This window comes from Evansella clarkii, from assembly GCF_002019695.1.
GTDB classification, from domain to species: Bacteria; Bacillota; Bacilli; order Bacillales; family Salisediminibacteriaceae; genus Evansella; species Evansella clarkii.
Map to the genome: position 1 here is coordinate 2130386 of NZ_KV917376.1, position 57671 is coordinate 2188056.

General features: G+C 43.4%; 48 protein-coding genes, 17 tRNA genes and 3 rRNA genes (1 of these 68 cut by a window edge). 54 read left to right on the forward strand and 14 right to left on the reverse strand.

All coding sequences use genetic code 11. The annotated features are described in order from the left end of the window. Window positions 1-617: 617 nt before the first annotated feature. The gene (locus BK582_RS09555) at window positions 618-2141 is read left to right on the forward strand and encodes an AbgT family transporter (protein ID WP_078594643.1); all 1524 of its coding nucleotides are present in this window, start codon (window positions 618-620) and stop codon (window positions 2139-2141) included. A gap of 143 nt (window positions 2142-2284) precedes the next feature. Next, the gene (locus tag BK582_RS09560) at window positions 2285-2998 is read left to right on the forward strand and encodes a 3D domain-containing protein (protein WP_078594645.1); all 714 of its coding nucleotides are present in this window, start codon (window positions 2285-2287) and stop codon (window positions 2996-2998) included. A gap of 107 nt (window positions 2999-3105) precedes the next feature. Here the strand turns inward: BK582_RS09560 and BK582_RS09565 are convergent, their stop codons facing one another. Next, window positions 3106-3582: a divergent PAP2 family protein gene (locus tag BK582_RS09565; RefSeq protein WP_078594647.1), complete on the reverse strand. Its 477-nt coding sequence runs from the start codon at window positions 3580-3582 to the stop codon at window positions 3106-3108. 562 nt (window positions 3583-4144) lie between these two features. Between BK582_RS09565 and BK582_RS09570 the strand changes: the two genes are divergently transcribed. From BK582_RS09570 to BK582_RS09585, 4 genes are all read left to right on the forward strand, one after another. Continuing rightward, window positions 4145-4690 (forward strand): TRAP transporter small permease, encoded by a 546-nt coding sequence (locus BK582_RS09570; RefSeq protein ID WP_078597942.1) that lies wholly within the window; start codon window positions 4145-4147, stop codon window positions 4688-4690. A 25-nt stretch (window positions 4691-4715) separates the two neighbouring features. Beyond that, window positions 4716-5990 (forward strand): TRAP transporter large permease, encoded by a 1275-nt coding sequence (locus BK582_RS09575; RefSeq protein WP_078594649.1) that lies wholly within the window; start codon window positions 4716-4718, stop codon window positions 5988-5990. A 52-nt stretch (window positions 5991-6042) separates the two neighbouring features. Beyond that, a complete protein-coding gene (locus BK582_RS09580) occupies window positions 6043-7182 on the forward strand; it encodes a DctP family TRAP transporter solute-binding subunit (RefSeq protein ID WP_078594651.1) in 1140 nt (379 codons plus the stop codon). A gap of 221 nt (window positions 7183-7403) precedes the next feature. Next, entirely contained in the window at window positions 7404-8756 is a 1353-nt protein-coding gene (locus tag BK582_RS09585; protein WP_078594653.1) for a Na+/H+ antiporter family protein, read from the forward strand. 111 nt (window positions 8757-8867) lie between these two features. Here BK582_RS09585 and BK582_RS09590 read toward each other — a convergent pair whose 3' ends face one another. Further along, on the reverse strand, window positions 8868-9473 hold the full coding sequence (locus BK582_RS09590; protein ID WP_078594655.1) for a biotin transporter BioY: 606 nt from the start codon (window positions 9471-9473) through the stop codon (window positions 8868-8870). Between the two features lie 202 nt (window positions 9474-9675). On the opposite strand from BK582_RS09590, the gene BK582_RS09595 reads away from it, so the two are divergent. The 24 genes from BK582_RS09595 (at window position 9676) to BK582_RS09705 (ending at window position 20966) form a co-directional block, all read left to right on the forward strand. Then, a complete protein-coding gene (locus tag BK582_RS09595; protein WP_078594658.1) occupies window positions 9676-10473 on the forward strand; it encodes a nitrilase-related carbon-nitrogen hydrolase in 798 nt (265 codons plus the stop codon). A gap of 267 nt (window positions 10474-10740) precedes the next feature. Then, window positions 10741-11541 carry a glutamine ABC transporter substrate-binding protein gene (locus tag BK582_RS09600; RefSeq protein WP_078597943.1) on the forward strand — a complete coding sequence of 267 codons (801 nt, stop codon included), beginning with the start codon at window positions 10741-10743 and terminating at the stop codon, window positions 11539-11541. 104 nt (window positions 11542-11645) lie between these two features. Then, the gene (locus BK582_RS09605; RefSeq protein ID WP_078594660.1) at window positions 11646-12314 is read left to right on the forward strand and encodes an amino acid ABC transporter permease; all 669 of its coding nucleotides are present in this window, start codon (window positions 11646-11648) and stop codon (window positions 12312-12314) included. Further along, window positions 12314-13036, forward strand: coding sequence for an amino acid ABC transporter ATP-binding protein (locus BK582_RS09610; protein WP_078594662.1), 723 nt, complete (start codon window positions 12314-12316; stop codon window positions 13034-13036). The genes BK582_RS09605 and BK582_RS09610 overlap by 1 nt, the downstream gene beginning before the upstream one ends. Window positions 13037-13119: 83 nt before the next feature. Further along, window positions 13120-13302, forward strand: coding sequence for a hypothetical protein (locus BK582_RS27640; RefSeq protein ID WP_218190720.1), 183 nt, complete (start codon window positions 13120-13122; stop codon window positions 13300-13302). Window positions 13303-13937: 635 nt separating this feature from the next. Further along, window positions 13938-15505: ribosomal RNA gene (locus BK582_RS09615) — 16S ribosomal RNA — on the forward strand. A gap of 390 nt (window positions 15506-15895) precedes the next feature. Beyond that, window positions 15896-18830: ribosomal RNA gene (locus tag BK582_RS09620) — 23S ribosomal RNA — on the forward strand. Window positions 18831-19029: 199 nt separating this feature from the next. Beyond that, window positions 19030-19146, forward strand: a 5S ribosomal RNA gene (rrf, locus tag BK582_RS09625). The 16S, 23S and 5S rRNA genes sit together here with 16 tRNA genes alongside, the layout of an rRNA operon. Window positions 19147-19155: 9 nt before the next feature. Continuing rightward, window positions 19156-19231 (forward strand) — tRNA-Ala (locus tag BK582_RS09630). A 30-nt stretch (window positions 19232-19261) separates the two neighbouring features. Beyond that, window positions 19262-19338 (forward strand) — tRNA-Met (locus BK582_RS09635). Window positions 19339-19350: 12 nt separating this feature from the next. Next, window positions 19351-19443: transfer RNA gene (locus tag BK582_RS09640), tRNA-Ser, on the forward strand. Window positions 19444-19446: 3 nt separating this feature from the next. Beyond that, a tRNA-Asp gene (locus tag BK582_RS09645) sits at window positions 19447-19522 on the forward strand. A gap of 25 nt (window positions 19523-19547) precedes the next feature. Further along, window positions 19548-19632: transfer RNA gene (locus tag BK582_RS09650), tRNA-Tyr, on the forward strand. A gap of 6 nt (window positions 19633-19638) precedes the next feature. Next, window positions 19639-19712: transfer RNA gene (locus tag BK582_RS09655), tRNA-Trp, on the forward strand. Window positions 19713-19734: 22 nt separating this feature from the next. Next, a tRNA-His gene (locus BK582_RS09660) sits at window positions 19735-19810 on the forward strand. A gap of 10 nt (window positions 19811-19820) precedes the next feature. Further along, window positions 19821-19895, forward strand: a tRNA-Gln gene (locus BK582_RS09665). 7 nt (window positions 19896-19902) lie between these two features. Next, window positions 19903-19977 (forward strand) — tRNA-Gly (locus BK582_RS09670). Between the two features lie 3 nt (window positions 19978-19980). Next, window positions 19981-20057: transfer RNA gene (locus BK582_RS09675), tRNA-Arg, on the forward strand. 169 nt (window positions 20058-20226) lie between these two features. After that, window positions 20227-20300: transfer RNA gene (locus tag BK582_RS09680), tRNA-Gly, on the forward strand. Window positions 20301-20339: 39 nt separating this feature from the next. Beyond that, window positions 20340-20416 (forward strand) — tRNA-Ile (locus tag BK582_RS09685). Window positions 20417-20423: 7 nt separating this feature from the next. Continuing rightward, window positions 20424-20499: transfer RNA gene (locus BK582_RS09690), tRNA-Asn, on the forward strand. Window positions 20500-20503: 4 nt separating this feature from the next. Next, window positions 20504-20594 (forward strand) — tRNA-Ser (locus tag BK582_RS09695). A gap of 19 nt (window positions 20595-20613) precedes the next feature. Further along, window positions 20614-20688, forward strand: a tRNA-Glu gene (locus BK582_RS09700). 202 nt (window positions 20689-20890) lie between these two features. Next, window positions 20891-20966 (forward strand) — tRNA-Lys (locus tag BK582_RS09705). 111 nt (window positions 20967-21077) lie between these two features. Here BK582_RS09705 and BK582_RS09710 read toward each other — a convergent pair. After that, window positions 21078-21917, reverse strand: a complete 840-nt coding sequence (locus BK582_RS09710; protein WP_078594664.1) for a DUF6612 family protein — start codon at window positions 21915-21917, stop codon at window positions 21078-21080. 141 nt (window positions 21918-22058) lie between these two features. Then, complete coding sequence (locus BK582_RS09715; protein ID WP_169910933.1) at window positions 22059-23429, reverse strand: C40 family peptidase; 1371 nt, start codon at window positions 23427-23429, stop codon at window positions 22059-22061. A gap of 335 nt (window positions 23430-23764) precedes the next feature. On the opposite strand from BK582_RS09715, the gene BK582_RS09720 reads away from it, so the two are divergent. The 8 genes from BK582_RS09720 to BK582_RS09755 all read left to right on the forward strand — a co-directional run bounded on the left by BK582_RS09720 (window position 23765) and on the right by BK582_RS09755 (window position 29897). After that, the gene (locus tag BK582_RS09720; RefSeq protein ID WP_078594669.1) at window positions 23765-23980 is read left to right on the forward strand and encodes a PLD nuclease N-terminal domain-containing protein; all 216 of its coding nucleotides are present in this window, start codon (window positions 23765-23767) and stop codon (window positions 23978-23980) included. 1 nt (window position 23981) lies between these two features. Then, entirely contained in the window at window positions 23982-24884 is a 903-nt protein-coding gene (locus BK582_RS09725) for an ABC transporter ATP-binding protein (protein WP_078594671.1), read from the forward strand. Then, window positions 24884-25672, forward strand: a complete 789-nt coding sequence (locus tag BK582_RS09730; RefSeq protein WP_078594673.1) for an ABC transporter permease — start codon at window positions 24884-24886, stop codon at window positions 25670-25672. Before BK582_RS09725 ends, BK582_RS09730 begins: the two co-directional genes overlap by 1 nt. Before the next feature lie 26 nt (window positions 25673-25698). Next, complete coding sequence (locus tag BK582_RS09735) at window positions 25699-25968, forward strand: DUF3006 domain-containing protein (protein WP_078594675.1); 270 nt, start codon at window positions 25699-25701, stop codon at window positions 25966-25968. Window positions 25969-26418: 450 nt separating this feature from the next. After that, a complete protein-coding gene (locus BK582_RS09740) occupies window positions 26419-27291 on the forward strand; it encodes an electron transfer flavoprotein subunit beta/FixA family protein (RefSeq protein WP_078594677.1) in 873 nt (290 codons plus the stop codon). Beyond that, window positions 27288-28328 carry an electron transfer flavoprotein subunit alpha/FixB family protein gene (locus tag BK582_RS09745; RefSeq protein ID WP_078594679.1) on the forward strand — a complete coding sequence of 347 codons (1041 nt, stop codon included), beginning with the start codon at window positions 27288-27290 and terminating at the stop codon, window positions 28326-28328. The genes BK582_RS09740 and BK582_RS09745 overlap by 4 nt, the downstream gene beginning before the upstream one ends. Then, on the forward strand, window positions 28321-29616 hold the full coding sequence (locus BK582_RS09750) for a geranylgeranyl reductase family protein (RefSeq protein ID WP_078594681.1): 1296 nt from the start codon (window positions 28321-28323) through the stop codon (window positions 29614-29616). Before BK582_RS09745 ends, BK582_RS09750 begins: the two co-directional genes overlap by 8 nt. Beyond that, on the forward strand, window positions 29598-29897 hold the full coding sequence (locus tag BK582_RS09755) for a ferredoxin family protein (protein WP_088036818.1): 300 nt from the start codon (window positions 29598-29600) through the stop codon (window positions 29895-29897). The genes BK582_RS09750 and BK582_RS09755 overlap by 19 nt, the downstream gene beginning before the upstream one ends. A 364-nt stretch (window positions 29898-30261) precedes the next feature. Here BK582_RS09755 and BK582_RS09760 read toward each other — a convergent pair whose 3' ends face one another. Further along, window positions 30262-30864 (reverse strand): cysteine hydrolase family protein, encoded by a 603-nt coding sequence (locus BK582_RS09760; protein WP_078594685.1) that lies wholly within the window; start codon window positions 30862-30864, stop codon window positions 30262-30264. Between the two features lie 854 nt (window positions 30865-31718). On the opposite strand from BK582_RS09760, the gene yugI reads away from it, so the two are divergent. Next, a complete protein-coding gene (gene yugI, locus BK582_RS09765) occupies window positions 31719-32147 on the forward strand; it encodes a S1 domain-containing post-transcriptional regulator GSP13 (RefSeq protein ID WP_078594687.1) in 429 nt (142 codons plus the stop codon). 130 nt (window positions 32148-32277) lie between these two features. Here the strand turns inward: yugI and BK582_RS09770 are convergent, their stop codons facing one another. Beyond that, complete coding sequence (locus tag BK582_RS09770; protein WP_078594689.1) at window positions 32278-32505, reverse strand: DUF378 domain-containing protein; 228 nt, start codon at window positions 32503-32505, stop codon at window positions 32278-32280. 223 nt (window positions 32506-32728) lie between these two features. Here BK582_RS09770 and BK582_RS09775 point away from each other — a divergent pair, with 223 nt between their 5' ends. Both BK582_RS09775 and BK582_RS09780 read left to right on the forward strand, forming a co-directional pair. Further along, the gene (locus BK582_RS09775) at window positions 32729-33898 is read left to right on the forward strand and encodes an iron-containing alcohol dehydrogenase (protein WP_078594691.1); all 1170 of its coding nucleotides are present in this window, start codon (window positions 32729-32731) and stop codon (window positions 33896-33898) included. Window positions 33899-34267: 369 nt separating this feature from the next. Then, window positions 34268-35626, forward strand: coding sequence for a glucose-6-phosphate isomerase (locus tag BK582_RS09780; protein ID WP_078594693.1), 1359 nt, complete (start codon window positions 34268-34270; stop codon window positions 35624-35626). Between the two features lie 194 nt (window positions 35627-35820). On the opposite strand, the gene BK582_RS09785 is transcribed toward BK582_RS09780, so the two are convergent. Continuing rightward, window positions 35821-36855, reverse strand: a complete 1035-nt coding sequence (locus BK582_RS09785; protein WP_078594696.1) for a ThiF family adenylyltransferase — start codon at window positions 36853-36855, stop codon at window positions 35821-35823. Between the two features lie 159 nt (window positions 36856-37014). Between BK582_RS09785 and BK582_RS09790 the strand changes: the two genes are divergently transcribed. Next, window positions 37015-38841 carry an aldehyde ferredoxin oxidoreductase family protein gene (locus BK582_RS09790; protein WP_078594698.1) on the forward strand — a complete coding sequence of 609 codons (1827 nt, stop codon included), beginning with the start codon at window positions 37015-37017 and terminating at the stop codon, window positions 38839-38841. Between the two features lie 68 nt (window positions 38842-38909). Here the strand turns inward: BK582_RS09790 and BK582_RS09795 are convergent, their stop codons facing one another. After that, window positions 38910-39176 carry a MoaD-like domain-containing protein gene (locus tag BK582_RS09795; RefSeq protein WP_078594700.1) on the reverse strand — a complete coding sequence of 89 codons (267 nt, stop codon included), beginning with the start codon at window positions 39174-39176 and terminating at the stop codon, window positions 38910-38912. Between the two features lies 1 nt (window position 39177). Continuing rightward, window positions 39178-39453 (reverse strand): ubiquitin-like small modifier protein 1, encoded by a 276-nt coding sequence (locus tag BK582_RS09800; RefSeq protein ID WP_078594702.1) that lies wholly within the window; start codon window positions 39451-39453, stop codon window positions 39178-39180. A 168-nt stretch (window positions 39454-39621) separates the two neighbouring features. Here BK582_RS09800 and BK582_RS09805 point away from each other — a divergent pair, with 168 nt between their 5' ends. Further along, window positions 39622-40029 (forward strand): YugN-like family protein, encoded by a 408-nt coding sequence (locus BK582_RS09805; RefSeq protein ID WP_078594704.1) that lies wholly within the window; start codon window positions 39622-39624, stop codon window positions 40027-40029. Window positions 40030-40047: 18 nt separating this feature from the next. Here BK582_RS09805 and BK582_RS09810 read toward each other — a convergent pair whose 3' ends face one another. Continuing rightward, window positions 40048-41049, reverse strand: a complete 1002-nt coding sequence (locus tag BK582_RS09810; RefSeq protein ID WP_078594706.1) for a potassium channel family protein — start codon at window positions 41047-41049, stop codon at window positions 40048-40050. 94 nt (window positions 41050-41143) lie between these two features. Here BK582_RS09810 and BK582_RS26930 point away from each other — a divergent pair, with 94 nt between their 5' ends. Continuing rightward, window positions 41144-41302 carry a hypothetical protein gene (locus BK582_RS26930; protein WP_167553063.1) on the forward strand — a complete coding sequence of 53 codons (159 nt, stop codon included), beginning with the start codon at window positions 41144-41146 and terminating at the stop codon, window positions 41300-41302. A 247-nt stretch (window positions 41303-41549) separates the two neighbouring features. Beyond that, window positions 41550-41625 (forward strand) — tRNA-Ala (locus BK582_RS09815). An 882-nt stretch (window positions 41626-42507) separates the two neighbouring features. On the opposite strand, the gene BK582_RS09825 is transcribed toward BK582_RS09815, so the two are convergent. After that, window positions 42508-43158 (reverse strand): transcriptional regulator, encoded by a 651-nt coding sequence (locus tag BK582_RS09825; RefSeq protein ID WP_078594710.1) that lies wholly within the window; start codon window positions 43156-43158, stop codon window positions 42508-42510. 539 nt (window positions 43159-43697) lie between these two features. Between BK582_RS09825 and yiaA the strand changes: the two genes are divergently transcribed. Further along, a complete protein-coding gene (gene yiaA / locus BK582_RS09830; protein ID WP_078594712.1) occupies window positions 43698-44174 on the forward strand; it encodes an inner membrane protein YiaA in 477 nt (158 codons plus the stop codon). An 89-nt stretch (window positions 44175-44263) separates the two neighbouring features. On the opposite strand, the gene BK582_RS09835 is transcribed toward yiaA, so the two are convergent. Further along, on the reverse strand, window positions 44264-44926 hold the full coding sequence (locus tag BK582_RS09835) for a LytTR family DNA-binding domain-containing protein (RefSeq protein ID WP_169910936.1): 663 nt from the start codon (window positions 44924-44926) through the stop codon (window positions 44264-44266). A gap of 306 nt (window positions 44927-45232) precedes the next feature. Between BK582_RS09835 and acsA the strand changes: the two genes are divergently transcribed. From acsA to BK582_RS09850, 3 genes are all read left to right on the forward strand, one after another. Next, a complete protein-coding gene (acsA, locus tag BK582_RS09840) occupies window positions 45233-46948 on the forward strand; it encodes an acetate--CoA ligase (RefSeq protein ID WP_078594717.1) in 1716 nt (571 codons plus the stop codon). A gap of 501 nt (window positions 46949-47449) precedes the next feature. Then, window positions 47450-48745, forward strand: a complete 1296-nt coding sequence (locus BK582_RS09845) for an L-lactate MFS transporter (protein WP_078594720.1) — start codon at window positions 47450-47452, stop codon at window positions 48743-48745. A 316-nt stretch (window positions 48746-49061) separates the two neighbouring features. Next, on the forward strand, window positions 49062-50726 hold the full coding sequence (locus tag BK582_RS09850) for a glycoside hydrolase family 13 protein (RefSeq protein ID WP_078594722.1): 1665 nt from the start codon (window positions 49062-49064) through the stop codon (window positions 50724-50726). A 40-nt stretch (window positions 50727-50766) separates the two neighbouring features. Here the strand turns inward: BK582_RS09850 and BK582_RS09855 are convergent, their stop codons facing one another. After that, the gene (locus BK582_RS09855; protein ID WP_078594724.1) at window positions 50767-51315 is read right to left on the reverse strand and encodes a shikimate kinase; all 549 of its coding nucleotides are present in this window, start codon (window positions 51313-51315) and stop codon (window positions 50767-50769) included. A 159-nt stretch (window positions 51316-51474) separates the two neighbouring features. Here BK582_RS09855 and aroD point away from each other — a divergent pair, with 159 nt between their 5' ends. The 3 genes from aroD (at window position 51475) to BK582_RS09870 (ending at window position 54164) form a co-directional block, all read left to right on the forward strand. Further along, window positions 51475-52245, forward strand: coding sequence for a type I 3-dehydroquinate dehydratase (gene aroD / locus BK582_RS09860; RefSeq protein WP_078594726.1), 771 nt, complete (start codon window positions 51475-51477; stop codon window positions 52243-52245). 145 nt (window positions 52246-52390) lie between these two features. After that, on the forward strand, window positions 52391-53479 hold the full coding sequence (locus tag BK582_RS09865; protein ID WP_244895374.1) for a 4Fe-4S dicluster domain-containing protein: 1089 nt from the start codon (window positions 52391-52393) through the stop codon (window positions 53477-53479). Then, window positions 53460-54164 carry a formate dehydrogenase subunit gamma gene (locus BK582_RS09870; RefSeq protein WP_078594732.1) on the forward strand — a complete coding sequence of 235 codons (705 nt, stop codon included), beginning with the start codon at window positions 53460-53462 and terminating at the stop codon, window positions 54162-54164. The genes BK582_RS09865 and BK582_RS09870 overlap by 20 nt, the downstream gene beginning before the upstream one ends. Before the next feature lie 487 nt (window positions 54165-54651). Here BK582_RS09870 and BK582_RS09875 read toward each other — a convergent pair whose 3' ends face one another. Then, complete coding sequence (locus tag BK582_RS09875) at window positions 54652-56301, reverse strand: CoA-disulfide reductase (protein WP_078594735.1); 1650 nt, start codon at window positions 56299-56301, stop codon at window positions 54652-54654. A gap of 245 nt (window positions 56302-56546) precedes the next feature. Between BK582_RS09875 and BK582_RS09880 the strand changes: the two genes are divergently transcribed. Next, a complete protein-coding gene (locus tag BK582_RS09880) occupies window positions 56547-57272 on the forward strand; it encodes a hypothetical protein (protein ID WP_078594738.1) in 726 nt (241 codons plus the stop codon). Continuing rightward, window positions 57260-57671, forward strand: partial view of a cytochrome c biogenesis CcdA family protein gene (locus tag BK582_RS09885; protein WP_078594740.1) — the 5' portion only. 332 nt of this gene lie beyond the right edge of the window; 412 of the gene's 744 nt are visible here — the first part of the coding sequence; the start codon lies at window positions 57260-57262; its stop codon lies beyond the right edge, outside the window. The genes BK582_RS09880 and BK582_RS09885 overlap by 13 nt, the downstream gene beginning before the upstream one ends.

A 57671-nucleotide genomic window follows, 5' to 3' on the forward strand; every position in this document is an offset into this window, starting at 1 on the left:
CTTCCGGCACGAGCTGATCAATAGAAACCATTTCAAGTTCAACTTGTTTTTCCCTTATTGGACGTAACATTCTTTTCACCTCGGATAAGGAAATTTTGAATCAAAACTTTATGTATATCTTGCAATCGAAGAAGAGAAAGACGGCGACTCCTGCGGGAAAAGCAATAGCTGAAGATCCCCTCCGGAGCGCTTTTCAGCTCCGGAGGTAGCTGAAGCATTGCCCGCGGAAAGCGTCCGTCTGCAGCGAATGAGATTGTACAAATTTTAAGAACCCTATCTTTATTATACTATTTTTATCTAAATAATTGGATAATTAATCAAAAAAACAGGCTGTTGAGAAGACTTTCTCAACAGCCTGAGCTTTCCTGAGGGAAAGCTATTTTTTTTGGACATAAGTATTTTCTTCCATTCCAGTGAAAATATAAGAAGGGGCAGGACAGTCCGCGCCTGCTCAGTCCTTAATATTACTAAAGATTCCGCTATTAATAGAAAAGTTTATTAGTATTTTCTGTATTCCTTAAAGATTTATTCTATTCCGGATATTAAGAAACGGCTTTTATCCAGATTATTAATTGCTTATAATCAACAAGTCACTAGTGAAAAGGGAGGAATTTAAAGTGAAGGAAAACAAGGGATTTGTTCTCCGCTCGCTTGATACAGTTGAGAGAGTAGGGAATAAACTGCCTCACCCTGTTACATTATTCGCAATATTTGCTTTGCTCGTTGTTCTTGCATCAGGAGTTTTCGGTGCTCTGGGCACAGCTGTTCAGCATCCGAGTCCGGAGAATGATGAGATTATAGAAGTACAAAGTCTTATGAGTGTGGAAGGAATTCAGTATATATTTGAAAATACCGTCAGTAACTTTGTAAACTTTGCGCCATTAGGCACGGTGCTTGTTACAATGCTTGGTATTGGAATTGCTGAGCGTTCCGGTTTGATCACTGCTGCTCTGAGGGCACTTGTCATGTCTGTGCCAAAACAGCTGATTACCGCTGCTCTTGTCTTTGGCGGTATCATGTCAAGCATGGCTGCTGATGCAGGGTATGTAGTATTAACTCCGCTTGGTGCAGTGCTTTTTGCCGGGTTAGGCAGACATCCTCTCGCCGGGCTGGCTGCAGCATTCGCCGGTGTATCTGCGGGCTTCAGTGCTAACCTGCTTCCAACCTCCCTTGATCCGCTGTTAGGGGAGCTGACTATTCAGGCGGCGGCTACTTGGGATCCTGTTTATGCAGAGGGCATGAACATAGCAATGAACTATTATTTTCTTATTGTATCTGTTTTAGTACTGACAATTGTCGGAACTTTCGTTACAGAGAAAATTGTTGAACCGCGTCTTGGTAAATATAAGGGAGGCGTGGATGAAAAGGCAGAAAGTCTTACTGATGGGGAAAAGAAAGGGCTGATCGGTGCTGGTATTGCATTCCTTGTAACTGTTATTGGAATTGCTCTGCTGATCGTACCTGAGTGGGGCCCACTAAGAGGGCCAGAAGGTGAAATCCTTCAGTCTCCATTCTTCAGCTCATTAGTTCCTGTAATCTTAATCATGTTCTTTATTCCCGGGTATGTATACGGGAAAATTACAAAAGAAATTAAAAATGATAAAGATGTTGCAAACCAGCTTTCTGATACTATGGCTGCAATGGGAGCTTATATAGTTCTTGCTTTCGTAGCCGGACAATTCATTGCTTACTTTAATGAAACAAACCTTGGTCTTGTAATGGCTGTCAGAGGGGCAGAACTCCTTGAAGCATCAGGTCTTGGCGGACTGCCGCTGATTCTTTTATTCATTTTGATCGCTGGAATTATAAACTTGTTCATTGGAAGCGCGTCTGCGAAATGGGCTTTAATGGCTCCCGTTTTCGTACCAATGATGATGGGAACTGGAATCTCTCCAGAGATGACGCAGTTAGCATACAGAATCGCGGATTCAACGACAAACGTTATATCCCCGCTGATGCCATATTTCGCTATCGTAATTGCTTTCGCACAAAAGTACGACAGAAAAGTAGGAATTGGTACACTTATTTCTACAATGATTCCTTATTCTATTGCTTTTACTATTATGTGGGTGCTTATGCTCGTAATCTGGATGCTTACAGGTATTGATTTAGGTCCTAATGCTCCGATCTTCTATAATTAAGTTACTTATTTTAATGACTGATATTTAATAAAAGGAAAACCTGGCATGTTTTTTGCCAGGTTTTTTCTTTATTTCAGGAGTCTTGTATTTGTATATTTCCTCTTGCTTTAGGAAAGGCTGTCAAAGTGAGAGGAGTGGAAAAAATGCAAAGGATACAAAAGCTGCTGAAAACCTGTTTTATGGCAGCGTTGTTGCTGGGAGCATTATATACTACCTTCAGCTCTGTTACTAATGTAAATCAGGAACAATTAAGGACATGGTACAGTGACCAGGAGTTTCAGTGGAAAAAAGAGCAGTCAGAACTTAATGGAAGTAATTTACGAGTAAGACCACGGAATTACCGGGTTTCCAGCTCAGCAGATATACCAATTACTCAGACGTTATCTTATGATATTGCAGCAGATAATGAAGTGACTTTGGAAAACTCGAGAGACTGGTCCGTATTCCCGTCTCTTGAAGTCGTGGCGACAGGATATACAGCAGGTTATGAATCAACGGGAAAAACAGAGGGACATCCTCAATACGGAATTACTTATTCAGGTGTAAGAGTGAAGCGGGATTTGTTTTCGACAGTGGCAGCAGATCCGGAAGTACTGCCAATCGGAACTATCTTGTTTATACCTGGTTATGGGTATGGAGTGGTGGCCGATACTGGATCCGCTATTAAAGGGAACAAAATCGATTTGTATTATGAAACAGTGCAGGATGTTTATAATCAGTGGGGGAAAAAGTCCCTGGAAGTTTATATTGTAGAAGAAGGTAATGGAATGCTGACCGAAGATGATTTGATTATGTTAAATGAAGACGAGGCTATGCAGGTGTTCCGAAGGCAAATTACAGATATGGACGCATCCTGATCTGTTTCTTGCTTGTTTCCCATCCAATAAGGCGACCCATACGAAAATAACAATATTATAAAAAGCAGCTGCCATCAAAATATTAATGGCAGCTGCTTTTTAGGTAATCAATAAATCACCGCATGAAGTATTAATGTTAACACGATACCAAGGAGTCCTCCGAAAAAAACTTCAATTGGCTGGTGTCCCAGCAGTTCTTTCAGTTCTTTGCGTTTTTCCTGTTCCTCTTTTTCCGGCCAGGTTTTCATATTATCTGTAAGTTTATTGAAATCTGTGACAAGTCTGTTCAGTACAGTAGCCTGTTCTCCGGCGTGCCAGCGTACACCAGTTGCATCAAACATTACGATAATACCGAATATTGCGCAGATAGCAAACAAAGGGGAATCCAGCCCATACTGCAGAGCAATAGCGGTGGAAAGGGCAGTCACTGCGCCGGAATGGGAACTGGGCATACCACCTGTGCTTGTAATTAAAGTCCAGTCAAATTGCCTTGTGGCAATATACTGCAGTGGTACTTTAATAAACTGGGCCAGTAAGATTGCTGTAAGAGCAGCCCAAAGAGGAAAGTTTGTAAATAGTTCCATAAATGATTGTCCTTTCTACAGTTGTCTTACATTTGTTTTACCCAATATCCATTCATTAATAATCTTATCATTTTCAATAGCACCGTTCATTATATCATAATTTTTTTCTGTATAGCGCCTGCTTAAAATAATAAATGGAAACGAAATTTCAGATGCTGGCGAAAAGTCTCATATAAAAATATATGGCTAGTGGTTTGTGAGAGGAAAGGACTGGGTATATAAAATTAACACCTGTTTATTTTTGAGGATATGCGAGATGAAGCTAGGATTTTTACATAGTTATGACATTATGGCTCTTTACAAAGCCATATTCAGAATAATGCGGAAATATCTGTCTGTTTCCATTTTGTATTAGCTACCCTGTTGCTATATCATATTTAATAGCGAATCGATGTTTAAAAATCGATTGCTGTGCTTATAAGTGTGGAGTTACTTAGTTTTGAAATAAAGAAGGTACATACGTACTAGTCACAATTCCATATCCTAGTAAACCAGGCGGAAAACATTGATTTTCAGTGTGGAAAATAGAGGAGGGATACGGACGTTGGGAGGTCCGCAAAAAATGTCGTCATTAAAAAAAGGGACTGGTAAAGTATTCAGATTTCTGGATACCGGCCTTCATACTCTGGAAAAGTTTATTTTGAGCTGGTCAATAATTATTATCTCTTTCATGACAGTGGGAAATGTCATTAACAGGATGATTACCGGCCAGAGCTGGCATTTTGCTGCTGAGATCAGCCGTTTAAGTGTTATCGTCGCTACATTTATGGGGATAAGCTATGCAGCAAGAAAGGGGAGGCATATTAGTATGTCCGCATTATTTGACCTTTCTCCTAAACCTGTAAAGAAAGCTCTGGCAATTATCAATCCACTTATCACTGCAATTGTTTTATTCGTTGTTTCTTATTACGCCTTCCTTTATACATACGGAATTTACCAATCAGGGCGTACTACAGCGGCTCTTGAGTTTCCGTTCTGGCTAATGGTAGTTGCACTGCCAATTGGGCTTGCGATCGGCGGAATTCAATTTATACGCAATATGGTAGTGAATATCCGCAATAAAGAAGTTTACCTTGCGGAAGAGAAAAAAGACTATGACGAACAATAAAAAATAGGACAGGAAGGAATCCATTATGGTTTGGACAATGCTGGCAATCATGGTTTTGTTATTGCTTATGGGGCTTCCTATGATGATTCCCTTAATTGTTGGTCCGCTTGTAATCCTGTTCTTTTTTATGGATGCTATCGAACCAACAATTATGGTTCAGCAGATGGTTGAAGGAATATCATCATATGTATTGATTGCTGTACCGTTATTTATCTTTGCAGCAGACATTATGTCCACTGGGAGAACCTCCCGCAGGCTTCTTGACTTTGTAGGAGCCTTTGTAGGTCACTTAAGAGGTGGTTACGCGATTACCACAGCTGCTGCCTGTACTTTATTCGGATCAATTTCCGGATCCACACAGGCTACTGTAGTTGCGATTGGTAAACCGATGCGAGAAAGGCTTCTTAAGGTAGGTTATAAAGATTCGAGCGCCATAGCGCTGATCATTAATGCCAGTGACGTAGCCCTGTTAATTCCTCCGAGTATCGGGATGATTATTTACGCATTAGTTACGGGTACTTCCGTGGGGGATCTGTTTATCGCCGGTATCGGGCCGGGGGTAATGATTTTCTTATTCTTTGCAGCGTATGCCTATATACATGCAAAAATTTATAATATTCCACTGGCGGATAAAATGCTGTGGAAAGACAGGGGAAAAGTTACCCTGAAAGCTTTACTGCCTTTAGGATTTCCTGTAATTATCGTCGGTGGTATTTATACAGGACAATTTACTCCGACGGAGGCTGCAGGTATCTCCGTTTTATATGCTCTTATTCTTGAAGTTTTTATTTACCGCTCCATTAAGCTTTCTGCGATTCCGCAAATAGCCCTTTCTTCAGGGATTGTCACTTCGGCTGTCTTTGTCCTGGTGGCAGGAGGCCAGGCGTTTTCCTGGGTAATCTCTTTTGCGAGAATTCCGAGAATGCTTACTGACGCAGTTATGGGGCCGGATCCTACAGCTTTATATGTATTATTAATCGTAGCGCTGTTTTTCTTCATAGGCTGTATGTTTGTGGATCCAATAGTAGTTATCTTGATTTTAACCCCAATATTCTATCCTGTAGCGATGCAGGCTGGGGTAGACCCTGTTCATCTTGGGGTAGTTATTACATTCCAGGCAGCATTAGGGTCTGCAACACCTCCATTCGGGGTGGATATCTTTACCGCAAGCGCGGTGTTTAACAGGTCATACTTAGATGTTATCCGGGGGACGCCGCCATATATTATCATGCTTTTAATTATTGGGGTACTCGTTATTGTATTTGAAGATATTTCCCTCTTCTTAATCAACCTTTTCTAAAGCTGAGAAGTTGTGGAATTCTTTAAAATAAAATTTTTATGGGGGTATTATTATGTTTAAGAAGAAAGGTATGCTGGCCGGTTTATTATCGTTTGGCCTCGTTCTTGCTGCTTGTGGCGGCGATGGGAATGACGAGGGCAATAACGGAAACACTGGCGGAAACGGCAACGCAAATAACACTGAAACAAATAATGACGGAAACGCTGATGCAAATGGTGGTTCTGAATATACCGGCGGTCCGCATGAATGGCGTTTTGTAACAGAGGAAACGGAAGGCCAGGTTCAGTATGTTTACGCAGAAGAATTTGCTGACCTGATTCATGAAAAATCAGGCGGGCAGATTACAATTGATGTATATGGCTTCGGCGAGCTTGGCAGTGAAGTTGACCAGGTCGAACAGCTGCAGACACAAATTGTAGAATTCGCAATTATTTCACCAGGGTTTACTGGTACGCTTGTACCTGAAGGCAACCTGTTTGCACTGCAGTTCCTGTTCCCTGATGATAACGAAGTTACACAGCAGATTTTAGATGAAAGTGAAGCTATTAATGTTCACCTTCGTGAGCAATATGAACAGCACAGTATTACACCATTAGCATTCTGGACGGAAGGTGCGATGGCCTGGACTGGAAGCAGCCCGCTGCAAAATCCTGATGATTTCAGTGGTTTCCAGATGAGAACACAGGAGTCTCCATTAATTCTCCGTTCTTATGAAGCTTATGGAGCTAACCCAACGGCGATGAGCTGGGGAGAACTTTACACAGGACTTCAGCAAGGTGCTGTTGACGGGCAGGAAAACCCATTATTCTTTATTGAAGATGCAAACTTCAATGAAGTTCAGGATCATCTGACTGTTTCCCGCCATAACCACTATGTAACAATGACAACTGTAAACACTGAGTTTTATGAAGGGTTGGATGAAGAAACAAGAGCCCTTATTGATGAAACTACAGAAGAAATGCGTGACCGGGCATTTGAAATTCAGGAAGAACAAAACGGAGTTGCTCTAGACTTAATTGAAGAGGATACTGATAATCCAACGGAAGTATACGAGCTAAGTGAGGAAGAGCGAGATCAGTTCCGTGAGCTTGCAATTCCTGTACGTGACTATTTCCGTGAGAACGGTGGAGATAATGCAGAAATGATCCTCGATATGCTTGAAGAAGAAATCGCGGAAATTGAAGGAAACTAAATAAGAAGCACCTAAAGAAACCTGGGAGCCAATCCCAGGTTTTTCTTGTCTGCATCAGGCCCCTGAAAAGTTCAGGGGCCAGACCCTTGAACATTCTCAAAGTCTATTGACTTTGGAGACAGTGCATGGTAAAGTTTTAAATGTTTTAACACATTATTAATTTATCGTGATAAAGTAATAAAGAGTTTGTTAGTTTATAAGTATGTAAAGGGGATTTAAGAATGAACGCAGTAGTAATAGCAGTACTTGTTATGCTTATTTTAAGTTTATTTCGTGTCCATGTCGTTCTTGCTCTGGTAACCGGGGCAATTGCCGGAGGCCTTACAGCAGGTTTTTCTCTGAACGAGACAATCGAATTTTTCGGAGCCGGACTAGGAGCTAATGCGGAAGTGGCCTTAAGCTATGCTATGCTCGGTGCATTTGCTGTGGCAATAAGTTTTACAGGGCTTCCTAATATGCTAGTAAAGGGAGCACTTAAGATCGTGGGCCGGGAAGGTGATTCCCAGGCCAGGAAACTTTCCAAAGTTTTGCTTTTGTTAATTATTTTGCTTGTTTCGATTTCTTCGCAAAATGTAATTCCTATTCATATTGCTTTTATTCCAATTTTAATTCCGCCATTAATTAAGGTCTTTAACGCCTTGATGATAGACAGGCGTGCTGTGGCGACCATAATGACTTTCGGCCTTAAAGCTCCGTATATATTCCTGCCCTTTGGTTTTGGGCTCATGTTCCATACAATAGTAGCAGATAATATGGCTGAAAGCGGGATGGAGATTGAACTTGCAATGATTCCTCAGGCGCTGGCGCTTCCTGTTTTAGGAATGGTTCTCGGTCTTGGTCTGGCGGTTTTTGTTACTTACAGGAAATCCAGAAACTATCAGGATCTTCCCATTGGTGAAACGAATGATAACAATAAAGAAACTGATTTTTCATATTCCCTTTCTTCTGTACTCATCGGTGCAGCTTCGATACTCGCTGTGTTGATCCTTCAATATAATACAGAGTCCATGATTTTCAGCGCCTTCGCAGGGCTAGTAATCATCTATATCTACTATACAGTCATGCATTTTACCGGAAAGCAAAAAATATCGGCGACAGAAACAATGATGACAGACGGTATGAAAATGATGGCGTTCATCGGTTTTGTGATGATCGCTGCTGGCGGTTTTGCAGAAGTTGTCAGAGAAACAGGGCATGTTGAAACACTCGTGGCCACAGTTTCTGGATGGGTTGGAGAAAGTAAAGCTACAGCAGCACTAATCATGCTGATTGTAGGACTGTTAATAACAATGGGGATCGGTTCTTCATTTTCAACGATTCCGATTATCACTGTTATATTTGTTCCGCTGGCGGCAGCAATTGGTTTCAGCCCATTAGCAACAATAGCTTTAATCGGAACAGCCGGAGCACTGGGGGATGCTGGTTCACCTGCCTCTGACAGTACGCTGGGACCATCCGCAGGATTAAATGCCGATGGCCAGCACCATCATATCTGGGACACATGTGTACCGACATTTCTGCATCTGAATATTCCTCTGCTGATCTTCGGATGGATTGCAGCGATAATACTTTAAAAACATACCGGGTAAAAATCGGCGGAATCAAAAGAAAGGCTGGCCAGTTAGCGATTAAGCTATACTGGGCCAGCCTTTTTCTGCTGTTTATTGTAGTTGGATTATTATATATTAAGAAGCTGTTGTGTGTGAGCTTTGACCGGCAGCATAAGGGTTAACTGCTCGTATAATTTGTGGACAGAGGACAGCTGCAAACCCTGCAAGAACAGCATCTTTAATAAAGAACGGTGCCATTCCAAGAGCGGTTGCAAGGAAAGTTACCCCTGTCGCTTCGAGGACAAGCTGAGTATAAAAGTACAAATAAGGAACCCCGATTAAGTAATTCATGATCAGACCGGCATAGCAAGCGACTATATAAGTAACCAGGGAAGGTTTACTCGATTTTTCAACAATAAGTCCTGAAATATAGGCGAGAACAGTAAAAGAAATAATGAAACCAAACGTTGGTGATGTAATAACGTGAAGTCCTCCCTGAAACCCTGCAAATACAGGAACTCCAAGCAGTCCGATAAAGGTATATCCAATCATTGAGAAAGCCCCTGCCTTCTTTCCAAGTAAAACACCTGCAAGAATAGCGACTACGGTCTGGAAGGTAAGGGGAACAGCACCCACTGTAATAAAAGCTGTTAAGTTCGCTCCGATACCCATTAATGCAATAAACATAGCTGCTTTGGTTAATTCCAAAACTGTGAACTTTGGACGTCCTGGATTTTTCATTATATACTCCTCCTTATCTTTGATGTAAACCGTAAGTTATGTATTGGTTAACAATATATTATTTGTTTATCAGAATATTGTCAACCTGTATAATTTTGTGGTTGACAATAATAAAACGAAAGAATAATATTTTATTTTTGCAAATATAATACTCTCGCATTATTTTACTTTGTAAGATATACAATTATAGAAACAAAGTGGAATGGGGAGAAAAAAATTGATCAAAGCGGCGGCAGTACAGATAAATTCAGTATATGGATCTGCAAATGAAAATTTGAAAAAGGGGGTCGGTATGGTTAAAGAAGCGGCTGCGAATGGTGCGGAGCTTATATGTTTACCTGAGCTTTGGAATACTGGTTACGTATTAAATAATGAATTTCTAAATAAACTTGCGGAACCTCCTGAAGGGAAGACTATCTCTCTTTTTCGCCGGTTATCTGCAGAGTTGAACGTAGTTTTAATTATCCCTTTTGCAGAGCGGGGAGAGGATTCTTCTTATTATATATCAGCAGCAGTAATTGATAAGGATGGGAGTTTAAAAGGAGTTCACCGAAAATCTCTGCTGTGGGGAAGGGAGAAAGAAGCTTTTCAGCCTGGAAAAAATGAGTATACAGTCTATAATACCTCTGTTGGAAGAGTAGGCGTTTTAATATGTTATGATGCTGAATTTCCGGAGCCGGCAAGAATCCTGGCATTAAAAAGCGCTGAAATTATTACTGTGCCATCTGTATGGAGTACAAAGGCGGAAAGAAGATGGGACATCCAGCTTCCTGCGAGAGCCCTGGACAATCAGGTGTATATACTCGGAGTGAATGCTTCAGGAGAAAACCTTTGCGGAAAAAGCAAAGTAATTAACCCCTTCGGAAAAATTATAGGGGAAGCTCCCCGGAGTGAGGAACATATATTATATGGAAGGATTAATAAGGATGAGATAAAACAGGCAAGAGAAGAGATTCCTTATCTGAAAGATTATCATTTGATATCGAAAAAGCATGAATAAAAAGCAAATATATGAGCCCCGGAGTAATCCGGGACCTTTTTATTTTTGTATTGAGGTAATTTGAACTAAAATATAAAAAAAAATTTCAGAAAATAGAGGAGAAACGAGATATTTGCAGAATAATAATACAATATAAAAAATTAAGACTATTTGAATTTACTATAAGTTTATTTTATGTAAATTGAATTAGTTTTAAAAACTTAAGGGGGAAACGAAGTGAAAAAGAAATTATTTTTATTTTCAACATTAGCCCTTGCTGTGACAACTATGGCAGCATGCGGCGGAAACGACTCACCAGCCGACGGGGACGCTAACGCTTCCAATAACAATCAGGCTGACAATGCTGAGACTGATAACAACGGTAATACTGGTGGCAGTTTCGAGGGGGAGACTTTTACAGTCGCCACTGATACGAACTACGTACCGTTTGAGTTTCTGAATACAGAAACTAACGAAATGGAAGGCTTCGATATTGACCTTATCAATGCAATAGCTGAGAGAGTCGGTTTCGAAATTGACCTGGAAGTAGTAGAATTCGATGGAATTCTGGCTGGTATGGAAACCGGGCGTTATGATATCGGGATTGCCGGTATGACAATAACTGAGGAAAGAGCGGAAGTGTTTGATTTTTCCGACCCATATTATGATGCGGGCTTAATCATAGCTGTTAGGGGAGATGAAGAAGAAATTCAGTCAGTTGACGATCTGGATGGACGGCCAGTTGCAACCAGGGCTGCCACTACAAGTGAAAATTACCTCGAAGAAAATACTGATGCTGAAATCAGTTTATTCCCTGATATTGTAAATGCGTACCAGGATTTAAGGGCAGGCCGTGTAGACGCAGTAGTATATGACCTTCCTAACGTCCTGTACTATATTGACTCTGAAGCATTAGGGGAAATGAAAACAGTTGGAGATACACTTACTGGTGAGCAGTATGGTATTGCTTTCCCGGAAGGCTCTGAACTGAGAGAACCAGTTAACGAAGCACTGGCTGAACTGAAAGAAGATGGAACTTACGGAGATATTTATGAAAAATGGTTTGGTGAACGCCCAGCAGGCGAGTAAATTATCCTGCCATTAATAACATACTGCTCTATCTTCTGAAGCGCGACGAGTGGAAGCTTGTTGCGCTTCAGGTTTCTAATAATAATGAGGAGGTCTATACATACATGTTAGGATTTATTGATATATTAAACAGTCCTCACTGGGCAAATACTCTTCCTTTTATATGGAGAGGGTTGCAGCTAACACTATATATTACCTTTGTAGGGGTTGCTATTGGCTTCGTTATCGGAAGTTTTGTGGGACTGGCCCGTCTTTCTAAAAACAAAGTTGTCTACGGGATTGCCACTGTATACATTGAATTAATCAGGGGAACTCCAATCCTTGTGCAGGCGTTAGTTTTATATTTTGCAATTGCTGATACATTTGGAATTAACTTTACTGCCACTACGGCTGGTATTATTGCGATTGCTATTAATGCTGGTGCTTATATTGCGGAAATCGTGCGTGGAGGGGTTGAATCCATTGATAAAGGCCAAATGGAAGCTGGCAGATCAATTGGATTAAGCTCTGCTCAGACAATGCGTTATATTATCTGGCCACAGGCATTTAAGAGAATGATTCCACCTTTGGGCAACCAGTTTATTATCAGTCTGAAAGATACCTCTATTTTTGCGATTATATCCCTCGGAGAGGTAACGTTCCTCATGAGACAATATGTAAGTACCACAGCCACGACTTTTGAACCGTACGTTATGCTGTGTTTAGCTTATTTAGTAATTACTATACCTGCCATGATTATTTTGAGGACTATTGAACGGAGGCTGGATGTTTAATGATTAAAGTAACAGATCTGCATAAATCCTTCGGCGACCTTGAAGTTCTCAAGGGCCTTAACGCTGAAGTGAAAGAGAAGGAAGTTGTTTGTGTCATTGGCCCGTCGGGTTCGGGGAAAAGTACATTTTTACGCTGCTTAAATTTACTTGAAGAAATAACTTCAGGCGAAGTAATTATTGATGGAGAAAGACTCACTGATCCTAAAATAAATATTAATAAACTCAGATCCCAGGTAGGTATGGTATTTCAGCACTTTAATTTGTTCCCTCATAAAACAGTGCTGGAAAACGTAACACTGGGACCGCTTAAAGTAAAAGACATGAAGGCTGAGGAGGCAAATAAGCTCGCTAAGGAACTTCTGCAAAAAGTGGGGCTTTCCGATAAAGCGGATGTTTATCCGAAAAGTTTATCCGGCGGACAGAAACAGCGGGTAGCGATTGCCAGGGCGCTTGCCATGAGTCCTAAAGTAATGCTTTTCGATGAACCTACTTCCGCTCTGGACCCTGAACTTGTAGGCGATGTACTTGAAGCTATGAAGGATCTTGCTAAAGAGGGCATGACCATGGTAGTGGTAACCCACGAAATGGGTTTTGCTAAAGAAATGGGTGACAGAGTTATCTTTATGGATGAAGGAAAAATCATGGAGGAAGGAGATCCTCAGGTGATCTTCGATAACCCTCAGCATCCGAGGACTCAGTCTTTCTTAAGTAAGGTGCTATAATTGACTAACTCCTGAAAACGCCATTTTGTTGAAATGGCGTTTTTCTTTACATTATAAAAAGGTATAAAGTTTTTGCAGTGCGGTTGAAGTTCATAATACTCCGCAGAGAAAGTATTAATGTCCAGCTATTAGTGGAAATAGGACATCTAACTTCGCAGGGCGTGGTGTCTTCGGTGGTTGCAGAGGGAATGAAGAACTTTGCTGAAGACCCTTTCTTATTATATGGCTCACTAATCGTAGTGCTTATTATACAGCAGAGTAAGTAAAATGGTCGTGCACTATGTGAGAAGGGAGAGCATACTATTGAAGGTATGCAAGAGGTTCATTTACTCTGCAGAACGTAGAAAGCCCCCTTGGGGAGGGGAGTCTCTGTGGTAAATTGCTTGCTTAATGATAAGAAACATTCATCTCCCAAATTTACTTCGAAATGACCAGGGGCTTTTTAACTTAGCAAGGCAGATGTTTGAAGGAACTGGGCGTTAAAGTATTTTCTGTTTCCTTCCTTATATAACTCTATACAAAAAAAGAATAGCTGTCAGCTGTATTAAGGCAGTCTTCACTTGACTACAATAAAAACAATTTTTATAATGGGGAATGTGTCAGAGATAAAAGCTAAGTTTTTTTAAAAAAGTATTGCACAAGTATTATTATCGTGGTATAGTATTACTTGTCGCCGAAAACCGAGCGGCTGAGCAAGCGATAAAAAAATTTTTCTGAAAAAAATTATTGACTATCGCTTGTGAAAGTGTTATGATAGTTAAGTCGCCAAAAACGACAAAACATTTTGACCTTTGAAAACTAAACAAAAAGCCAAGCGAAGTGGGATATTTTAAATATCCCGTCAATCGAAAGAGTAATCTTTCAAATTAAATGATGTCAGAGACATCAAACTCGTTTCAATTTATTGGAGAGTTTGATCCTGGCTCAGGACGAACGCTGGCGGCGTGCCTAATACATGCAAGTCGAGCGCAGGAAACAGGCTGATCCCTTCGGGGTGATGCCTGTGGAATGAGCGGCGGACGGGTGAGTAACACGTGGGCAACCTGCCTTACAGACTGGGATAACTCCGGGAAACCGGGGCTAATACCGGATGACCAGAAGAACCGCATGGTTCTGCTGTAAAAGTTGGGACTTGTTCCTAACACTGTAAGATGGGCCCGCGGCGCATTAGCTAGTTGGTGAGGTAACGGCTCACCAAGGCGACGATGCGTAGCCGACCTGAGAGGGTGATCGGCCACACTGGAACTGAGACACGGTCCAGACTCCTACGGGAGGCAGCAGTAGGGAATCATCCGCAATGGGCGAAAGCCTGACGGTGCAACGCCGCGTGAACGATGAAGGTCTTCGGATTGTAAAGTTCTGTTGTCAGGGAAGAACACGTGCCGTTCGAACAGGGCGGCACCTTGACGGTACCTGACCAGAAAGCCCCGGCTAACTACGTGCCAGCAGCCGCGGTAATACGTAGGGGGCAAGCGTTGTCCGGAATTATTGGGCGTAAAGCGCGCGCAGGCGGTCTCTTAAGTCTGATGTGAAAGCCCACGGCTCAACCGTGGAGGGTCATTGGAAACTGGGGGACTTGAGTGTAGGAGAGGAAAGTGGAATTCCACGTGTAGCGGTGAAATGCGTAGATATGTGGAGGAACACCAGTGGCGAAGGCGACTTTCTGGCCTATAACTGACGCTGAGGCGCGAAAGCGTGGGGAGCAAACAGGATTAGATACCCTGGTAGTCCACGCCGTAAACGATGAGTGCTAGGTGTTAGGGGTTTCGATACCCTTAGTGCCGCAGTTAACACATTAAGCACTCCGCCTGGGGAGTACGGCCGCAAGGCTGAAACTCAAAGGAATTGACGGGGGCCCGCACAAGCAGTGGAGCATGTGGTTTAATTCGAAGCAACGCGAAGAACCTTACCAGGTCTTGACATCCTCTGACAACTCTGGAGACAGAGCGTTCCCCTTCGGGGGACAGAGTGACAGGTGGTGCATGGTTGTCGTCAGCTCGTGTCGTGAGATGTTGGGTTAAGTCCCGCAACGAGCGCAACCCTTGACCTTAGTTGCCAGCATTCAGTTGGGCACTCTAAGGTGACTGCCGGTGACAAACCGGAGGAAGGTGGGGATGACGTCAAATCATCATGCCCCTTATGACCTGGGCTACACACGTGCTACAATGGGTGGTACAAAGGGCAGCAAAGCCGCGAGGCCGAGCGAATCCCATAAAGCCACTCTCAGTTCGGATTGCAGGCTGCAACTCGCCTGCATGAAGCCGGAATTGCTAGTAATCGCGGATCAGCATGCCGCGGTGAATACGTTCCCGGGCCTTGTACACACCGCCCGTCACACCACGAGAGCTTGTAACACCCGAAGTCGGTGAGGTAACCTTTTGGAGCCAGCCGCCGAAGGTGGGACAGGTGATTGGGGTGAAGTCGTAACAAGGTATCCCTACCGGAAGGTGGGGATGGATCACCTCCTTTCTAAGGAGCTTAAAAGGCTCATACCTTTTTAAAGCTTCGCTTGGTACTTTTTGTTTAGTTTTGAGAGGTCATACTCTCAAAAATGATTTTCCTCTTTCCAGAGGAAGGTTATTCTTTTGCCCTTTGAAAACTGGATAACGATTAACTGATTGATGATCACCGGTTGTTTTAATTAAAAGTGCAAACTTTTAACGAGTACAACCGAGTGTCTTAGATAAGGCTAAATGTAGACGCCATAATTGCGTAAAAAACCTTTTATTAAGGTTTTTGCAAGGAGAACCAAGGAGATCGAGGAAACAAGCTTTCGAGTGACTGAGCGTATACCAATACGCGACAGGAACGAGAAGGCGCAGTTGACGAAGATATCCGACGGTTATCTGCCGCAAAAACGGTTAAGTTAGAAAGGGCGCACGGTGAATGCCTTGGCACTAGGAGCCGACGAAGGACGGGACGAACACCGATATGCTTCGGGGAGCTGTAAGTAAGCTTTGATCCGGAGATTTCCGAATGGGGGAACCCACTGCCTGTAATGAGGCAGTATCCATACCTGAATACATAGGGTATGAGAAGGCAGACCTGGGGAACTGAAACATCTTAGTACCCAGAGGAAGAGAAAGCAAATGCGATTTCCTGAGTAGCGGCGAGCGAAACGGAATCAGCCCAAACCAGAAGGCTTGCCTTCTGGGGTTGTAGGACACTCCATACGGAGTTACAAAGAAACAGCGTAGGTGAAGCGACCTGGAAAGGTCCGCGGGACAAGGTAACAGCCCTGTAGCCGAAACGTTGTTTCCTCCGGAGTGTATCCTGAGTACGGCGGGACACGTGAAACCCCGTCGGAATCCGGGAGGACCATCTCCCAAGGCTAAATACTCCCTAGTGACCGATAGTGAACCAGTACCGTGAGGGAAAGGTGAAAAGCACCCCGGGAGGGGAGTGAAAGAGATCCTGAAACCGTGTGCCTACAAGTAGTTGGAGCCCGTTCATGGGTGACAGCGTGCCTTTTGTAGAATGAACCGGCGAGTTACGATAACGTGCGAGGTTAAGTTGAAGAGACGGAGCCGCAGCGAAAGCGAGTCTGAACAGGGCGCTATAGTACGTTGTTGTAGACCCGAAACCGTGTGATCTACCCATGTCCAGGGTGAAGTCCAGGTAACACTGGATGGAGGCCCGAACCCACGCACGTTGAAAAGTGCGGGGATGAGGTGTGGGTAGGGGTGAAATGCCAATCGAACACGGAGATAGCTGGTTCTCCCCGAAATAGCTTTAGGGCTAGCCTCGAGGGAAGAGTGTTGGAGGTAGAGCACTGATTGGACTAGGGGTCCCCACAGGATTACCGAATTCAGTCAAACTCCGAATGCCAATCACTTATCCTCGGGAGTCAGACTGCGAGTGCTAAGATCCGTAGTCAAGAGGGAAACAGCCCAGACCATCAGCTAAGGTCCCCAAGTATACGTTAAGTGGAGAAGGATGTGGAGTTGCTTAGACAACCAGGATGTTGGCTTAGAAGCAGCCACCATTGAAAGAGTGCGTAATAGCTCACTGGTCGAGTGACTCTGCGCCGAAAATGTACCGGGGCTAAACGTATCACCGAAGCTATGGATTGTCCTTACGGACAGTGGTAGGGGAGCGTTCCAAGGGCTGTGAAGCATGACCGGAAGGACATGTGGAGCGTTTGGAAGTGAGAATGCCGGTATGAGTAGCGAAAAGAGGGGTGAGAATCCCCTCCGTCGAAAGCCTAAGGTTTCCTGAGGAAGGCTCGTCCGCTCAGGGTTAGTCGGGACCTAAGCCGAGGCCGAAAGGCGTAGGCGATGGAAAACAGGTGGAAATTCCTGTACCACCACGTCACCATTTGAGCAATGGGGGGACGCAGGAAGGCAGGGAATCGCGCTGATGGATATGCGCGTCCAAGCAGTTAGGCTGGCAAACAGGCAAATCCGTTTGCCATAAGGCTGAGCTGTGATGGCGAGGGAAATTTAAGTACCGAAGTTCCTGTACCTACACTGCCTAGAAAAGCCTCTAGCGAGGTGACTGGTGCCCGTACCGCAAACCGACACAGGTAGGCGGGAAGAGAATTCTAAGACGCGCGGGAGAACTCTCGTTAAGGAACTCGGCAAAATGACCCCGTAACTTCGGGAGAAGGGGTGCTCTGATAGGGTGCAAGCCCGAGAGAGCCGCAGTGAATAGGCCCAAACGACTGTTTATCAAAAACACAGGTCTCTGCCAAGCCGCAAGGCGACGTATAGGGGCTGACACCTGCCCGGTGCTGGAAGGTTAAGAGGAGGGGTTATCCCGTAAGGGAGAAGCTCTGAATTGAAGCCCCAGTAAACGGCGGCCGTAACTATAACGGTCCTAAGGTAGCGAAATTCCTTGTCGGGTAAGTTCCGACCCGCACGAAAGGTGCAACGATTTGGGCACTGTCTCAACGAGAGACCCGGTGAAATTATATTACCTGTGAAGATGCAGGTTACCCGCGACAGGACGGAAAGACCCCATGGAGCTTTACTGCAGCTTGATATTGGATTTTGGTACAGCTTGTACAGGATAGGTAGGAGCCTTGGAAACCGGAGCGCCAGCTTCGGTGGAGGCATTGGTGGGATACTACCCTGGCTGTACTGAAATTCTAACCTCGGACCGTGATCCGGTTCAGGGACAGTGTCAGGCGGGCAGTTTGACTGGGGCGGTCGCCTCCTAAAAGGTAACGGAGGCGCCCAAAGGTTCCCTCAGAATGGTTGGAAATCATTCGCAGAGTGCAAAGGCATAAGGGAGCTTGACTGCGAGACATACAGGTCGAGCAGGGACGAAAGTCGGGCTTAGTGATCCGGCGGCACCGTATGGAAGGGCCGTCGCTCAACGGATAAAAGCTACCCTGGGGATAACAGGCTAATCTCCCCCAAGAGTCCACATCGACGGGGAGGTTTGGCACCTCGATGTCGGCTCATCGCATCCTGGGGCTGAAGTAGGTCCCAAGGGTTGGGCTGTTCGCCCATTAAAGCGGTACGCGAGCTGGGTTCAGAACGTCGTGAGACAGTTCGGTCCCTATCCGTCGCGGGCGCAGGAAATTTGAGAGGAGCTGTCCTTAGTACGAGAGGACCGGGATGGACACACCGCTGGTGTACCAGTTGTTCCGCCAGGAGCATCGCTGGGTAGCTACGTGTGGAAGGGATAAGTGCTGAAAGCATCTAAGCATGAAGCCCCCCTCAAGATGAGATTTCCCATCACTTTATGTGAGTAAGATCCCTCAGAGAAGATGAGGTAGATAGGTCTCGTGTGGACGCATGGCGACATGTGAAGCTGAGAGATACTAATCGATCGAGGACTTAACCAATAAGTCTTACTAAGCAAGATTATCAATCAGAAAAGTTATCCAGTTTTGAGAGGGCAACACGAAAAGCGTAAGCGCCTCGTACACGAGCGACAAGCACTGGAGGACCGGCAAGAAGAAGCAAGCATTTAAGCTTCGATTGACGGACCGAAGTGACCTCGAGCGAGTAGGCGCTGAAGCTAGACACCTTTCAATTACATAGTCCAGTGACGACAGCGAAGAGGCCACACCCGTTCCCATGCCGAACACGGAAGTTAAGCTCTTCAGCGCCGATGGTAGTTGGGGGCTCTCCCCCTGTGAGAGTAGGACGTCGCTGGGCCTTTTTATTGGGGCCTTAGCTCAGCTGGGAGAGCGCCTGCCTTGCACGCAGGAGGTCAGCGGTTCGATCCCGCTAGGCTCCACCATATTTTTAATAGTATATAATGTGAATTTATGGCGGTGTAGCTCAGCTGGCTAGAGCGTACGGTTCATACCCGTGAGGTCGGGGGTTCGATCCCCTCCGCCGCTACCATATTTTTTCCACGGAGGAATACCCAAGTCCGGCTGAAGGGATCGGTCTTGAAAACCGACAGGGGTGTCAAAGCCCGCGGGGGTTCGAATCCCTCTTCCTCCGCCATTAGGTCCCGTGGTGTAGCGGTTAACATGCCTGCCTGTCACGCAGGAGATCGCGGGTTCGATTCCCGTCGGGACCGCCATAATTATATTATTGAATTGTATAGTGGAGGGGTAGCGAAGTGGCTAAACGCGGCGGACTGTAAATCCGCTCCCTCCGGGTTCGGCGGTTCGAATCCGTCCCCCTCCACCACTATACAGGGGCATAGTTTAACGGTAGAACAGAGGTCTCCAAAACCTCCAGTGTGGGTTCGATTCCTACTGCCCCTGCCAATTTCAAACCGGTCTTAACATGGCGGTTGTGGCGAAGTGGTTAACGCACCGGATTGTGGTTCCGGCATTCGTGGGTTCGATTCCCATCAGCCGCCCCATATTTATTAATGGGCTATAGCCAAGCGGTAAGGCACCGGATTTTGATTCCGTGATTCGCAGGTTCGAATCCTGCTAGCCCAGCCATTATTAAGCGGGAGTAGTTCAGTGGTAGAACACCACCTTGCCAAGGTGGGGGTCGCGAGTTCGAATCTCGTCTTCCGCTCCATAAGCGCCCGTAGCTCAATTGGATAGAGCGTTTGACTACGGATCAAAAGGTTAGGGGTTCGACTCCTCTCGGGCGCGCCATTTTATTTTTATTAGCGGGTGTAGTTTAGTGGTAAAACCTCAGCCACGAGCAAAGCATCTATGAAACGGCAGCGAGTTGTCTCGACGGATATACTTCTAAGCATTAACTTGCAGAGGAAGAGACATGTCAGAGCGGGACAAGCAATTGAAGTCTAATTTATATAATAATGCGGGTGTAGTTTAGTGGTAAAACCTCAGCCTTCCAAGCTGATGTCGTGAGTTCGATTCTCATCACCCGCTCCACTATTTTCAACCACATATTGAATACTTAATATATATAGTGGGCCTGTAGCTCAGCTGGTTAGAGCGCACGCCTGATAAGCGTGAGGTCGGTGGTTCGAGTCCACTCAGGCCCACCATAGTTATTCCACAGTAGCTCAGTTGGTAGAGCAATCGGCTGTTAACCGATCGGTCGCAGGTTCGAGTCCTGCCTGTGGAGCCATTATGGAGAAGTACTCAAGTGGCTGAAGAGGCGCCCCTGCTAAGGGTGTAGGTCGCGTAAGCGGCGCGAGGGTTCAAATCCCTCCTTCTCCGCCAGTTAATATACTTTTTGATTGGCCCGTTGGTCAAGTGGTTAAGACACCGCCCTTTCACGGCGGTAACACGGGTTCGAATCCCGTACGGGTCACCATTTATATTTTATTAGTTTCCTATATAGATTGTATTTACTGCGAGCCATTAGCTCAGTTACGAGCGTTTACTACACGCCAATGCATCGAGTTGTTTCGACGCATGAACTACATAGCAATGCTCGGAAGAGGAAGAAACAGGTAAGACAGCGGAGCGAAGCATCGTCCGTAAGCTACATGAAAAAACATCATTGAATATGCTGCGAGCCATTAGCTCAGTTGGTAGAGCATCTGACTTTTAATCAGAGGGTCGAAGGTTCGAGTCCTTCATGGCTCACCATTTTATTTAAAACGACTTGTATCTTCAAGTCTTTTTTTTATTGATGAACATTAAAATTAACTACACAAAAAGAGGCTCTCACTTATAAAGTGGCAGCCTCTTTTCCTTTAATTAAAAATTCCCCATTGCATCTTCCTCTGAAAGTTCTTCTGCATTTTCGATGATTTCCTGAGGCACTTCAAATTCTTCCAGTTCATTAAAGCTGCTGAAAGACATATCTGCATTTTGTTCCAGCGTCATTGATTGTCCGAGCATCTCAATAGTCATATTAATAAAAACAGTAGCTTCAGCAGGATGGAATGTCTCTTTATCTATGAAAATCTCATACACGAGCTCATGGATTTCTAATTCAGACATCATTTGAGTAAATATTTCATCCATACCGTCCCCGGCTATGTTTCCAATCTGCTCAACAATCTCTTTCATTTCTTCCCCATCACCAGCAAGGTTGAGTATAAAATAATTCTCATCCTCTTCAAGAGAAAGCTCACTAATATTATCCTGAAATGCTATCAGCTGTTCAGAAGGACTCATCTGAGCTTCAGACATAGAAAGAATATCCTCCATTAGATTTTCAGGATATTTCATCCATTCGCCTGTTAAGGGGTCTTCCATAAATAATCCATGTTCCTCAGAGAAATACGATTCATAAGACATTTCTCCACCTAACTCACCCATATCCATCGTTGTTTTCTGATAAAAAACAGATGGCTCAACTAAAACATCTGCTTCCGTACTCATATCAAAGGACATACTTTCTTCATCCATACCCATAGTCTGCTGAACTTCTGTAACAAAAGAGTAGCTCTCGATTTCTTCTGCTGCTGCGGCCGAGTTACTAAGGATCTCTTCCAGGGAGATATCTCCTTCTCCTGTGGCTTCGCTCTCACCGCATGCGGACATAAGAGTCAACAGACCGCATGCAAGTATGAGCGATAGATTTTTTTTCATAATAAAACCTCCATTTTTTTAGTACATTCTGCTTTACGATCACAATATAAAAAGGTTTCATTATTCAGTAAGTACTGTCGTCTATTTTAACATATTTAACCAGAAGATGGAATTTTTAGGGTGAATAATGAAAGGGTTTCTTTATTCATAACGCCGGATGTCTTCCAGTCTGTCTTCCGTCCAGTAGTGGCTGAAACGGGGATCGATAATTGATACTCCTTCGTCCTGTCTGACTGCGATTAGCTGGCCTTGGCCTATATAAATAGCAGGTAACAAATTATTTGATCCTGACCGGAAAAAGAAGACATCCCCTGGCTCTTCTTCTCCAGCCTCAATTTTCTTCCCGTATTGCCGTTGCTTTGCTGCCTTCTTCGGAAAATCAGGATCGATTTCTTTATATACAAAATAAATCAGTCCGCTATAGTTAAAACCTTCCTCTGGATGCTTTCCAGCTGAAGCATATGGGATATTCAGCAGTTTATAAGCCTTTTCCACGACTGATTTATCAGTTTCTATTTTAAGATTGTCAAACCTTCTTACTCCAGTAAAGTACCGCAACCAGAAATCACCGAGGTAAGAAATCGTTGTTTCTCCTTCTTCACCACTGGCATGGATAAAAAAGCGGTCGCCAAGATAGATCCCGGTATGGGATATCCCCTTCTGCCAGGTGCCGGAAAAGTACAGGACATCCCCAGGGACAGCTTTTTTAAGGGGAATTTCTTCACCAAGCTGCCATTGCTGATAAGTGATCCTCGGCAAATGTATATGTAAATCTTTAAAGGCATGCTGGACTAAGAATGAACAATCGAATGCGGCAAGAGTATTACCTGTTAACAGATAAGGCCGGTGAAGCATAGAAACTGCTTTTTGAATGGCTGCATTAGGAAAATCTTTGTATGTTTCCGGGTTAAGCTTCTCCTTTTCCAGAGGTGTTAATCTTTTAGCTTCATGAAAACTGGTTGCCCAGTATAAATCGTCGTTAATATTTCTGATCCCAACTCCTGAATTTGCGGCAATGATAAAGTCTCCATTTCCAAGATAAATACCTGACATAAGGCCGCCGGATTTATTTTTGAAGAAAAGCAGGTCACCAGCAATTAAATCCTCTTGCTTAACTTTCGTTCCAAGCTCTTTTTGTAAAGCGGCTTTTCGGGAAAGGAGTATTCCCTCTGCCTCTTTATAGACAAACTGAGTTAAAGAAGCAGTTGAGAAACCATCTTCAGGAGAAGAACCGTCTCTGTTATAAGGAAGTCCTGTAAGCTGTTTTGCCGTTTCAATAAGATCCTTCTTCATATAATTAAAGTCAGAATAGCCACTAGTGGACAAAACTTGAGCAGTTAACTGGGATACATGTTTTTCTTGAGTAGTTCTGGCGAAGGTTTCAGCCTGAACCTCATTATCAGCAGAGATATGAAAACTTTCCGGGGAAGGGAAACCCGGAGCTTTTAATGATAGAAGAGTAAGAGAAATGGCAAGAAAAACAGTGAAGTATGTATACCATTTTAGTTTCATAAAACATTTCTCCTTATTAGGAATCAGGATTGTGGCACTGGAAGGAAGTTGCGTGCCCTTATAAGAATTATAAGACATTAGTCTGGGAGAGTAAGATCAAATTTTGCTTTTGCAGTCTATTATAGTCTGCACAGAAAAAGGAGGATTATAAAAAGAGTAAGGAGCGTACCTGAAATTTAGTGGTGATGAAACTTTTCTGTTTTACAGGCGTATTAGTTAGTAGCGAAGAATCTTCTTGCATTGCCATTTAATCAGGATGTGTAATGGAGTATTAATAACAGGAGGAAATTATTCAGGTAAATTTTAATTAAACAGGGTAAGACAGGGGGCTCATAATGGATGAGATTGTTAATGAACTGCAAGCAGTACCTTGGCCGGTTGTTGCACCTATAATCATTATTCAGTTTTTATTAATGGTTATTGCCTTAATCGATTGCCTGCGCCGGGGCGGAGAAACGAAAGGGCCACAGTGGGTCTGGATACTTGTCATTGTTTTTGGAGGAATATTTGGTCCAATCATTTATTTCCTCTTTGGAAGGAGAAATGATTAACATGAGTCTGATAAAGACTGATAACCTGACCAAAACCTTTAACGGGACGAATGCGGTGGATGGAATTAACTTAAATATAAGGGAGGGAGCATGTACCGCACTTCTGGGGCCAAATGGAGCCGGGAAGACGACAACGCTGAATCTCCTCACTGGATTAATGAACCCTACGAAAGGAAAGATATCTTTTGACAAAAGATACAGCGGTGACCGGAGGAAATATCTCGGATATCTGCCGCAGTACCCTAAATTTTACGGCTGGATGACTGGCATAGAATATGTCGTGTATGCAGGTGAACTTGGAGGGCTCACGGCATCGGAGGCTCGGACGAGAGCAGAGGAGCTTCTTAACCTTGTCGGGCTTACGGATGCCGGTAAAAAGAGGATATCAGGATATTCCGGAGGGATGAAACAGAGACTAGGGATAGCACAGGCCCTGGTGCATAATCCAAAGCTTATCATTCTTGATGAGCCGGTCTCAGCTTTAGATCCTATTGGCAGAAGAGAAGTGCTGGAGTTAATGAAAAGACTGAAAGAAACTACTTCCATTCTTTTTTCCACCCATGTACTCCATGATGCGGAACAAATTTCCGATGATATTTATATCATTCAGGACGGCAGAGTCGTAATTAACGGGGGTCTTGAAGAGCTGCAGAAGAAATATCAGCAGCCAACAGTACATATTGAGACTGAGGAAAACCTTGAGGAATGGAGCATGTCATTAGAGAGTGCTCCTTGGGTACGTCATCTGAAAGCGGAGAAACAGAAACTGACAGTGACTGCTGAAAGTATAGAGGATGCGAGAAATGCTCTTTTAACAGATGAGAGACTGAGACAATTGAAGCTGAATAAATTTGAAATAGAGAAAACATCTCTGGAAGACCTCTTTATGGAGGTGACCAAGTAATGCGGCAGTGGATAATTTTATTTAAAAAAGAAGTAAAAGAATCTATCCGCAATTTTAAATGGATCTGGATTCCTGTCGTCTTTATTCTTCTTGGACTGACACAGCCAGTTGTGTCTTATTATCTCCCTGACTTGTTAGAGCAATTTGGCGGACTGCCGGAAGGGGCAGCAGCAGCCTTCCCTGTACCGACTGGTTCACAAGTCCTGGCGGAAACACTGGGTCAGTTCAGCCAGATCGGTCTCCTTGTATTAGTGCTGGCATTCATGGGGGCAGTAGCCGGAGAAAGAAATAACGGAACCAATATTATGATACTGGTTAAACCTGTTTCCTATGCTTCTTATATAAGCGCGAAATGGGCACATATGGTCCTGCTCGCATTAGTTTCATTTACAGCAGGTTTTATTTTCTCTGTGTACTATACATTTCTGCTGATTGAAAGTGTCCCGGCAGCCCATATTATCCAGGGGGCACTTGTTTATGGATTATGGCTCACTTTCGTGGTGACAGTTGTTCTTACTCTAAGTACGATTATCAAAAGCCCTGCAGCTGTGGCCTTCTTAACATTTGGTGTTACAATCACCTTAAGTCTTATGAGCAGCCTGCTGCCTGAAATAATGACGTGGTCACCAGGAATGCTTTCGAGCCACAGCCACTCTTTTTTTATGAATGGTTATGGAAATGAAGGGTTTTGGTTGTCACTGATGTGTACGATTCTGATGATTGCAGTAATGCTTTCGCTGGCAATTTATGTTTTTCGGAAAAAAGAAATGGCGGTTCATACAACATAGATTCAGCTGGATAAAGGAGGATTTCTATGGCGGATTATGAGAAAGCAGTGATTGACAGAGTGGAAGAAGGAAAGCAGGCAGTACTATTAGTTGGTGAAGAGGAAAAAGAATTAGTAGTGGGAATTAACTCCTTCCCCTTTTCGATTAAAGAAGGGGATCACCTCCTCGTCCGTCTTTCAGAAGGAAAATTCATTAGTGCAGAGAAGGATGAGGCGTCTGAAAATGTTTCATCTGCACGAATTAAATCCAAGATGGAAAAGCTGCGTCAGAAAAAATCGAGTAAATACAAAAATTAAACATTTAAAAAATGGTGTTGGAATCTGAAAATCCGACACTATTTTTTATTATTTTGAGAAAATGAACGTATTGAGTATTATTTGTTGAAAAATAACTCTATATTTTCGAAAAATTGGTTAATTTTTTATTGTTGCTGAATATATTTTTTGATATAACTAGGTTAAGGAAGCGCTTTCATTAAATTTCAGCAATAAAATCAAGGGGAAAGAAAGCAATTCTGAACATATTGTTGAAGGGGACAATTTATAAGAGGGGAGGTAAACGAACTTATTTGCAGCTGGGGAGCCACACATCTATCCACAATAATAACAAATCCACTTATTTTCTCATAATGCATTTCAGGTTAAGTAAATAAAATAGTTTTAATAAAAAGCAAATTTTTCTTAGTTGTGAATCGTTGAACAAATGCGCGCTTAATAGTGAAGTGTTGAACAAACGAAAGGAGATTGATGAGTTTAGAAAGTATAAGTGAAGGGCGGGGAAAAAAATTGAATATTCTCGTATGTGTCAAGCAAGTGCCGGATACAAAAATTATTAAGGTTAACCCGAAGACGAATACTCTGGACCGGTCAAGTGCGCCTGCAATTTTAAATCCATATGATGCCCATGCTGTGCAGGAGGCTGTCAGATTAAAAGAGATTCACGGAGGAAAGGTTACTGTTCTGTCTATGGGCCCTCCGCAGGCAAAAGAGGCAATAAAAAAATGTGTGGAAATTGGCGCGGATGAAGGGTTTCTCATTTCAGACCGGAGATTTGCAGGAGCGGATACACTGGCGACAAGCTATGCATTATATAAGGCTGTTCAGAAATTAATGAAACAGGACGGTGGAATCGATCTTATATTATGCGGGAAACATGCCATCGACGGGGACACTGGACAGACAGGGCCAGGGATTGCAAGAAGACTGCTGATTCCTCCGCTGACGAACGTAATTAAAGTAGCTGAAGTTAACCTGGAGGACAGAAAAATCCAGGTCCACAGAAAAATTGAGGATGGCTATGAATTAATAGAATCTGCCATTCCATGCCTCCTTACAGTAGAAAAAGAGATTAATGAAGTTGAATACTCACCACTGCCGAACATGCTGAAAGCTGCACGATATACTCCGATAGTATGGACAGTCGACGACCTTGAAGATGTGGACATAAAGCAGCTGGGGCTCAAAGGCTCGCCGACTATTGTAGGGAAAATGTGGCCGCCTGCTAAAAGTGAAGGTGCACAAATACTCGCAGGAGACAGCCGGGAACAAGTGCGGGAAGCCGTTTCGATTATGCTGCAACAGAGGGAGCTTTTTAAGGTGAAAGGCGGGGAGCGCGTATGAATCTTGATGAATACAGAGGCGTCTGGGTATTCAATGAGCAGCGGGACGGCGAACTCGTTGACGTAGGACTCGAGTTACTGGGAGCAGGGAGAGAGCTGGCGGATAAACTTGAAACAGAGTTATGCGGGGTTCTTATCGGCCATAATGTGAAAGACCTGGCAGCCGAGCTGTTCGAGCATGGGGCAGACAAAGTTTATCTTATCGATGATCCAATCACAGAACAGTACCGGACGGAAACTTACATGAAGGCTGCAGGGGACCTGGTAAGAAAATACAAACCGGAAATTTTCCTTTACGGGGCTACTTCCAATGGGAAAGATCTTGCCAGCGCAGTAGCTACAGAAGTAATGACCGGACTTACAGCGGACACTACTCTTCTTGACGTAAATGTGGAAAAAAGATTATTTGAAGCGAGCAGACCTGCTTTCGGCGGTAATATTATGGCTACCATACTGTGTAAAAAGCATCGGCCTCAAATGGCGACGGTCAGGCCGAAAGTGATGAAAAAACCAGAAAGGCAGCCGGGAAGAACAGGAGAAGTCATCGAGGAAACCATCAGTATGAGAGAAGAGGATCTCCGTACAAAAATAATAGACATCGTGCGTGATACGAAAAAAGGAGTCAATCTCGAGGAAGCCGATATCATTGTAGCAGCAGGAAAAGGTGTTAAAGATGAAAAAGGCTTTAAGCTTGTGGAAGACCTGGCAACTGTATTAAATGCTACCGTGGGAGCAAGCCGGGACGTTGTGGAAGCAGGGATCTGCGGCCATGACCACCAGGTAGGGCAGACAGGCGCTACGGTAACGCCTAAGCTGTATATTGCTGCCGGTATATCCGGGGCGATCCAGCATATTGTGGGCATGCAGAACTCGGAGATGATTATAGCAATCAATAATGATCCGGATGCAGCTATCTTTAATACAGCCCACTACGGAATCGTGGGGGACCTTTTTGAAGTACTCCCATTATTAACGGAAGAATTTAAAAAAGCACTGCAGGAAGAAACCGAAGAGGGAGGTGTGCCGAGCCATGCCTGAAAAGTTTGATGTAATTGTAGTTGGAGCAGGTCCTGCCGGAACAAGCTGTGCATATACATGTGCAAAAAATGGCCTGAAAGTACTGCTGATTGAAAGAGGAGAGTTTCCTGGTGCCAAAAACGTCATGGGTGGAATATTATACCGTAAGCAAATGGAGGAGATCATACCTGAATTCTGGAAAGAAGCTCCTCTTGAAAGACCTGTTGTAGAGCAGCGATTTTGGTTTTTAGATAAAGAATCGATGGTTACAACAAGCTACAAAGCACTGGAATGGGGCAAAGAACCATTTAACAACTTTACAGTACTCCGGGCGAAATTTGATAAATGGTTTGCAAGTAAAGCTGTGGAACAAGGAGCCGTGCTTATTAATGAAACAGTGGTTCTCGAATGCATTGTGGAAGACGGCAAGGTTGTGGGAGTGAGAACAGACCGCCCGGATGGGGATGTGTACGCTGATGTGGTAGTTCTTGCAGACGGGGTAAATTCCCTGCTGGCAAAAAGTCTTGGTTTTCATAAAGAATGGAAGCCTGAAGAGGTAGCCCTCACTGTAATGGAAGTAATGAAGCTGCCGAAAAAGGTCATAAATGAACGATTTAATGTAAACGACGACCAGGGAGTGTCGGTGGAGATTTTTGGTGATTCAACAAAAGGAGCACTTGGCACCGCTTTTCTTTATACAAATAAGGACAGTCTCAACATAGGGGTAGGAACAACTTTGTCCGGCATGATAAAAAAGAAAATGAAGCCTTATGAACTGCTTGAGTATGTAAAAGAGCATCCGATGATCAAACCATATATAGACGGTGCTGAAACGGAGGAATACCTTGCACATTTAATACCGGAAGGAGGGTACAATTCGGTTCCAAAGCTTGTCGGTGACGGGGTGATTGTTACCGGGGATGCAGCACAGCTTGTGAATGCAATTCACCGGGAAGGTTCGAATATGGCAATGACATCAGGAAGGCTGGCCGCAGAAACAATTATGAGGGCGAAAGAATCAGAGGATTACTCGGAGAGAACACTGGATTATTACAGAACTGCGATCTACGACAGCTTCATTGGTAAGGATCTGAAAAAATACAAAGATGCTACCCATGTTTTTGAGGAAAACCCACAATACTTTGAGCAATATATACCACTTATGAATCGGGCAATGGGTACTTTCTTCACTGTTGACGGCACACCAAAACGGGAAAAGCAGTCAAAAATTATTAAATCGTTTACCGGAAAGAACGGCAGGCTGGGAGTGGCGAAAGATCTCTACAGGGCATGGAGGGTGGTGAAATAATGGCTAAAACTGTGGAAGAAAAGCAGTATCTCGTCCGTTTTCGCTGTGACACAAAGTCTCACCTGGAGATAAAAGACCATAATGTATGTATGACACAATGCCCTGATAAGGACTGCACTATATTTTGTCCAGCTGAAGTGTACAAGTGGGAAGGAGACCGTATGTTTGTAGGATACGAGGGGTGCCATGAATGCGGGAGCTGCCGGATAGGCTGCGGCTTTGATAATATAAAATGGGAGTATCCAAAAGGCGGCCACGGGATTGTATTCCGCCTCGCATAGGCAGCCGGAGTATAAAGTGAACCTTCAATCAGTGGAGGGGGTGTTCATCCTCCCGCTGGTTGTTAGCTGAAGTAATCGGGATGTCAGCGTCCGTCATCTCCCACCTTAATAGTTTCGCTTCGAGTTTTATGGACGGTTACATCGGGATAAAAAATGACCTCAGAGAACGGCCCCCGAGGTCATCAATGAAAGTGTGGAAGATATGGCAAAGTAACAACCTTAAACACTATCGTTATGTTTTTAATTATATATGACAGCAGCAGGCAAGTAAATAGCGTGCAAGAAAAAAGTGAGTTTTCACTGATTATGGCGATTTGCCTGCTGACTGTCGGCTTTAGGTTCACAAACCGGCGGGGTTTCTTCTTTATTGGTCATTATATTTAATCTGTTTTAAGTCCAGTTCCCCGGAAGGTGTCGTATCCGCTCTTAATACTTTCTCCATTAAATCGAGGGCTGCTCTGTTTTCTTCTTCATTTCTTGAGGCAACACAATCAGAAGGAATATATAATTTATAGCCCCTCATAAAAGCATCATTGGCAGTGAACTGTACACACATATTGCCAGCCAGCCCTGTAATAATTAGTGATTTTACATTTAAATAATCGAGTAAAAGCCTTAAAGGAGATAAGAAGAAACCGGAATATTGCGGTTTCAGAACGAAATAATCATCATTATCAGGAGACAGAAGATCTATCACAGGTTTTCCCAGTTTGCTGCTCTGACGGCAGTGGTCAACAATACCGGGAAAATCTGACTGCCATTGACCGTAATTGTCATTTACATAAAGGACAGGGATATCAAGTGATTTAGCCTTTGCTTTCAGAGAAGCAAGATTTTTTGCCACGGGCAGGGCATGTTTAAATAACTCTTCTCCATCGTCAAATTTAAAATCATTTATTACATCTACTAACAGAAGCGCAACGTTATCAAATTCATTAACGTGAGGCTTCTGATTCTCTTCAGCCATAAAAATTCTCCCCTTTTTAACCTCGGCTTTTTCGGCACGTATTCTGACCTTTTTTTGCGTTGAAAGTATTATATGATCCTTTATTTTTCCCTTTAAATTCGGGCTTAAAACCAGTATGGAAAATAAATAAAACAAAGTGCCGGCATGGGCACTTTGCTGAAAGGGGGAATACTAGGTTGTATACATTTAAAGTTTGGACAGAAAGTCTAAATATTATACTCAATGAACAAATTTTTTATTTTGAGATTAGAATGAATTTCAAATATAGCCTTTGAATATAAAAAGACGAACATTACTTTTCGATTGCGGCGTAAGACGGCGGCTGTCTCTTCCTCTGCTCCTGCGGTTACTCGTCGCAAAAAGAGTTTTGCTCCTGCGATTACTCTTCGCAAAAAGAGTTTTGCCAGCTTAGCTCCGTAGAATATCCGTCGAGACAACTCACGCATTTGCGGTGAAGAAGATGCTCGTTCTTGCGGGAACGGTGCGAGCTGAAAATCCATTTTTGACGGCGTTCAGCCGTGCCCGCAGAACGCGTCCGTCTGAAGCGTAAATCGAACAACAAAGTAACATTTTAGATAATGTTCGTACTAATGATGAAAATCTTGAATTATGAAATCGATTCAGTAAAGCCTGTTAAAAATAAAAAATAAGAGGGAAATAGTGGAATGTAAAATGGCGGAGGAAGGTTTAAAAAGGCTTGTTATCCGTGATATTACAGTACTGTTAAAAGAATAAATAGTAAGTTTAAACCGGCTCACAAAATGGTATAGGGGGAGTAAACAGAAATGATTTTTGTCAGAATAGCCATGGTGTGATATAATTAACCAGTTAATAAATAATTAGGAGTTGTTTTCATGTCAAGTCAATACGAAGTTGGTAGTATCGTTGAAGGTAAAGTGACTGGGATTAAGCCGTTTGGTGCATTCGTTGCATTAGATGATCAAAAGCAGGGTCTTGTGCATATCTCGCACATCGCACACGGTTTTGTGAAAGATATTAATGACCATCTTTCAGTTGGGGATGAAGTAAAGGTGAAAATTTTATCCGTTGATGAAGAATCCGGAAAAATTTCACTGTCAATCCGTGAAACTGAACCAAAACCAGAGCGCCAGGAGCGTCCAAGCCGTCCTCAGGGTGGCGGCGGTAACCGTGGAGGCGGAAATCGTCAGAACCAGCAGTCAAACCAGAATCAGGGCTTCAATACTCTTGAAGAAAAACTGAAAACTTGGCTGAAGGAATCAAACGAAATTCAGGCAGACCTGAACAAGCGCATTAAAAAATAAGCTTTAACCAATCACTTAACTCATACGAAAAGAGGCAGCTCAATAAAGAGCTGCCTCTTTTTTTAATCTGGCCTTCACGCAGTGGTGCCGGAGAAACGCTCGTTACCGGCGCGGCGTTTCAGGCGGTTGCTTACCGTTGTGGTTCAGGACTCCGTTCCAGTTCTGCATCAGGCTTAAACAAGATAGAAATACAGTATAACCCAGCCAATCCTACGAGGGCATAGATGAAACGGGAAAATCCGGCAGCCTGTCCGCCAAAAATAGCTGCAACAAGGTCAAAACGGAAGAAACCGATCAGACCCCAGTTAACTGCCCCTATAATTGCCAGTACAAGTGCTGTACGTTGAATTCCGCTCATTCGCTCCTCACCTCCTTATAAGGGGTAAAATCAATGCTCACAGAGCTTAAGTTGCTCCTGTATTTAGAATGAGGTAAGGAGTTATACTTTATGCACAATAATCTCAAAAAAATTAAATTTCCGTTGAAGAATTTCCTTTCTTTTGCTTTTTCAGGGAAAAATAAGAGATAATACATATCTGAAAGAGAATAAAAAACCTTTGATAAAAAGGAGGATATCACATATGGATAATTTTATTTTTCACAATCCTGTGCGGTTAATATTCGGCGAAGGCCAGGTAAAGGAACATTTGGTTGACCAATTGAAAGAATATGGAAAAAAGGTGCTTCTCGTTTATGGTGGCGGAAGTATTAAGAAAAATGGTCTTTATGACGAAGTTGTCCAACTTTTGGAGGACGGAGGCTTTTCAGTCAGCGAGCTTTCCGGAGTGGAGCCAAATCCTCGGCTGAGTACGGTACATAGAGGGGTGGATATTTGTAAAAATGACGATATCGAAGTAATTCTGGCTGTAGGGGGCGGTAGTGTCATCGACTGTACTAAAGCTATCGCTGCCGGTGCTAAATATGACGGTGACGTCTGGGATTTCGTAACCAAGAAAGCTTTTCCGGAAGATGCTCTGCCGTTTGGCACCATTCTCACATTAGCTGCCACTGGTTCGGAAATGAATGCAGGTTCGGTTATCACAAACTGGGAAACGCATGAAAAATACGGCTGGGGCATGCCGCCATACACGTTTCCTAAGTTTTCAATTCTGGATCCCCGTAATACATTAAGCGTGCCGAAAAATCACACGGTTTACGGTATCGTCGATATGATGTCCCATGTATTTGAACAGTATTTCCATCAGCAGACGAACACACCGCTCCAGGAGCATATGTGTGAAGCAGTTCTGAAAACTGTCATAGAAGCAGGTCCTGAACTAATTGAAAATCTGGACGACGTGAAGCTGCGGGAAACGATTCTGTATTCCGGTACGATTGCTCTGAATGGTATGCTACAAATGGGAGTGCGCGGTGACTGGGCTTCCCATAATATTGAGCATGCGGTGTCCGCGGTGTATGATATCCCCCATGCAGGCGGGCTTGCAATACTTTTCCCACAGTGGATGAGGCACCATAAAGATTCCGGGGAAAGAAAACTCGTTAACTTAGCTGTAAGGGTCTGGGGTGTAGACCCGGCTGGTAAATCCGATCAGGAAGTGGCGGAAGAAGGAATCAGAAAGCTGGAAGAGTTCTGGTCTAGCCTCGGGGCACCAAGCCGCCTGGCTGATTACGATATTGATGACAGCCAGCTGGACCTGATGGCTGATAAGGCAATGGCTAACGGCCCGTTCGGAAACTTCAATAAACTGGAAAAAGAAGATGTACTCGCGATTTTAAAAGCAAGTCTTTAATGAAATAGCCTGTTGTGGCTTGTGGTATTGAGGAAGGCTTCCCCTGGAGGGAGGCCTTTTTTGGGTAGCTAATTTCAGGGATGTATGCTAGTTAGTTAATGCGGCCCATTCTGGACAAATTCACGTTCAGAAGAGGAAATTTGTCCAGCAAAAGCAAGTTGCAGGACAAATTCCAGCAAAAACAGAAAGATTTGGCCAGAATAAGAATCCCCCACATCATTGCGCTCCCACCCGCATCTCCCAACTAACAAAAACAACAATTTTCAATTGTATCCGTTTACACATTGCCGCATTGGTTGATTATTGTTTTTTGATTATATAAAGTAGAATGAGGAACAATAAGTCCGTACAAATGGAGGAGATTAATGAATGGCAAACTTACTGAACTTTGATTATTCCAATGCATCATCGTTTTTATCCCAGCATGAAGTGGATTATATGTCAGATGCAGTGAGGGCAGCTCATGATGCGCTGCACAACGGAACAGGTGCCGGAAATGATTATTTGGGATGGATTGACCTACCTGTTAACTATGACAAGGAAGAGTTTTCCCGCATTCAGAAAGCGGCTGAAAAGATTAAATCGGACAGCGACGTCCTTCTTGTGATTGGTATCGGAGGCTCATACCTTGGGGCAAGGGCGGCAATTGAAGCGCTGCAGCATTCTTTCTACAATATACAGGATAAAGATCAGCGCAAAGCCCCGCAGATTTTCTTCGTAGGAAATAATATCAGCTCGACCTATGTTCGTCATTTGCTTGAAGTTATCGAAGGCAAGGACGTTTCTGTAAATGTTATCTCCAAGTCCGGGACAACGACGGAACCGGCGATCGCTTTCAGGATTTTTCGTGAATACCTGGAGAAAAAATATGGGGCTGAAGAAGCGAGAAAGCGTATTTATGCAACAACTGATAAAGAAAAAGGTGCACTTAAACAGCTTGCAAACGATGAAGGATATGAATCCTTCGTCATCCCTGATGATGTAGGCGGACGTTTTTCTGTATTAACAGCAGTTGGGCTGCTTCCTATTGCTGCAGCCGGCCTTGACATTGAGGCAATGATGAAAGGCGCTGCAGATGCAAGGGAAACATACAGCAACCCGAACCTGTCAGAAAACGAAGCCTACCAGTATGCTGCAGTGAGGAATGCCCTGTACAACAAAGGAAAAACGGTTGAACTGCTCGTTAACTATGAGCCTGCTTTACACTATGTATCGGAATGGTGGAAACAGCTTTACGGGGAAAGTGAAGGTAAAGATGGCAAAGGAATTTTCCCGGCAGCAGCGGACTTTTCCACGGACCTTCATTCACTTGGGCAGTACGTGCAGGATGGCCGACGTGACCTAATTGAAACTGTCTTAAACGTGCAGTCTGTGAAGGAAGAGGTAACTATTGAAAAGGCGGAAAATGACCTTGATGGCCTGAATTACCTCGCAGGAAAATCAATGGAGTTTGTAAATGAAAAGGCTTTTCAGGGAACACTCCTTGCCCATATCGACGGCGGAGTCCCTAACCTTGTAGTTACTATTCCTGAGCTTAATGAGTACCATTTCGGCTATCTCGTTTATTTCTTTGAAAAAGCATGCGGCATCAGCGGTTACCTCCTTGGAGTAAATCCGTTTGACCAGCCTGGTGTTGAGGACTATAAGAAAAATATGTTCGCACTTCTTGGAAAACCAGGATTTGAAGAAGAGAAAGCAGCTTTGGAAAAACGGTTAAAAAATAAATAATATTTAAAGGAAAAAGACTGGCAGAAGGCGCCCACAGGAAGGCTCCCTTTAGCCAGTCTTTTTAAGTTCGTGTTTTTAAAAGAAAAATTAATCGAATTCCTTTTATTTATCAGAAAATTCACATATAATAGAGTGGAAATGTATCCAGACTCAGGACAAGCACTTGCTGGCGTACGGAGGTGGTTGCTCTTCTTTCAGTTGCCTATAAGAATTGAATATAAGCGTTTTGCTGTATCAGCATCATCTGTACCGTTAATGAGCACTCTTCCAGTTTTAAACAGTGAGATTTCCTTGTCGTTATAGTTCAGCCGGAGAAGATAAGGTGTTCTTTGGACTTTCCCAAGGCGGGACCATTTTTTCTCAAAAGCAGGGAGGTCAGCAGAACTTGTGTAGTTAGGTGTGATTTGTACTGCGTTACGACCGCAAAGAGATGAAATAAGCTTGTCCGAAATCTTTTGGTTCAAGTACTCAAAAGTCTTTTTCTGGCAGCACGGGCAGTCAGGGTTCAGGGAATATTGGAAGGGAAAGGTACTGTAATCATTTTTCCATACATCCAGCTGAATCATCTCAGATCTTACATAATCGCTGTCTTCTGCCAGTAGTTTCAAGGCTTCTGTTGCCTGGTAGGATGCAATGATATGGACCGCAGTGCTTAAAACTCCAACTGTATCACATGTTTCCCCATGCCCAGCTTCAAAAACAGGAAATAAACATCTGAAGCAAGGTGTTACTCCCGGAATTACAGTAGCTGTCATCGCCCGTGAGTGTACAACACCAGCGTAAATCCATGGAATATTTTTTTTGATACTTACATCATTTATCAGATAACGGGTTTCCATATTGTCCGTTCCATCAAGGGTTAAATGAGACCCTGCTGTCAGCTCTTCAATATTACTGGCATTAGCGTCCTCGATAAAAGGCACAACAGCAACTTCAGAATTAATCCTCGTTAGTTTGTCTGCTGCGGCGATAGCTTTTGGCAGCTTGTCCCGTACATCCTGTTCATCAAAAAGCATTTGTCTCTGCAGATTGCTTTCTTCAACGAAATCCCGGTCGATCAGGCGCACTTCTCCTGTTCCGGCCCGAACGAGGTGATTTGCCAGTACAGTTCCCAGGGCTCCGGCTCCAATGATAGACACTGTTTTCTCCTGAAGATTCTGCTGATTTTTTTCGCCCTGAGGCCAGAACAGAACCTGACGGGAATATTTATTCAGGTTAATTTCGCTCATAATACTGCTCCTTTTGTGAATTTAGATTTCAGAAAAGTACCCATATTTTATATATTCTAATTTTAATGGTTGTTTCTTCTTTATTAAAGAGGTTTTTTATAGCACTATGGAGAATTATCTCAAAAAGCAGCTAAAATTTTGGATAAGGGGAGGATTTACATGAATTTAGGTGGCTACAGAAATCATGAAGCATGGGTTGATCTGTCTTCAGGATCGGTGGAATACCGGCAGCTGAATGAGGAAGACCTGAAAAAGTACATTGGAGCACGGGGACTTGGCGTAAAATATATGGTTGATAACAAAATTTATGATGCAGAACCTCTCTCAGAGGACAATATGCTGGCAATCATGACCGGACCTCTGACAGGGACAAGAATCCATATGAGCGGACGCCTCTGTACGGTTACCCGTTCACCGCTTACCGGCACAGTGACGGATTCCCATATGGGTGGATGGACAGCGGCACGCCTTAAATGGGCTGGTTTTGACAACCTTATTTTTACGGGTAAAAGCAATACGCCAGTCTACCTTTATGTGGAAGATGGAAAAGCCGAACTGAAAGATGCATCAGCGCTCTGGGGCAAAGGTGTAAGAGGTACGATTAAAGCATTGCAGGATATTCACGGTGAAAAAGATACGAGTGTAATGGCAATCGGCCCTGGCGGCGAAAACATGGTCTATTACGCAGGCTGGATGAATGAAAATGACCGTTCCGCAGGCCGTGGCGGTACAGGCGCAGTCGCAGGCTCTAAAAACCTGAAAGCTATCGTGATTAAAGCATCCCAGAAAGGAAATATGCCTGAGCCGGCTCAGCCGGAGAAATATCCGAAGGCTATTAAAAGCGGATTAAAGGCGCTTATGGAAGGTGCCCTTACCGCTCCTAAAAAAGGCGGGCTTTCCGTTTACGGAACGAACGTTTTAATGAATATTATCAATGAATCAGGGGCGCTCCCGGCGAGGAACTCACAGGTCACTACTTTTGAGACTGCTGATGAGATCTCAGGGGAAGCTGTCCGTGAAGAACTGCTCGTTGGCGATCCTACATGCCACGCGTGTCCTGTGGCATGTAAAATCGAGGTTGAAGTAAAAGACGGCAAGTATAAAACAAAAGTAGAGAGCTTCGAATATGAATCTGCGTGGGCTCTGGGACCAAACTGCGGACACTCCAACAAAGAAGCCGTAGCCTTCCTCATCGATCTCTGTAACGAGTACGGAATCGATACGATTGAGTTAGGGAATGCTTTCTCAACGGCAATGGAAGCGTATGAAAAAGGACTGACGAAAGACCGCCTTGACTGGGGCGATGTGGACACGATGATCCACTGGGTGGAAAAAATCGTGAACCGTGAAGAAGGTATCGGTACTGTGCTGGCAGATGGACCAGGAAGAGCAGCGGAGTATTTCGGCAATAAAGGCCTTGCGATGGTTGTTAAAAACCAGGCGATTCCGGCATATGACCCTCGGGGCATTCAGGGTATTGGCTTAGGATATGCTACAAGCAACCGAGGTGCCTGCCACCTTCGTGGATATACAGTGGCAGCAGAAATTGCGGGAATCCCTGAGGCGGTTGACAGACTTGAAGTAAAAGGGAAAGGGGCACTCCTGAAAGGGTTCCAGGATCTCCTTGCATTCTCGGACTCCCTTGACCTCTGTAAATTCTCTTCTTTCTCAGAGAATGGCGACCTGTATGCTGAACAATATTCAGCAGTAGTGGGTATTGATCTTAACGAGGAAGATGTTATGAAGATTGGAGAACGTGTCTACAATATTGAACGTTATTTCAATAACAGGGCTGGCTTTGCAGGCAAGGATGACACCCTGCCGGAAAGGTTCCTGAAAGAGCCTGCGACAGGAAACTCCAAAGGGCATGTAAGCCATCTGGACGAAATGTTAAAAGAGTATTATGAAGTGAGAGGATGGGATGATGGAGTAGTAACTCCTGCCAAACTCCGTGAACTTGAGATTGAAGAAGCTGTAGAGGCTTAAGAGGGATATACTGGACGAAATGAAAACCCGCGCAACGTTGCGCGGGTTTTCGTATACAGTTTTAGTTTTTATCCACCAGCCCGGAATGTTTTTCTTCTGAACTTTTCTATTACCCTGTTCAATGTCTGTTCTTCTGTACTTTCAAATAGGAGGGATATCTGCGGAATATCCGATTGAAACATGCGGATAAAAGAAACTTCAACAATACGGCTTGTCCAGTTTTTTCCCTGAAAAAGTGTGTTGTCCCCCGCTGCGCGGTCAGCACCTATATCAGTAAGGTATGAAATAATTTCTCCTTCATTAATTCCCCTGATCTCCAGTGTTTTACTGTACAAATCAGCCACCGGCCACCGGAGGGAACAGGGCGATTTGATCCTCATCGGTCACTTTTGTCTCCAATCCGTTTAAATGAATTATATTTCTGCCGTTTATAAATACATGAACCATTGGCTTAATTTGTTTGTCAGGTGTAAACAGTTCCTCTTCCATTGGCGGGAACCTTTCGATAAGCTGATCAAGCACAGCCTGGATTTCCTGGCCGCCGTCCACATTCAATTCCACTTTCTTACCTCCGCATATTTCCCGAAAGTTAGCAAAAACCTTTATATCCATTCGATCACTCCCTTAACTATATTATTAAAGATGGGAGCTAGTTTGACAATCTATTTTTACTGAAGATTTAGATAAAAGTGGGCCGGCGGTGAACAGCTGAAAATATGTCTTCATAGGAGAGGTTCATGTGGGGCACACTATGGGGAGAAAATTCTGGAGGTAGTTAATATGATTGAATTGCAATCCCAAATTGAAAACAAAGAATATAAACTCATTGACCTTGAAAACAAACTTAAACCATTAGGTTACGTAGTCGGGGGCGGATGGGAATATGATCACGGGTATTTTGATTATAAGATTGATGAGGATGAGCAGGGATATTTGTTTTTGCGCCTCCCGTTTACTTCCGTAGATGGAGAGCTTGATACGAAAGGTGTACACGTAAGGCTCGGCCGGCCATTTTTGCTGGCCCATAATTTTGAAGCCGGCCTTGACCACACGAATAGCGACGACCCAAACCCGTTATTTAATCAGTTTTCCGCTCCAGTTGATCCTGACGGGGAATTTCCCGAAGAATTTATTAATACTGGCAAAGAATATGTAGAGGAACTGGAGCAGGTAATATTATATGATTAGGAAATGCCGGTGACTTTGTTATATTCTTTTGAGGAAAATCAGCTGGTCTTCCGGCTGAAGGATTGATTCTTTATCCGGGTGAAGGATGGTTTCCGAACCTCGGCGGATCCCCAGCAAAAAACAGTCCATAGTCTGTCTGTCCTCAATGGCTGTTTTGAAAGTTGAATTTTCCAGGTGAGCGGGAAGAGGCATAAAATAAAGCTGATCCTCATGTCCGTGTTTCATTATCATGGAAATCACATCTGTCATGCCATGAAAAAGTACGCCGTTTATGACGAGGGAGCTGATATGGCTCGAACTTTGAATGATCTCATCGGCTCCTGCCCGCTCTATATTTTTCAGCTGTCTTGCTGTTATCATTTCCACAATCGTGTATATTTCAGGGTTGATCCCTTTGACCGTCAGTAAGGTAAGTACAGTATTGGCATCAGCCGATTTTTCATCAATATGAAGGTTAGCTGTAATAATCGCCGTATGTGCTTCGGAGGCATTCGCCCGCTCAAATGTTTCATCCAGTGTTGGAGACCCTTTGACAAATGTCCCGTCTTTAAGTTCTTCCGGTTTCGCCTGCAGCGTTTCATCGATAAGGACGATTCCTGTTTCAGGTTCTACCTTTTGCAGCTCAAGAATAAGCTGGCGGCTCCGTTCATTCCAGCCCACCACAAGGTAATGCCCGCTTCTGTGAAAGCTGACATTGCCTCTTTGCTTTTCCTGGGCGTTCAGAACAGTAGAGCTTGATAAGTTGGTAATAAAGAATGAAAAAATAGCTATCCCCAATATTATAAGGAACAGGCCGAGAAGTCTGCCAAAAAAACTTTCCGGTACAAAATCTCCGTACCCAACAGTGGAAACAGTAACGACAGCCCACCAAAATCCATCAAAGATCGTTGGGAAAGCCTCTGGTTCAAGCATATGTATAATACTTCCTATCCCCATTGAAAACAAAAATACAAGTAAGCTCAGTTTCAAGAGGTTATGAAATCTGGCATATGTTTCTGAAATAAAATCGAATCTGAACATATAGTGACCCTCCTCTATCCCATTATTGTCAAAACGTAATGCATTCAACCTGTTTTTTTGTTAGGATAGTAAATGGAAGAGGGAGGAGATGCAGGTGTTTCAGGCAATCGTTTTTGCGATAACCATCTTTTTTGGCTGGGTTATTTTTGACTTTGTTAAGCATAAAAAAATAATCAAAGAGAATGTCATGGCCGGGCTTTTCACCGCTGTAATCGCAGGGGTATTCTGGTATATATTATTTGTCATTTTTTAACACAAAATAAATATTTCAAAAAAGCTTGATTAAAAAGAGGCGTATAGTATATAATTCTAAAAGTGAGCGGTTTATCCATTGGATTAACTACGGGGCATTAGCTCAGCTACGAGCAATGCATCTGTGAATAATCAGCGAGTTGTTTCGACGTATACGCTACAAAGCAAAGCTCGCAGAGGAAGAAACAGGGACTTCGCAGCAAAGCAACGTCCGTAAGCTTCAGGTAAAGCTACATTGGATTAACTACGGGGCATTAGCTCAGCTGGGAGAGCGTTTGGCTGGCAGCCAAAAGGTCAGCGGTTCGAGCCCGCTATGCTCCACCATACATATGAACAACGACGCAGTTTCTCGTTAAAGCGAGGGGTTGTGTCGTTTTTTTATTTGCGGCTTGCCATTCAATATCTTTAAGTATAGTACTAAATATAAAATCGGGAAGTTTGCTTGAATAGAGGAATAAGGAACCGTAAAAACCATAGGAACGGATTCTGGTTCCGCTAAATGGATTAAAAACAGTGTTCGGAAGGAAGAAACGGTTCCTCATTCCGTTAAATAGGCAAAACCAATCCAATAGGAGGCCGAAAAGGGCAAATAGAGGAACGAGGGACCGAACGAAAGCCAAAAAGATGAAATTCGAAGGAATAACGGAATGAGGAACCGTAAAAATCATGGGAACGGATCCTCATTCCGCTAGCTGGATTAAAAAAAGTGTTCGGAAGGAGGAAACGGTTCCTCATTCCGTTAAATGAGCAAAACCAATCTAATAGGAGGCCGAAAAGGGGAAATAGAGGAATGAGGGACCGAACGAAAGCCAAAAAGATGAAATTCGAAGGAATAACGGAATAAGGAACCGTAAAAACCATAGGAACGGATTCTGGTTCCGCTAAATGGATTAAAAACAGTGTTCGGAAGGAAGAAACGGTTCCTCATTCCGTTAAATAGGCAAAACCAATCCAATAGGAGGCCGAAAAGGGCAAATAGAGGAACGAGGGACCGAACGAAAGCCAAAAAGATGAAATTCGAAGGAATAACGGAATGAGGAACCGTAAAAATCATGGGAACGGATCCTCATTCCGCTAGCTGGATTAAAACAGTATTCCTAAGGAAGAAACGGTTCCTCATTCTACTTAAAGGATTAAAAGCAGTGACGAAGGAATAACAGAACCACTAAAATCAGTATAACTGGATAGGTTCATACACTTATAATGTTAGCCTAAGTTTAGCTTATACGTCCGGGCCCGTTTTTTTCCGTTTGCCACAACTAATATTTGCTGCTCAACCAGACTATATAATACTTTCCTTGCGTAGCGGTCGCTGATGTGAAGGTGGCTGGCAACTTCAAGGGGAGTAATTGGTCTTAGCTTACGTCGTGAAAAACGTACAACTTCCGCTTCTAACCAGGATAGGTGGGAAGGTGTTTCCGTTGTAATGAATTTGCCAACAAAGGAGAGGATGAGCTGTTGGCATTTTTTGGGCTCATCCCTTATTGAAAGGTAAGCAACAGGCAAAAAGGTCCATCCATCCAGAGCCAATAAGGAATGGCGCCAACATAGATCTTTGAACCTTCTGACATCAAGATCTCTTGCATGGGAACCATACCCTTGAATTTCTATTCCTCCCTTTGCCCCATGTGGCATATAGGCGAGGTCGAGATAACGGTAGCCATTGTTAAAATCGTGCACTTCCCATTCAGGATATAAATCTTTAAGGTTGCCAATGGCGGGATACCAAACCAGACGAAGAAACTCAGTGGTTCCATGGCCCAAACCCTTTTTTAGGAGTTCTCGTCTCCTGGGATTCTTTTCCTCTGAAATGTTTTTTTGAAGCCAGGCGTTAAATGCCTGTTCAAATGGCTGCATGAAAAAGCACATCCTTTCCATAATTATTAAATTTTTTTATTGTTGTTTATCTGCAGAGTACTCGCTTGTACTACAGACGTTGCGCAACACCTACTTAACCTCCATTCTGTTTGTATTCGCTGAGTTTTCATAAATGCTTCGCTGTGATAGTTACGTTATTCGTTTCAGCCCGGTCAACTCGTAATTAGAAAATCAATACTAGTTTTAACAGAGCAAATATATAAAACAATGGGTTTTTATACCTTTGGATTAAAGAGTGAGGGGAAAGATAAAAGGTGGAAATGAGAAGGAAGCTAATGTAAGCCTTAGATATTTGTATAGTAACCCACGGTTAGTCAATTAGCAACAAGAAGATTAGCAAATAAATGTTTTTATTAATACTGTGGGGTAACCAGTATTTAAAAGAACATTTCCATGGTAAAATATAGCTGAACAGAGATGGCTCCACATTTGTTTCATTATAAAAGAGAGTGCATTATCCGCTAAAAAGACTGAATAATCAGAAATAATCAGCAAAAAAATTACGAGGGGGAAAGCTTGTGGCTGAAAATAACGAAGTAATAATTGAACAGCAGGAACCTGGTCAACAGAAGAACAAAATTGAGAGAAGAGAAGGTGAACCAACTGCAGCTTTTAAGGGTGCAACCTGGGCGGCATTCATATTGGGTGCTTCCTCATACCTGATTGGTTTGTATAATGCAACAATGGAGTTGAACGAAAAGGGGTATTATTTTGCGGTTTTAGTCTTTGGACTCTATTCAGCTGTATCTTTACAAAAAGCAGTGAGGGACAGGGAGGAAGGGATACCTGTAACCAACATTTATTATGGAATCAGCTGGTTTGCATTTATCATAGCCGTCTCATTAATGGCTATCGGTTTATATAACGCCGGAAGTATTATATTAAGTGAAAAAGGCTTCTACGGGATGGCATTTGTACTTAGTTTATTTGCAGCAATAACCATTCAGAAAAATATCCGGGACACACAAAGAGCGAGAGAAAGAGAACTGTTATAGTTGTCTGTAAGCAAATATTAAAGCAGAAAAGGACCAGGGCTGCCTTAGCCTGGTCCTTTTCTATGTATACTTTCTTTACGCGGGAGGGCTTAAAACCCCAGAATATTCCTCACTCGCTGTACATAATTCTGGCTGATCACCAGCTTTGTATTATCTTCGTTCTTTAAAGTAACCTCTAAGTTTGATGCCACATCCCGGGAAATTTCTTTAATGTATGAGATGTTTACTATATACGATCGATGGATCCGCATAAAGGATCCTGAGAGCCTTGGTTCCAGTGCCTTGAGGGGATGTTTGGAACTGTAACAGCCATCGTTGGTATAAATCAGGGTTTTCTTCTGGTGGCTTTCAATATAAATGATTTGTTCCACAGAAAGAGGCACCCAGATATCATCTTTTCTGCCAGCAATGAAAGATAGAGTTTTTGGTGCAGTAATTGTATACTCCGGAGGGAGAATTACCGTTAATGCTCCCGTAAAACCAGTGTCCTCGTCCTGGATAGGATAACCGACTCCGTAGTACGGTACCCCAAACACTGATTTGTCAACTAAAGATTCCACTTTCGATTTTTGTATGTATACACGTTCCGTAATACTCCCTGATGGGATCGGCTGGCCCTGGCTTATTTTAATGTCATGTCTCCCGGGGATATAAGAAATATACTGATTCCCTCCCGCAATAGCGATCGAAGCCTCTTCCGGCACCCAATCCTGAATGAAAGCAGAAAATTGACTTACAACGGTACTCTTCAAAATTCCACACCTTTCATTTCTTCATTTTTATGAATTGTTTGATTAATCTAATTTATTTACATTCTATCGCCATATATTATGTTTTGTCAATTTTTTGTCACAAAGTTGTCACTTTTTTATAAAATGGTTCCTAATATACCAAATATTTATATGGTGGTAATCTAGGGAAGCTATTTCAGGATAGTTAAAGCCTTTCATTTCTCCTGAAAGAAACTTCATTTTACTACCTCAATAAATGAAAGCGCTTTACAAGTGGAAAATCCTGAAAATAGTTCCTATATGCTACTAAACAAGGAGGCAGAAACTATGACTACAGAAACTCTTTCTACAAAAAATGGAAATTATAATCTTGGGAATTATGACGAGAAATACAGCTCGTTCGACTGGGCTGAGGCAGAAAAAGAATTTACATGGAGCACTACAGGGCGTGTAAATATAGCTTATGAAGCAATCGACCGCCATGCTGAGTCTGATAAGGGAGATAAAGTTGCCTTATATTACTCTGATCAGAGCCGAAAAGAAGAATACACGTATAAAGATATGAAAGAGTCTTCCAACAAGGCAGCGAACGTTTTAAGAGATTTAGGTGTAAATAAAGGCGACAGAGTTTTTATCTTTATGCCACGATCTCCTGAACTGTATTTTGTTCTGCTTGGATCACTTAAAGCAGGCGCTATTGCTGGCCCTCTCTTCGAAGCATTCATGGAAGGAGCGGTAAGGGACAGGCTGGAAGACAGCAGCGCAAAAGTTCTCATCACAACTCCTGATCTCCTTGGCAGAGTTCCCGTTGATGAACTGCCGGACCTGGAGAAGGTTCTTGTAGTAGGGGATGACGTTAAGGAAGAAGGAAAGGTAATGGACTTTAACAGCCGTTTTGAGAAGGCTGGTGCTGATTTTGACATAGAATGGGTTGACCGGGAAGACGGGATGATCCTTCATTACACGTCCGGGTCCACTGGAAAACCAAAAGGAGTCCTGCACGTCCATAACGCAATGATTCAGCACTACCAGACTGCTAAATGGGTACTTGACCTCAAGGATGACGATGTCTATTGGTGTACAGCGGATCCAGGGTGGGTCACCGGGACGTCCTATGGAATTTTCGCGCCTTGGCTTGCCGGGGTGTCCAATGTTGTCCGCGGGGGCAGGTTCAGTCCTGAAGACTGGTACGAGACACTTCAGAACTACAAGGTTACCGTATGGTACAGCGCTCCGACTGCTTTCCGAATGCTGATGGGGGCAGGAGAAAAGATTCTTGAAAACTACGATTTATCCTCATTAAGACATGTACTTAGTGTTGGGGAACCGTTGAATCCTGAAGTAGTCCGCTGGGGAATGAAGGCGATGGACCTCCGTATCCACGATACATGGTGGATGACTGAAACTGGCGCTCAGCTTATTTGCAACTATCCATCCATGGAGATAAAGCCGGGATCTATGGGTAAGCCTATCCCTGGAGTTGAAGCTGCAATTGTTGACGATCAGGGGAATGAGCTGCCTCCGAACAGAATGGGGAACCTTGCGATTAAGAAAGGCTGGCCGGCAATGATGAGGGCAATCTGGAACCGACAGGAAAAATACGAGTCGTATTTCCTTGCTGGTGACTGGTATGTGTCAGGAGATTCCGCATACATGGATGAAGACGGGTACTTCTGGTTCCAGGGCCGTGTAGACGACGTAATCATGACAGCTGGTGAACGGGTTGGTCCATTTGAAATTGAAAGTAAACTCGTTGAACATCCGGCAGTGGCTGAAGCAGGTGTTATTGGAAAACCGGATGATATCCGGGGTGAAATTGTAAAAGCCTTTATTTCCCTTAGAGACGGCTATGAGCAGAGTGATGAACTTATCGAAGATATCCGTAACTTCGTGAAGAAAGGCCTGGCTGCACATGCTGCACCGAGAGAAATTGAATTTAAAGACAGCCTTCCGAAAACGCGAAGCGGTAAGATCATGCGACGAGTTTTAAAAGCGTGGGAGCTTGACCTGCCAACAGGCGATTTATCGACAATGGAAAAATAAAGTGTGTGTGACGCTTGCTTAACTCCAGCAAGTTTCCAGAAGTTGTGAACAAGTTTTAAGGAAAAGGCCCTGTTACCTTTGAAGACTGATTTACAGAAGCAGAAACCTGCCATAACGGGCGGATTTAAGCAGATTTCAGTCGTGGAGTAACAGGGCTTTACTCCAAAATAAGAAAGTATAAATTTCCAAGAAAATTGTCTAGCTCCAGCACCTACGAGCTCGAGGTCACTTCAGGCCTTTTAGTAAGCCAAAGAGCGGCTTCCGTCAAAGTCCTTCCAGTGCTTGTCGCTCGTGAACAAGGCGCTTACGCTTTTCTTTATTAAAAGACTCTGTTAAAGGCCGATGTTGTTTATTTCTCTGATATTGGAGCTGGTATCCAGTAGCGAAAGCAACACGAGAGTTTAACAGAGCCTTTGTTTTTAATAGCTGCCGGCACAACTCCATGAAGCTGTACTTCTTACGAGCAGGCCATTGTTATAAACAATTAAGGGAGGAAAAGTTATGAATACGACGAAAAACAGATGGTTAATTGCTTTATCGGCGATTGCTATACATCTTTCCATAGGGGCAGCCTACGCCTACAGTGTTTATACGAATCCAATTCGGGATGCCATGGGCTGGTCAACGACAGGAATTACCTTATCCTTTACAATTATGATGGCTTTAGCAGGTTTTACAGCTGCCTTTTTTGGTTCCTTTGTGGAGAGGAAAGGGCCGAGAAAGTCCGCGATACTCGCTGCGGTGCTTTTTGGACTTGGACAAGCCGGAGCCGGAGTGGCTGTTGCTGTAGATTCTCTTTTCCTATTTATTTTCACCTATGGATTTATGAGCGGGTTGGGAATGGGTATTGGTTACATTGCACCAGTTTCGACGCTCATCAAATGGTTCCCTGACCGCCGGGGGCTGGCGACTGGTATGGCTGTATTAGGATTTGGAGCTGGAGCTCTTATAACAGCGCCACTCGCGGCAAGTCTTATGGAGACGATCACTATCTCAATGACTTTTTATATTTTAGGTATAAGTTATTTTATCCTTATGATCCTTGGTGCTTCGTATATCGCGCCGCCTCCTCAAGGCTGGATGCCAGAAGGGATGAAAAAGGATATTGCTTCAGGAAAGAAACCGGTGAAGCAGGATCTGTCCCAGCTGACAGCTAAAGAAGCTGTTCGTACAAAGCGTTTCTGGATGCTCTGGACGATGATGCTCATCAATGTTACCGCCGGAATTATGATGATCTCCGTGGCTTCCCCTATGGCTCAGGAAGTTGTCGGCCTCACAGCTGCAGGTGCAGCGGCCATGGTAGGTATAATGGGGATTTTCAATGGTGGGGGAAGGCTCTTATGGGCAGCTGCTTCCGACTATATCGGCAGGCCTGTAGTATTCATCACCTTCTTCGCCCTGCAGCTAGTTGCATTTGTTACTATGCCTAATATTACAAATGTACTGCTTTTCCAGGCACTCGTGTTCATTGTGGTCAGCTGTTACGGAGGCGGATTCTCTAATCTTCCTGCTTTCATCGGGGATATGTTTGGAACAAAACAGTTGGGGGCTATCCACGGTTTCCTGCTGACAACCTGGTCATTAGGAGGAATCCTGGGGCCGCTGTTAGTTTCCCAGATCAGGGAAGCTACAGCAAGCTATATCCCAGTATTCTATATTTTCACAGCATTGATTTTGCTGGCGTTCCTCATTTCTATTTTCCTTCAGCTCGACATTAAACGAGAAGAAAAAGGAGAACAGAAGAAAGAAGTCGTACGAACTGGTAAGTTACAATACAGTACTGCTTCGAAAAGATAATAATGGTTATGTTAGGGGCAATCCGGAAAATGGCCGGATTGCCTCTTTAATTATGCCGAAAAGCTAAAAAACTGGAGGTGATCCAGGAATCTACTATTAAAACATACAGGCGGATGAACTAATTCTAGGACTCAGGGAACCAAAGGAGGTGCATTCGTTCCCTGACTGTGAGTAAAACTGATACTCAGGGAACGAAAGGAGTACTCCACCGCTCCCAGCGAAAACGAACAAACTAAACGCATCCTAAAAAATTATACAATTGATTCCAATTTAAAAACTGTGATACTTTAAAATTAACAAAAGAGGAGGCCTGCTCATGAGGAGAAAATGGTGGAAAGAAGCGGTTGCGTATCAAATATACCCCCGAAGCTTCAAAGATTCAAATGGTGACGGAATCGGTGACCTCCAGGGGATCATTTCCAAACTTGATTATCTAAAGGAGCTTGGGGTCGATGTAATCTGGGTTTGCCCGATTTACAAATCACCTAATGATGACAACGGCTATGATATTAGTGACTACAAAGATATTATGGAAGACTTCGGCACCATGGAAGACTTCAATCAACTTCTTGAAGAAATCCACACCCGGGGCATGAAGCTGATCATGGACCTCGTTATTAACCATACTTCCGATGAGCATCCATGGTTTGTGGAATCACGATCCTCTAAAGACAATCCATACAGGGATTATTACATCTGGCATCCTGGCAAAAAAGGCAGGGAGCCGAATAACTGGGAATCTATTTTTGGCGGCTCCGTCTGGGAATATGATGAAAAAACAAAAGAGTATTATATGCATGTTTTTTCCCGAAAGCAGCCTGACCTGAATTGGGAAAATCCAGCCGTAAGAAACGACCTCTATGAGATGGTTAACTGGTGGCTTGATAAAGAGATCGACGGTTTCCGTGTGGATGCAATCAGCCATATTAAGAAAGTTCCTGGTTTTCCGAATCTCCCTAACCCGAAGAAAAAGAAATATGTTCCCTCCTTTGCAGGCCATATGAACCGGAAAGGTATACAGGTGTTTCTTGATGAACTCAAAGAAAAGACGTTTGAGAACTATGACATCATGACAGTTGGGGAAGCAAACGGTGTGAAGCTGGAGCAGGCGGATAAATGGGTCGGTGAAAAAAACGGTGTATTTAATATGATCTTTCAGTTTGAGCATCTCGACCTTTGGGGAGCCAGTAAAAAGGGAGGACTTGATCTGCCGGAGTTGAAGGAAACCCTGACTAAATGGCAGAAGGGCCTTGAGGGAGTCGGCTGGAATGCTCTTTTTCTGGAAAACCACGATCAGCCCCGTTCTGTTTCCACCTGGGGCAGTGAAAAATACCGGGATAAATCAGCGAAGTGCCTCGCAACAATGTATTTCCTTATGCAGGGGACACCATTTATTTATCAAGGCCAGGAAATTGGCATGACAAATGTTAAATATGATTCTATCGAGGATTATAATGATGTGGCAATAAAAAACAGATATCGAAATGGAATTACAGAAGGTAAGTCACATGAAGAGCTGATGAAGTATATATGGAAAAACGGTCGGGATAATTCCCGGACCCCCATGCAGTGGGACAGCAGTGAAAATGCCGGTTTTACCACAGGAAAGCCATGGCTCAGAGTTAATCCAAATTATATGAAGATTAATGTGGAGCAGGCAAAGAAGAATAAAGATTCCATTTATCACTATTATAAAAATCTTATTAAACTAAGAAGCAGTAACGAGGTTTTAATATATGGGAGTTATGAGTTAATCGCAGAAGATCACAAACAGGTATACACCTATAGCAGGAGCCTGGGGCAGGAGAAAGTGTTAATCATTACAAATCTTTTCCCGGAAGAAACGGAGCTTGAGCTTCCGGAATCTCTCTCTGCGAAAGAACAAAAGCTTCTGTTAAGTAACTATAATGGGAGCGACAGGAAGGAAACAGACAAAATTTTTCTGAGACCCTATGAAGCGAGAGTGTACAGACTAGAATAAGGAAACACAAAAAAACTGCCCCGCAAGGCAGTTTTTTCCGTTAATCATACAATTCCCAGGAAGTTTTCAAAGCTTCGATAATATAATCGGCGACTTCTTCTGCTTCCAGGTTATCTGTGAAGATTTTAGAATGGTGATAAGAATAACTTTCCTGGCGTTTATAAAACAATTCTTCTATTTCTGCGGCTGATTTATTTTGCAGAACCGGTCTGCTGTCAATCAGCATATGCAGCCGGTTTTTCCAGGAATCCCAGGAAATGTCCAGGGCAAAAACAATGCTGTTGTCCAGGCAGACGTTGCGGATTTCCTCCTGCAGAAAAGCCCCTCCGCCGAGGGAAATAACCTTGAGCTTCTGGCTGCAATACTGTTTCACAAGATTTTTTTCCTCTTCCCGAAAAGCTTTTTCTCCAACTTTCTCGAATATTTGTGGTATCGGCATATTATATTTTTCTTCGATTTTTTTGTCTATATCGATAAAATTTCTGTATAGCTTCTCTGCCACCAGTTTGCCGACCGTTGTTTTTCCAACGCCCATAAATCCGATAAAAACTATATTTTTTTCACGCAATGAGGTATTTGCATTGTTCATCTCTAAAACTCGCTTTCAAATATAATTAAGTATTCAACAATTATAGTATAGTATCTACATAAAGGGTGAAAGAATTATCCACTGTACTTATTGAAATATATTTCGTGTTGATTTACACTTTAAAGCAATAAAGAATGTTGTGCAAGGAGGGAGATTATAATGGGCGCTGAAAAAACTCTGCAAGTCAGAGGAAAGGTAATTAGCGGCAGCATGTCTGCTGTCTGCCTGCCGATTACAGGAAGAACGAGAGATGAAATTATGAAAGATACAGAACATGCGAAGAAAACAGGCCCGGATATGATTGAGTGGCGCGCTGATTTTTTTGAAGGGCTTGGGGATGAAACTAAAGTAAAAGAAGTATTAACAGCCATAAGGGAGCGGCTCCCAGAGATACCGGTACTCTTTACAGTTCGTTCGGAAGCAGAAGGAGGCCAGCGAGTTTCTCTAAAAGAAGAAGATATTTTCCAGTTAACGAAGAATATTTGTGAAGCTGGCTTAATAGATATTGTTGATTTTGAACTGAGAAATTCAGAAGAGCGTATTACGGATTTAAGGAAGATTTCAAGAATACATAATATTTTGCTGCTTCTCTCGTACCATAATTTTTCTGAAACACCTGAAGAAGAACTGCTGATTGGGAAGTGCCAGGAGGCGGAACGATATGGAGCTGATATTGTAAAAACAGCTGTAATGGCAAATACCAGGGAAAATGTTCTGGATCTGTTAAACACAGCTCTAACTGTTGAAACGCGATTCAACATCCCTGCCGTCACAATAGCTATGGGGGAATACGGTCTTGTAAGCAGAGTGTTTGGCTGGATGTTCGGCTCCCCGATCACTTTTGGAGCAGGGGAAAAGAGCTCGGCCCCTGGGCAACTGCCTGTTGAAGAGTTGATGTCAGTGCTGGAAACCTTGAGAAAAAGCACATGAGAAAGATAAAAAGCCTTGGCTATGCATAAGCAGCAGCCAAAGGCTTTTTTTAATTCTGTAAAAGTCACAAAATGATCATAATTAGCCGGATTTTAAAGTAATGATCAACTTTAAAAAATGATATTATACATATAGGGGTATGTGTATGATGAATGTTAAGGGGAGATACAAGATGGAAGAAAGTAATAGTAAAATAGACCGGCGGACCTTTTTAAAGCGTTCCGCTCAAGCTACTGTAGCAGCAGGAGTGATTGCGGCAACCAGCAACCCAATAATAGCTAAGGGAGCTGCGAATGAGGATGCCAGCGGTTATATAGGATCTATAATAGACCTGACAAAATGCGATGGATGTCCGAATTATGATACGCCGCTTTGTGTGACGGCATGCAACACGAAAAACAGCAGCCGGTTCCCACAGCCAGAGGGAGAGATTAAAGATTACTGGCCGCGGAAAAAACACGAAGACTGGTCAAAAGAGCAGGCGAGAACAGACCGCCTTACGCCTTATAACTGGACATTTGTAGAACAAGTAGAAGTAGAGCATGAAGGGATTATAGAAAAGGTTTCCGTGCCAAGACGCTGTATGCATTGCATAGACGCGCCGTGCCAGAAACTTTGTCCGTTCGGGGTCATAGGAAAAACAGAACAGGGTGCTGTAAAAATAGATGAAGACTTCTGCATGGGAGGGGGAAAATGCCATTCTGTATGCCCATGGGACATTCCACAGCGCCAGGCTGGAGTTGGCCTATATATGAAACTTGCCCCAGATTTAGCAGGGGGAGGGGTTATGTATAAATGCGATATGTGCACCGACCTTCTTGCAAAAGGAGAAAGCCCTGCCTGCCAGACAGCATGTCCTACAGGAGCGGTTGAGTTCGGACCTGTAGATAAAATGAGAAAACTTGCTTATGAGAAAGCTTCCCAAATAAACGGGTATGTTTACGGCGACAGGGAAAATGGAGGAACATTGACTTTTTACGTTTCTAAAGTACCTTATGACAAAATAAATGAAGCTATTGTAAAGAGCAAAGAGAAAGATCTGGACCCGAGGCCATCAGGGAGACCAGAAATGAAGCCCGACGTGGAAAATATGCTGGATACAGCGCACGGTTTTATGCTTGCAGCACTTGTAGCCCCAATTGCCGGAGCAGCGACAGCGGGAATCACAGCCTATAAAGTTTTAAAAGGCAAAAAAGGCGGGGAGGAAGCGGTCGATGAAATACAAGAAGGATAAAATTTTGCGTCAGCCCCTCTCCAATCGGATTGTTCATTGGGTAACAGCAGGCTCCATCCTGATGCTGATTATTACTGGTTTGGGGCAGATGCCGCTATACGGAAGGTATCTGCTATGGCAGCCATTTGGAACAAAATGGCTCACAAGCTATGAAATAACTTTATGGGTCCATTATTTCTTTGCAATTGTGCTGACTTTCATTATGTTCTATCATCTCGTCTACCACATCATAAAAAAAGAGTTTCATATCTGGCCTAAAAAAGGTGATATAAAAGGTTCTTATGAAATTATAAAAGCGATGATTCTCAGGAAAAAAGAGCCGCCTAGTGATAAATATCTTCCTGAGCAACGCCTGGCATATGCTTTCTTTGCTTTTGGAATCGGGATCGCAATGGTCAGCGGGTTCTTTAAAATCATCAAAAACATGCATGGAGTACAGGCGTCTAACGAACTTCTTCTATGGGGAGCCCAGCTTCATAATCTGGGAACAGTTTTAATTACCATGGGGGTCTTTATGCATCTTGCCGCGTTTATCGTGAAAGCGAACCGCAAGCTTCTTCCAGGGATGTTCTCCGGGTTTGTGGATAAAGAATATGTAAAAGAGCGCCATTCTAACTGGTACAATGAGCTGGAGCAGGAACTTGAACAGGAAATAAAATTGAAAAACGAGAAGCAGGCACAGTGATTGCCTGCTTTTCTCCAAACCCGTCCTGAGCCCGTACCTAACAGATGTTCATGGAATGATATAATGAAGTAATAAGTAAGCTTGTTATCTTACTTTGAAAGGAGGACGCACAAGATGGCCAATAATAAAAAAGACATAACATGTATGCATGGCTCCTGAAGCCCCTCTAATAAAACAAGCAGCGAGGTAAAGAAGCATAGAAAAATGCCTTCTGTCTGACCTGGCACTTGGATTTGGCTCCTGGGAGGAGTCTATTTATTAGTAACACAATTTTTCTTCAGATAAATTTACTTCAAAAGGCTGCCGGCTTTGTCCGGCAGCCTTTTTCTGCCAAAATGAATTAGCTTTTAAAAAATCCGCATGGGTTCACTACTTGGTGTGCCCGTACGATCTTCTCATTATAGGCATTGTTCCCCTCATTTAAAAAAGCTGTCCTGTACCAGCACTTTTCAGCGCTGGAACCTGGACAGCTTTTATAAAATTACTTTTATTTATTTTTAGCTGTTGCGTACGTTATCCATCCGCCGTCAAGATTAATTGGATCAAAACCGTTTTCCAGCAGGATTCTTGCTGCCAGGTATCCACGGAGTCCCGCCTGGCAATTAATATACACCGGTTCTTCTGGTGGCAGCTCATTAAGTCGCTCTCTCAGATCACCGAGAGGAATATTCACAGCTCCTTCGATATATCCGCCTCTTAATTCAGACGGTTCTCTCACGTCTACAAGACATGCTCCGCCTGAGACGATATCGTCAATGTCATTCCACTGTACTGTTCTGATGCCATCTTCGATAATGTTTGAGGCTACATAACCTGCCATGTTCACCGGATCTTTCGCAGAAGAGAACGGCGGGGCGTAGGACAACTCTAATTCCGTTAAGTCCTGAACTGTTAAAGCCCCTTTTATTGCTGTCGCAATTACGTCAATCCGTTTTTCAACACCTGTTTTCCCTATCGCCTGCGCTCCAAAAATTGTTCCATCGGCTGGATCGAAAAGCAGTTTGAAATGAATTGGATTCGCTCCAGGATAATAACCAGCATGGGAACCAGGGTGCAGGTGGACTGCCTGGTAATCAACTCCCTGCTGCTTGAGAAGTTTTTCATTGTTTCCTGTTGCTGCGACAGTATAGTCAAATAACTTAACAACAGAAGTTCCCAGAGTTCCGGGATATTTTCTTTCCCTGCCGTATATATTGTCCGCTACAATTCTTGCCTGGCGATTTGTCGGGCCTGCAAGAGGAATCATAGCCGGCTGGCGGCCCACATAATCTGTAACTTCAATAGCATCGCCCACTGCATAGATGTGAGGATCGCTTGTACGGAGGAATTCATCAACGAGGATACCTCCGCGTTTACCTACAGGAAGACCAGCATCCACAGCAAGCTCATTCTCAGGGCGTACACCGATGGAGAAGATGATCATATCTGTGGAAACTTCCTTGCCGCTGTTTAAGAGCAATTTGCTTCCATTCTCTTTAAATGCTTTTACTCCATCTTCCAGAACCAGATTTATCCCATAGTCTTTCAGTTTTTTATGAACCAAAGCAGCCATTTCAAAGTCGATCGGAGCCATTACCTGGGCAGCCATTTCAACCACAGTTACTTCTATCCCCAGGTCAACCAGGTTCTCCGCCATTTCCAGGCCGATGAATCCGCCGCCCACAACGACTGCGTTTTTGGGTTTATGTTCATTAACGAAGTTTTTGATTTTATCTGTATCAGGGACATTTCTTAACGTAAATAAGTTTTCCGCTTCTTCGATGCCCTCGATTGGCGGCACAATAGGTTTTGCTCCTGGTGAAAGCAGCAATACATCATAAGACTCCTCGTAAACTTCTCCAGTATCCATTTTCTTAACTTCCACAGTTTTTCCTTCTCTGTTAATCTTAGTAACTTCGCTCAGGTTGCGGATATCAAGATTGTATTTTTTGCTCATGCCTTCCACTGTCTGCACAAGGAGTTTATCCCGCTCGCTGATTGTCCCTCCAATATAGTAGGGAAGTCCGCAGTTAGCGAATGATACATATTCCCCTCTTTCAAACATAATGATCTCAGATTTTTCATCCAGTCTTCTTAAACGTGCGGCAGCAGTTGCTCCTCCTGCTACGCCTCCTACAATCAGTATCTTTTTAGCCATGATTATATCTCCTTTCAATTGTCTGTACATTAACTTGTGAGTATTACGGTTACCCCTATGGGTATATGATAATATAAAATAAACTGCAAAGGCGTATGTAAAAATGAACGTTTTGTGACCTTAGTTATGAAATGTTCCTCATAAAAAAACTTCTCTGCTTTCATAAAACTTTCACATTTCTTTATTATCCTTGATTTGTGTGAAAGAAGTTATTACTTCTCTGGAAAGAAGGCAGGTGATTAAATGTGGACGTATCTTATCAGCTCGGGCCTTTAATGGTGACTGGATCATGGATTGTACTTACAGCGGGAATTATAGCCGGATTCTTAACACTCACTTACTTGTCTCCTTTTAAAGGGGATAACTGGAAAGGGCTGAGAGAGGACACAGGAAGCGGGATTATATATTTGATTATTATATTTATATTTGGGTCTGTCCTGTTTAAAATCGAATTATTTTTATCGGATCCTATGGCAGCATTGAGTTATCCGGGAGGAAGGAAGGAAATGTATCTCGGTATATTTGTAACTGGGACTTACTGGACGGCTGTTTCTATTAAACGAGGTCTGCCTGTACATAAATTTTTGCATGCGTCTTTATACATTTTACTTCCGGCAAAAATTATCTACTCTTTTTTCGAAGGAAGGACAGGGGAAGCTGTCACGGGATTGACAGCATTCAGTCCGTGGAGCCACCACCCCGTATCTCTCTATATAATGGTTGTTTCCAGTGGGCTTCTGCTTTGGCTCATCACAGGGAGTTTTAAACAAAACTCTGGAAAAATTGTGTTGGTACCGTTCTTTATCTGGACACTCTCTCTTTTAATAATCAACTATACAGCAGTTTATCCAATGTTTTTCGGTGTTCCCGTGTCTATGGCATTTTACTTAGTTTTACTCATTGCAGGGAGCATCCTGATATTTATCAATGATCTTAGTCTGAGAAGGAGTTTTCTTAAATGGAAGATATAGCAAATATAACGATATGGGCTGCGCTGGCAGCAGGGGTTATCTCATTTATATCACCTTGCACGCTGCCCCTTTTCCCAGCGTACCTCTCATACATTACCGGTATGAGCGTAAAAGAATTAGAAACGAATAAAAACATTAAAATCCGCTCTAAGCTTCTGTTACATTCTGTTTTCTTTTTACTTGGAGTGTCTATGGTATTTTTCAGTCTCGGTCTGGGGATGACATATTTCGGTCAGTGGATTCAGGGGCTTTTCACAGGAGATACAGGACATCTGATTCAACGTTTTGCAGGTATATTCATTGTCTTTATGGGGCTTTTTGTCGCTGGTGTGTTTCAGCTTAACTGGCTTATGAAGGAACGGAGGATGCAGCTTGCCAGAAAACCGGCGGGCTATGCCG

Excerpts from the sequence above, each read along its gene's own strand:
- BK582_RS09560 (WP_078594645.1), top strand. The coding sequence starts at position 2,285 with ATGCAAAGGATACAAAAGCTGCTGAAAACCTGTTTTATGGCAGCGTTG.
- BK582_RS09565 (WP_078594647.1), bottom strand. The coding sequence starts at position 3,582 with ATGGAACTATTTACAAACTTTCCTCTTTGGGCTGCTCTTACAGCAATC.
- BK582_RS09570 (WP_078597942.1), top strand. The coding sequence starts at position 4,145 with ATGTCGTCATTAAAAAAAGGGACTGGTAAAGTATTCAGATTTCTGGAT.
- BK582_RS09575 (WP_078594649.1), top strand. The coding sequence starts at position 4,716 with ATGGTTTGGACAATGCTGGCAATCATGGTTTTGTTATTGCTTATGGGG.
- BK582_RS09580 (WP_078594651.1), top strand. The coding sequence starts at position 6,043 with ATGTTTAAGAAGAAAGGTATGCTGGCCGGTTTATTATCGTTTGGCCTC.
- BK582_RS09585 (WP_078594653.1), top strand. The coding sequence starts at position 7,404 with ATGAACGCAGTAGTAATAGCAGTACTTGTTATGCTTATTTTAAGTTTA.
- BK582_RS09590 (WP_078594655.1), bottom strand. The coding sequence starts at position 9,473 with ATGAAAAATCCAGGACGTCCAAAGTTCACAGTTTTGGAATTAACCAAA.
- BK582_RS09595 (WP_078594658.1), top strand. The coding sequence starts at position 9,676 with ATGGGGAGAAAAAAATTGATCAAAGCGGCGGCAGTACAGATAAATTCA.
- BK582_RS09600 (WP_078597943.1), top strand. The coding sequence starts at position 10,741 with ATGGCAGCATGCGGCGGAAACGACTCACCAGCCGACGGGGACGCTAAC.
- BK582_RS09605 (WP_078594660.1), top strand. The coding sequence starts at position 11,646 with ATGTTAGGATTTATTGATATATTAAACAGTCCTCACTGGGCAAATACT.
- BK582_RS09610 (WP_078594662.1), top strand. The coding sequence starts at position 12,314 with ATGATTAAAGTAACAGATCTGCATAAATCCTTCGGCGACCTTGAAGTT.
- BK582_RS09710 (WP_078594664.1), bottom strand. The coding sequence starts at position 21,917 with ATGAAAAAAAATCTATCGCTCATACTTGCATGCGGTCTGTTGACTCTT.
- BK582_RS09715 (WP_169910933.1), bottom strand. The coding sequence starts at position 23,429 with ATGAAACTAAAATGGTATACATACTTCACTGTTTTTCTTGCCATTTCT.
- BK582_RS09720 (WP_078594669.1), top strand. The coding sequence starts at position 23,765 with ATGGATGAGATTGTTAATGAACTGCAAGCAGTACCTTGGCCGGTTGTT.
- BK582_RS09725 (WP_078594671.1), top strand. The coding sequence starts at position 23,982 with ATGAGTCTGATAAAGACTGATAACCTGACCAAAACCTTTAACGGGACG.
- BK582_RS09730 (WP_078594673.1), top strand. The coding sequence starts at position 24,884 with ATGCGGCAGTGGATAATTTTATTTAAAAAAGAAGTAAAAGAATCTATC.
- BK582_RS09735 (WP_078594675.1), top strand. The coding sequence starts at position 25,699 with ATGGCGGATTATGAGAAAGCAGTGATTGACAGAGTGGAAGAAGGAAAG.
- BK582_RS09740 (WP_078594677.1), top strand. The coding sequence starts at position 26,419 with ATGAGTTTAGAAAGTATAAGTGAAGGGCGGGGAAAAAAATTGAATATT.
- BK582_RS09745 (WP_078594679.1), top strand. The coding sequence starts at position 27,288 with ATGAATCTTGATGAATACAGAGGCGTCTGGGTATTCAATGAGCAGCGG.
- BK582_RS09750 (WP_078594681.1), top strand. The coding sequence starts at position 28,321 with ATGCCTGAAAAGTTTGATGTAATTGTAGTTGGAGCAGGTCCTGCCGGA.
- BK582_RS09755 (WP_088036818.1), top strand. The coding sequence starts at position 29,598 with ATGGAGGGTGGTGAAATAATGGCTAAAACTGTGGAAGAAAAGCAGTAT.
- BK582_RS09760 (WP_078594685.1), bottom strand. The coding sequence starts at position 30,864 with ATGGCTGAAGAGAATCAGAAGCCTCACGTTAATGAATTTGATAACGTT.
- yugI (WP_078594687.1), top strand. The coding sequence starts at position 31,719 with ATGTCAAGTCAATACGAAGTTGGTAGTATCGTTGAAGGTAAAGTGACT.
- BK582_RS09770 (WP_078594689.1), bottom strand. The coding sequence starts at position 32,505 with ATGAGCGGAATTCAACGTACAGCACTTGTACTGGCAATTATAGGGGCA.
- BK582_RS09775 (WP_078594691.1), top strand. The coding sequence starts at position 32,729 with ATGGATAATTTTATTTTTCACAATCCTGTGCGGTTAATATTCGGCGAA.
- BK582_RS09780 (WP_078594693.1), top strand. The coding sequence starts at position 34,268 with ATGGCAAACTTACTGAACTTTGATTATTCCAATGCATCATCGTTTTTA.
- BK582_RS09785 (WP_078594696.1), bottom strand. The coding sequence starts at position 36,855 with ATGAGCGAAATTAACCTGAATAAATATTCCCGTCAGGTTCTGTTCTGG.
- BK582_RS09790 (WP_078594698.1), top strand. The coding sequence starts at position 37,015 with ATGAATTTAGGTGGCTACAGAAATCATGAAGCATGGGTTGATCTGTCT.
- BK582_RS09800 (WP_078594702.1), bottom strand. The coding sequence starts at position 39,453 with ATGGATATAAAGGTTTTTGCTAACTTTCGGGAAATATGCGGAGGTAAG.
- BK582_RS09805 (WP_078594704.1), top strand. The coding sequence starts at position 39,622 with ATGATTGAATTGCAATCCCAAATTGAAAACAAAGAATATAAACTCATT.
- BK582_RS09810 (WP_078594706.1), bottom strand. The coding sequence starts at position 41,049 with ATGTTCAGATTCGATTTTATTTCAGAAACATATGCCAGATTTCATAAC.
- BK582_RS09825 (WP_078594710.1), bottom strand. The coding sequence starts at position 43,158 with ATGCAGCCATTTGAACAGGCATTTAACGCCTGGCTTCAAAAAAACATT.
- acsA (WP_078594717.1), top strand. The coding sequence starts at position 45,233 with ATGACTACAGAAACTCTTTCTACAAAAAATGGAAATTATAATCTTGGG.
- BK582_RS09845 (WP_078594720.1), top strand. The coding sequence starts at position 47,450 with ATGAATACGACGAAAAACAGATGGTTAATTGCTTTATCGGCGATTGCT.
- BK582_RS09850 (WP_078594722.1), top strand. The coding sequence starts at position 49,062 with ATGAGGAGAAAATGGTGGAAAGAAGCGGTTGCGTATCAAATATACCCC.
- BK582_RS09855 (WP_078594724.1), bottom strand. The coding sequence starts at position 51,315 with ATGAACAATGCAAATACCTCATTGCGTGAAAAAAATATAGTTTTTATC.
- aroD (WP_078594726.1), top strand. The coding sequence starts at position 51,475 with ATGGGCGCTGAAAAAACTCTGCAAGTCAGAGGAAAGGTAATTAGCGGC.
- BK582_RS09865 (WP_244895374.1), top strand. The coding sequence starts at position 52,391 with ATGATGAATGTTAAGGGGAGATACAAGATGGAAGAAAGTAATAGTAAA.
- BK582_RS09870 (WP_078594732.1), top strand. The coding sequence starts at position 53,460 with ATGAAATACAAGAAGGATAAAATTTTGCGTCAGCCCCTCTCCAATCGG.
- BK582_RS09875 (WP_078594735.1), bottom strand. The coding sequence starts at position 56,301 with ATGGCTAAAAAGATACTGATTGTAGGAGGCGTAGCAGGAGGAGCAACT.